Annotated in this window: 46 protein-coding genes, 1 pseudogene and 1 riboswitch (1 of these 48 running past the window's edge); of the genes and pseudogenes, 16 read left to right on the forward strand and 31 right to left on the reverse strand. The window is 44.0% G+C overall.

Features of this window, described 5'->3' with window-relative positions; genetic code table 11:
* Both ACVBIU_RS09200 and ACVBIU_RS09205 read left to right on the forward strand, forming a co-directional pair.
* Positions 1-840: SEL1-like repeat protein (locus ACVBIU_RS09200; RefSeq protein ID WP_447163598.1), on the forward strand; the 840-nt coding region annotated here is incomplete at its 5' end.
* Positions 841-1,297: 457 nt separating this feature from the next.
* Positions 1,298-1,468 (forward strand): annotated as a pseudogene (locus ACVBIU_RS09205) (IS110 family transposase); the annotation flags it as partial.
* Between the two features lie 31 nt (positions 1,469-1,499).
* Here ACVBIU_RS09205 and ACVBIU_RS09210 read toward each other — a convergent pair.
* The 6 genes from ACVBIU_RS09210 to ACVBIU_RS09235 all read right to left on the reverse strand — a co-directional run bounded on the left by ACVBIU_RS09210 (position 1,500) and on the right by ACVBIU_RS09235 (position 8,059).
* The gene (locus ACVBIU_RS09210) at positions 1,500-1,712 is read right to left on the reverse strand and encodes a hypothetical protein (RefSeq protein WP_447163599.1); all 213 of its coding nucleotides are present in this window, start codon (positions 1,710-1,712) and stop codon (positions 1,500-1,502) included.
* 142 nt (positions 1,713-1,854) lie between these two features.
* Positions 1,855-2,538 (reverse strand): hypothetical protein, encoded by a 684-nt coding sequence (locus ACVBIU_RS09215; protein WP_447163600.1) that lies wholly within the window; start codon positions 2,536-2,538, stop codon positions 1,855-1,857.
* Positions 2,539-3,889: 1,351 nt separating this feature from the next.
* Positions 3,890-4,456, reverse strand: a complete 567-nt coding sequence (locus ACVBIU_RS09220) for a LemA family protein (RefSeq protein WP_447163601.1) — start codon at positions 4,454-4,456, stop codon at positions 3,890-3,892.
* Between the two features lie 147 nt (positions 4,457-4,603).
* Complete coding sequence (locus ACVBIU_RS09225) at positions 4,604-5,866, reverse strand: DUF3137 domain-containing protein (protein WP_447163602.1); 1,263 nt, start codon at positions 5,864-5,866, stop codon at positions 4,604-4,606.
* The gene (locus ACVBIU_RS09230) at positions 5,853-7,232 is read right to left on the reverse strand and encodes a DUF3137 domain-containing protein (RefSeq protein WP_447163603.1); all 1,380 of its coding nucleotides are present in this window, start codon (positions 7,230-7,232) and stop codon (positions 5,853-5,855) included. The genes ACVBIU_RS09225 and ACVBIU_RS09230 overlap by 14 nt, the downstream gene beginning before the upstream one ends.
* A gap of 248 nt (positions 7,233-7,480) precedes the next feature.
* On the reverse strand, positions 7,481-8,059 hold the full coding sequence (locus ACVBIU_RS09235) for a thymidine kinase (protein ID WP_447160561.1): 579 nt from the start codon (positions 8,057-8,059) through the stop codon (positions 7,481-7,483).
* A 379-nt stretch (positions 8,060-8,438) separates the two neighbouring features.
* Between ACVBIU_RS09235 and ACVBIU_RS09240 the strand changes: the two genes are divergently transcribed.
* Entirely contained in the window at positions 8,439-10,571 is a 2,133-nt protein-coding gene (locus tag ACVBIU_RS09240; RefSeq protein ID WP_447160562.1) for a M3 family metallopeptidase, read from the forward strand.
* A gap of 144 nt (positions 10,572-10,715) precedes the next feature.
* Here the strand turns inward: ACVBIU_RS09240 and ACVBIU_RS09245 are convergent, their stop codons facing one another.
* The 3 genes from ACVBIU_RS09245 to ACVBIU_RS09255 form a co-directional block, all read right to left on the reverse strand.
* The gene (locus ACVBIU_RS09245; protein WP_447160563.1) at positions 10,716-12,296 is read right to left on the reverse strand and encodes a Na+/H+ antiporter NhaC family protein; all 1,581 of its coding nucleotides are present in this window, start codon (positions 12,294-12,296) and stop codon (positions 10,716-10,718) included.
* A gap of 78 nt (positions 12,297-12,374) precedes the next feature.
* Positions 12,375-12,596: riboswitch (Lysine riboswitch) on the reverse strand.
* A 196-nt stretch (positions 12,597-12,792) separates the two neighbouring features.
* Complete coding sequence (locus tag ACVBIU_RS09250) at positions 12,793-13,716, reverse strand: electron transfer flavoprotein subunit alpha/FixB family protein (RefSeq protein WP_447163604.1); 924 nt, start codon at positions 13,714-13,716, stop codon at positions 12,793-12,795.
* Positions 13,716-14,465, reverse strand: a complete 750-nt coding sequence (locus tag ACVBIU_RS09255) for an electron transfer flavoprotein subunit beta/FixA family protein (RefSeq protein WP_447160565.1) — start codon at positions 14,463-14,465, stop codon at positions 13,716-13,718. Before ACVBIU_RS09255 ends, ACVBIU_RS09250 begins: the two co-directional genes overlap by 1 nt.
* A gap of 343 nt (positions 14,466-14,808) precedes the next feature.
* On the opposite strand from ACVBIU_RS09255, the gene ACVBIU_RS09260 reads away from it, so the two are divergent.
* The 8 genes from ACVBIU_RS09260 (at position 14,809) to ACVBIU_RS09295 (ending at position 24,572) form a co-directional block, all read left to right on the forward strand.
* Positions 14,809-15,201 (forward strand): H-NS histone family protein, encoded by a 393-nt coding sequence (locus tag ACVBIU_RS09260; RefSeq protein ID WP_447160566.1) that lies wholly within the window; start codon positions 14,809-14,811, stop codon positions 15,199-15,201.
* 157 nt (positions 15,202-15,358) lie between these two features.
* Positions 15,359-18,400 (forward strand): amidohydrolase family protein, encoded by a 3,042-nt coding sequence (locus ACVBIU_RS09265; RefSeq protein WP_447163605.1) that lies wholly within the window; start codon positions 15,359-15,361, stop codon positions 18,398-18,400.
* A gap of 35 nt (positions 18,401-18,435) precedes the next feature.
* A complete protein-coding gene (locus tag ACVBIU_RS09270) occupies positions 18,436-19,800 on the forward strand; it encodes an amidohydrolase (RefSeq protein ID WP_447163645.1) in 1,365 nt (454 codons plus the stop codon).
* A gap of 124 nt (positions 19,801-19,924) precedes the next feature.
* A complete protein-coding gene (rcsF, locus tag ACVBIU_RS09275; RefSeq protein WP_447160568.1) occupies positions 19,925-20,308 on the forward strand; it encodes an Rcs stress response system protein RcsF in 384 nt (127 codons plus the stop codon).
* Between the two features lie 30 nt (positions 20,309-20,338).
* Positions 20,339-21,100, forward strand: coding sequence for a tRNA (N6-threonylcarbamoyladenosine(37)-N6)-methyltransferase TrmO (tsaA, locus tag ACVBIU_RS09280; protein WP_447160569.1), 762 nt, complete (start codon positions 20,339-20,341; stop codon positions 21,098-21,100).
* 8 nt (positions 21,101-21,108) lie between these two features.
* Entirely contained in the window at positions 21,109-21,744 is a 636-nt protein-coding gene (locus ACVBIU_RS09285; RefSeq protein ID WP_447160570.1) for an acyltransferase, read from the forward strand.
* Positions 21,745-21,957: 213 nt separating this feature from the next.
* Positions 21,958-22,401, forward strand: coding sequence for a universal stress protein (locus tag ACVBIU_RS09290; protein WP_447160571.1), 444 nt, complete (start codon positions 21,958-21,960; stop codon positions 22,399-22,401).
* A 701-nt stretch (positions 22,402-23,102) separates the two neighbouring features.
* Entirely contained in the window at positions 23,103-24,572 is a 1,470-nt protein-coding gene (locus ACVBIU_RS09295) for an amino acid permease (protein WP_447160572.1), read from the forward strand.
* 129 nt (positions 24,573-24,701) lie between these two features.
* On the opposite strand, the gene ACVBIU_RS09300 is transcribed toward ACVBIU_RS09295, so the two are convergent.
* From ACVBIU_RS09300 to ACVBIU_RS09310, 3 genes are all read right to left on the reverse strand, one after another.
* Positions 24,702-26,585 carry a serine hydrolase domain-containing protein gene (locus ACVBIU_RS09300; RefSeq protein ID WP_447163606.1) on the reverse strand — a complete coding sequence of 628 codons (1,884 nt, stop codon included), beginning with the start codon at positions 26,583-26,585 and terminating at the stop codon, positions 24,702-24,704.
* A 264-nt stretch (positions 26,586-26,849) separates the two neighbouring features.
* Positions 26,850-27,140: a hypothetical protein gene (locus tag ACVBIU_RS09305; protein ID WP_447160574.1), complete on the reverse strand. Its 291-nt coding sequence runs from the start codon at positions 27,138-27,140 to the stop codon at positions 26,850-26,852.
* A gap of 16 nt (positions 27,141-27,156) precedes the next feature.
* Complete coding sequence (locus ACVBIU_RS09310) at positions 27,157-27,675, reverse strand: GNAT family N-acetyltransferase (protein WP_447163607.1); 519 nt, start codon at positions 27,673-27,675, stop codon at positions 27,157-27,159.
* 335 nt (positions 27,676-28,010) lie between these two features.
* Here ACVBIU_RS09310 and ACVBIU_RS09315 point away from each other — a divergent pair, with 335 nt between their 5' ends.
* Both ACVBIU_RS09315 and ACVBIU_RS09320 read left to right on the forward strand, forming a co-directional pair.
* A complete protein-coding gene (locus tag ACVBIU_RS09315; protein WP_447160576.1) occupies positions 28,011-29,723 on the forward strand; it encodes a proline--tRNA ligase in 1,713 nt (570 codons plus the stop codon).
* 230 nt (positions 29,724-29,953) lie between these two features.
* Positions 29,954-31,078 (forward strand): patatin-like phospholipase family protein, encoded by a 1,125-nt coding sequence (locus ACVBIU_RS09320; protein WP_447163608.1) that lies wholly within the window; start codon positions 29,954-29,956, stop codon positions 31,076-31,078.
* A gap of 1 nt (position 31,079) precedes the next feature.
* Here the strand turns inward: ACVBIU_RS09320 and ACVBIU_RS09325 are convergent, their stop codons facing one another.
* Entirely contained in the window at positions 31,080-31,793 is a 714-nt protein-coding gene (locus ACVBIU_RS09325; protein WP_447160578.1) for an SGNH/GDSL hydrolase family protein, read from the reverse strand.
* A 121-nt stretch (positions 31,794-31,914) separates the two neighbouring features.
* Positions 31,915-33,864: a monovalent cation:proton antiporter-2 (CPA2) family protein gene (locus tag ACVBIU_RS09330; RefSeq protein WP_447160579.1), complete on the reverse strand. Its 1,950-nt coding sequence runs from the start codon at positions 33,862-33,864 to the stop codon at positions 31,915-31,917.
* Between the two features lie 203 nt (positions 33,865-34,067).
* On the opposite strand from ACVBIU_RS09330, the gene dgcS reads away from it, so the two are divergent.
* Positions 34,068-35,051, forward strand: a complete 984-nt coding sequence (gene dgcS / locus ACVBIU_RS09335) for a diguanylate cyclase DgcS (protein WP_447163609.1) — start codon at positions 34,068-34,070, stop codon at positions 35,049-35,051.
* A gap of 137 nt (positions 35,052-35,188) precedes the next feature.
* Here dgcS and tilS read toward each other — a convergent pair whose 3' ends face one another.
* The 17 genes from tilS to rpsB all read right to left on the reverse strand — a co-directional run bounded on the left by tilS (position 35,189) and on the right by rpsB (position 55,116).
* The gene (gene tilS, locus ACVBIU_RS09340; RefSeq protein WP_447163610.1) at positions 35,189-36,598 is read right to left on the reverse strand and encodes a tRNA lysidine(34) synthetase TilS; all 1,410 of its coding nucleotides are present in this window, start codon (positions 36,596-36,598) and stop codon (positions 35,189-35,191) included.
* Position 36,599: 1 nt separating this feature from the next.
* Positions 36,600-40,070, reverse strand: coding sequence for a DNA polymerase III subunit alpha (gene dnaE, locus ACVBIU_RS09345; RefSeq protein WP_447160582.1), 3,471 nt, complete (start codon positions 40,068-40,070; stop codon positions 36,600-36,602).
* A gap of 173 nt (positions 40,071-40,243) precedes the next feature.
* Complete coding sequence (rnhB, locus tag ACVBIU_RS09350; RefSeq protein WP_447160583.1) at positions 40,244-40,855, reverse strand: ribonuclease HII; 612 nt, start codon at positions 40,853-40,855, stop codon at positions 40,244-40,246.
* Entirely contained in the window at positions 40,855-42,006 is a 1,152-nt protein-coding gene (gene lpxB, locus ACVBIU_RS09355) for a lipid-A-disaccharide synthase (protein WP_447160584.1), read from the reverse strand. Before lpxB ends, rnhB begins: the two co-directional genes overlap by 1 nt.
* A gap of 69 nt (positions 42,007-42,075) precedes the next feature.
* Positions 42,076-42,846: an acyl-ACP--UDP-N-acetylglucosamine O-acyltransferase gene (lpxA, locus tag ACVBIU_RS09360; protein ID WP_447160585.1), complete on the reverse strand. Its 771-nt coding sequence runs from the start codon at positions 42,844-42,846 to the stop codon at positions 42,076-42,078.
* The gene (gene fabZ / locus ACVBIU_RS09365; protein WP_248999623.1) at positions 42,843-43,304 is read right to left on the reverse strand and encodes a 3-hydroxyacyl-ACP dehydratase FabZ; all 462 of its coding nucleotides are present in this window, start codon (positions 43,302-43,304) and stop codon (positions 42,843-42,845) included. The genes lpxA and fabZ overlap by 4 nt, the downstream gene beginning before the upstream one ends.
* Before the next feature lie 32 nt (positions 43,305-43,336).
* Positions 43,337-44,353, reverse strand: coding sequence for a UDP-3-O-(3-hydroxymyristoyl)glucosamine N-acyltransferase (gene lpxD, locus ACVBIU_RS09370; protein ID WP_447160586.1), 1,017 nt, complete (start codon positions 44,351-44,353; stop codon positions 43,337-43,339).
* A 4-nt stretch (positions 44,354-44,357) separates the two neighbouring features.
* Positions 44,358-44,855, reverse strand: coding sequence for an OmpH family outer membrane protein (locus tag ACVBIU_RS09375; protein WP_447160655.1), 498 nt, complete (start codon positions 44,853-44,855; stop codon positions 44,358-44,360).
* Between the two features lie 58 nt (positions 44,856-44,913).
* Positions 44,914-47,397 (reverse strand): outer membrane protein assembly factor BamA, encoded by a 2,484-nt coding sequence (bamA, locus tag ACVBIU_RS09380; protein WP_447163611.1) that lies wholly within the window; start codon positions 47,395-47,397, stop codon positions 44,914-44,916.
* A 31-nt stretch (positions 47,398-47,428) separates the two neighbouring features.
* Positions 47,429-48,799, reverse strand: a complete 1,371-nt coding sequence (gene rseP, locus ACVBIU_RS09385) for a sigma E protease regulator RseP (RefSeq protein ID WP_447160588.1) — start codon at positions 48,797-48,799, stop codon at positions 47,429-47,431.
* A 14-nt stretch (positions 48,800-48,813) separates the two neighbouring features.
* Positions 48,814-50,004: a 1-deoxy-D-xylulose-5-phosphate reductoisomerase gene (ispC, locus tag ACVBIU_RS09390; protein ID WP_447163612.1), complete on the reverse strand. Its 1,191-nt coding sequence runs from the start codon at positions 50,002-50,004 to the stop codon at positions 48,814-48,816.
* Between the two features lie 4 nt (positions 50,005-50,008).
* Positions 50,009-50,866, reverse strand: coding sequence for a phosphatidate cytidylyltransferase (locus ACVBIU_RS09395; protein WP_447160590.1), 858 nt, complete (start codon positions 50,864-50,866; stop codon positions 50,009-50,011).
* Between the two features lie 20 nt (positions 50,867-50,886).
* Positions 50,887-51,687, reverse strand: a complete 801-nt coding sequence (gene uppS, locus ACVBIU_RS09400; RefSeq protein ID WP_447163613.1) for a polyprenyl diphosphate synthase — start codon at positions 51,685-51,687, stop codon at positions 50,887-50,889.
* A gap of 253 nt (positions 51,688-51,940) precedes the next feature.
* Positions 51,941-52,498 carry a ribosome recycling factor gene (gene frr / locus ACVBIU_RS09405; protein WP_447160592.1) on the reverse strand — a complete coding sequence of 186 codons (558 nt, stop codon included), beginning with the start codon at positions 52,496-52,498 and terminating at the stop codon, positions 51,941-51,943.
* A 32-nt stretch (positions 52,499-52,530) separates the two neighbouring features.
* Positions 52,531-53,259: a UMP kinase gene (pyrH, locus tag ACVBIU_RS09410; RefSeq protein ID WP_447160593.1), complete on the reverse strand. Its 729-nt coding sequence runs from the start codon at positions 53,257-53,259 to the stop codon at positions 52,531-52,533.
* Positions 53,260-53,402: 143 nt separating this feature from the next.
* Positions 53,403-54,254 carry a translation elongation factor Ts gene (tsf, locus tag ACVBIU_RS09415; protein ID WP_447163614.1) on the reverse strand — a complete coding sequence of 284 codons (852 nt, stop codon included), beginning with the start codon at positions 54,252-54,254 and terminating at the stop codon, positions 53,403-53,405.
* 133 nt (positions 54,255-54,387) lie between these two features.
* Positions 54,388-55,116, reverse strand: a complete 729-nt coding sequence (gene rpsB / locus ACVBIU_RS09420) for a 30S ribosomal protein S2 (protein ID WP_447160595.1) — start codon at positions 55,114-55,116, stop codon at positions 54,388-54,390.
* Positions 55,117-55,410: 294 nt separating this feature from the next.
* Here rpsB and map point away from each other — a divergent pair, with 294 nt between their 5' ends.
* Positions 55,411-56,211: a type I methionyl aminopeptidase gene (gene map / locus ACVBIU_RS09425; protein WP_447160596.1), complete on the forward strand. Its 801-nt coding sequence runs from the start codon at positions 55,411-55,413 to the stop codon at positions 56,209-56,211.
* A gap of 217 nt (positions 56,212-56,428) precedes the next feature.
* Positions 56,429-57,671, forward strand: partial view of a bifunctional uridylyltransferase/uridylyl-removing protein GlnD gene (glnD, locus tag ACVBIU_RS09430; RefSeq protein ID WP_447163615.1) — the 5' portion only. It continues 1,313 nt past the right edge of the window; 1,243 of the gene's 2,556 nt are visible here — the first part of the coding sequence; the start codon lies at positions 56,429-56,431; the stop codon falls past the right edge of the window.

Raw genomic sequence — 57,671 nt, forward strand, 5'->3', positions numbered from 1 at the left:
ATTAAATGGTATCGCAAAGCGGCTGAGCAAGGCGTTGCAGACGCGCAATATACACTCGGGACCATATATGATTATGGGATTGATGTACCGCAGAACAGACAAGAAGCACTGGATTGGTATTACCTGGCCGCAGAGCAAAATCATGTCGATGCACTTTATGCTATCGGCATGATCTTTCATTCAACCAAGGAAGATTATCCGGAAGCAATCTATTGGATTAGAAAAGCCGCAGATAAGGGCCTTGATGAAGCACAGTATGATTTGGCTAGAATGCTTTCTTTCGGGATAGGAATTGAGGAAAACAAACAGCAAGCGTTTATTTGGTATCTGAAAGCCGCAGAGCAAGGCCATGTTGCAGCCCAATTTTATGTTGGTTCTGCCTATGATTTTGCGCAAGGAGTTGCAGAAAACAAAGCAAACGCTTTTGTTTGGTATCAGAAGGCGGCTAATGAGGGGTATGCAAAAGCCCAGTTTTACTTAGGCTCAATGTACGAGCTCGGGGAAGGTACGACAGTTAACAATGCGACAGCCATAAGGTGGTATTTGAAAGCGGCAGAACAAGGGCTACCCGATGCGCAGCATAGCCTTGGGGTGATGTTTGAACTGGGCGATGGAGTGGTCAAAAACATGCCTGAAGCAATAACATGGTACACGGCTGCAGCCAAGCAAGGAAATGCTGAATCACAGTATGTATTGGGCACCATATATGAATCGGATAAGAGTGAACCACTGAATCTACATATTGCAGACATGTGGTATCAAAGTGCAGCGGCGCAGGGACATCAGAAAGCGCTAGAAGCGTTAAAGCAAAATTCCACGGAACCTCGCACAGTGCATTGATGCGCATTGATGTCTGGTGTTTCGATTTGACTAACAAGCCACCCATTATAAATCCGAACTCATTTCTGGACAAAAGTCAGTTGGAGCTTGCAACTCGACTAGCCCTTACAGCGATATCAAACTTCGTTTGATTACAAAGCCCCAAAAGACTCGATATATTTTGGTTAAGAGTGGCATCCAACAAAAGTGGTTCCAATGGCCTGCGGCCAGCGCATGTGCAGACACTTCTGAGACTCGCTGCAAGCACGTCCATGTGAGCTCAACGAAAACATCCATGTTTTCGACGGTCTCAGCTGTATCTACACCGAGTTGGAACAGCATAATCTTTAATGTTTAGAGTTACGGCTAAAGCTCTAGCTCGTTTTTGGACATAAATTGGTTAGAGTCAAAGCTCTTAAAGTGATAAGTCTCATTAGGGAAGGTATGGCAAGGCCATACACAGTAACGCCCCGCTTAAATGTCTGCAATTCAGTCTAATCCAGTTTTTAAAGAAACTTATCAGCAATTAGTGGCAGCAGGGAAGCCAAAGAAAGTAGCGATAATTGCGTGCATCCGAAAGATGGTTGTAACGTTAAACTCAATGCTAAGAGATGGTGTAATGTGGGAAGCGCCAAAAACTCAAATATAGCTATTGACGCCATAGTCTCTTGTTATATAAATTACCCGGGTAAATTTAGTGAAATATCAAATAGCTTAGAATCCATTTCTTCCAATTTATCTAGGTGCATTTTGCTGTGTGAGTGCTCTTTAGTCCAGTTAAGCTCTTCTTTAATCTCTGCGATGTCAGACTTAATTTCAAATAAAGCTTCAAGAATTCCCTCATTTAGAGATACTAATTGTTGTAGATATTGATTTGTTTCTTCATTCATCATAATTCTCCATTTTCACCATTTAAATAACGCCAAACTAAGGTGTTAACAACGCTAACACCTTACCTAAACCACTGTGCGATAAACACTAAAACAGACATGAAGTGAAAGCGCCAAGCGTTGTGAATCACTCTTAAATTTCTCGTTAGCCTTCAATTTCCAAGGACATTTGTTCGATGATTTTGTCTTTATATACGCCGTTTTCTAATGAATTAAGAAAAAAGTTTGTTACGTTCAACGCGACACGACAACACCACTCACAGAACTTCGTAGTTTCAATGCTATAAAGCCAACTATCTGCCTCATCGAATGTTTCTAGTACACCTATACTGACTAAATAATTTATTTGTGTCTTAGGCCGGGGATACTCTACGTTAATCGTAACTCCATTTTCGCCTATCACTCGCTCAGATATAATTACTTCTGGAGCACGATGTATGACTGCATTTCTCAGCTTCCTTAGGACTTCAAAATCTCGGTCTGGGTGAGAGTTAGGACGGAACTTCTGGCGTGAAAAGATACCCTTAGCTTTTTTATATTTTTGTGAAATCGAAACTTTATAAGCATCTCGCCCAGTTACGAGCCTTTTTAAATCGTCATACATTCGCCTCTCTCTATCAGATAACCTACCGCTGCAAAATAGTTCTCGGGAGCATAAAGACTCATTGATAAATGATTCGATAGTGCTAAATGAATACGTCAAACAGACAATTGCTAAGTCCGGATTATTGCGAATGTTATCTCTGGCATACTTTGCTATTGAATAAAACCGACGATGAGCGAAATGAACTTTTCTACCTCTAATAACCTTGCCTTTTAATTCTTCCACTTTCTCTCCTTGAAGGCTAACGTCTTATTATCCAGCGTCTCGGATAAATCCCTGCGATTTATTAAAAGAGTGTCAAAGCTAGCAATGTAAACTATTGATGTAAATAGGTTAACCTACTGATGCCAACAAGATGGTTGAATGTACTGCCCCCGTAAAGTAATGCAGAACATTTATCGGGTTTCTTGTAAGATTAAAGCGGAAATCTAACTGTATGATAAGAAATTGCTATTTCAGTTGTTAAAAATTTATCGATGCAATTATTTCACTTTCTAGCGTTGATAAATCTGTCTGATTCATCAAGCTAATTATACCTGTATAGGATTACAGTTATTTGGGGTTGTTCTAGGAAGGTAGAATCGCAAGAATTGAGCTTAAAGAAAAAAGGACAGGCATAACTTATGATGTACGCAAAACCTTTCACATTAGCTTTTCTATGGACAAAGCTTTACTTGTGCCATTTACCATTTTAATTCGTGAAAATGACTTTGGGGCATTTCCAAGCTAGCAGTCAAACCTGCACGGCCCAAATGAAGGCACCAATTATCCGGTGTAGATACGGCCGTGACCGTCCATGACAGGGATGTCATGGCCGAGCTTCCAAGGATGGACTTGCAGCGTGTCACGGCAGTGTCTGCACATCCGCTCGCTGCAGGCGATTAATAACTCTAAAGCGACAATTTTAAATTAGCAGCCCTGTAGCCACAGCTCAGACAAAAAATGTAATCAGTCTTCATTCGAAGGCTAACGAGCTTTGGGGCATTTCCAAGCTAGCAATCAAACCTGCACGGCCCAAATGAAGGCACCAACTATCCGGTGTAGATACAGCCGTGACCGTCCATGACATGGACGTCATGGCCGAGCTTCCAAGGATGGACTTGTTGCGTGTCACGGCAGTATCTGCACATGCGCCCGCTGCAGGCGATTGGTAACGGTGAAGCGACAATTGAGAACTCGCTCCCCCGTAGCAACTTCCCAAAAAATGTAATCAGCCTTCATTCGAAGGCTAGCTAACTTTGGGGCAAAACTTAGCTACTGAACGTGCAGATAACACCAATTCCCCATCGGAGTTGCCGAGGTCATTGAAGAACAATCTCGTGATTGAGGCATGGATGCCGAAATAGCCTTAGGTGAGCCATGGACGGCGAATATGAGGCGATAGAGATTTTCGAAGATGAGTGAGGGTCAACAACTCCGTCGGGGCGTCATGGTGGATGCAAGGAGGATAAGGACGAGCAGTCCTCCTTGCCCAGGTGTGGGATGGAATCCCACGACGTTTATCAAGCGCAGCTTGATTGCTTAAGTTCAGGCGCAGCCTGATACCCTACCTAGGGCTAAAACCCAGCCCAACGGGTTAAAGGTTAGGTTGATACTCAAACCCTGCTTGTGCTTCGCTATCACTAAAGCTAGCGATTTTTTGCTTACGCAACATGGTGCTGTTGATTAATGAGCCTGGGAACATCTCAATCGCATTGTTAAAGTCTTCTACGTTGGCATTGAAAATGCGAATTGCTGCGCCAATCTGCTCTTGTTGCTCACTTATTTCAGCCATCAGCTTCATGTACACATCAGAGGCTTTTAGCTCTGGATAAGCCTCTACCGTCACTTTAAGGCCTTGCATCAACTCATTAGTGCGCTGCTCCGCTGCGGCTAGCTTTGCGGTATCTACGCCGGCACTCATATCTGCAATCGCACTACGCAGCTGTGTCACCTGAATTAACACCTCAGATTCATGCAGTTTATACTGCTCAACTAACTGCTCTACCATAGGAATGATTTTATTCTTCTGGCGCTCTTGAGTCAGTACCGACGCCCATGCGCGATCTACCGCATTATGTTTACCAATAATGCCGTTATACACCATGATGATGGCAACAATGACCACAGCTACAATCACTAACCCGATAACTGAGATATCCATTTAGGTTTTCCTTTTCTATATTTTGATTAACTTGCTGATTCTTTATTTTAATTAGCTTTCAAAGCTTGCTTTTAAAAAATGAGATTTCAAATGCGTTTCCTGACTCACTTCTCTTTAGCCTTCAGTCTTTTATCATTTCAAAATGAACTACGCGCTGGCCTTAAAGTTATTGTCGCTAAAGCGCATCATTTCGTGGACTAATTCGAGCATTTGGTTCATTTGTTTTAACTCGGTATGGCCTGCTAACTCTTCTGCGAACGCTTTGGGGTTATCTAAACCGTGTACCCGCTTAATCGCTAACAGGTCATCACTCACCGCTAAACACAGCCTTCCTTGTTGGCCAAACTCTAGTACTGGCTTTTTCAACTGTTTAGCAAATACAGTGAGCTTTTCCTCAACCGCAGGCGACAGCAATCGTGCTGCGCTCATCAGCTCTTTAGCATGGACTCGATATTGGTGATTAAACACATTAGAAGCACTTTTATAGCGTTCTCCTCGGCCTTTAATGCCAAAGTCGTTGCTAATACTCATATCCTGAGCAAAAGGAAAATCTAATAACACACCATGGCGATAATAGCTGTCTCTCACCGTGCGAGTGGTGCTTTTACCATTAGCGTCGGTAGTCGTTTCAGTGCGTTTTATAATGTAGTGAAAACGATAAAGCTGATAATCGAATTGATGAATATCACCTTGATAAGTACTCTTGTATAAGCTTTGAATTTCTCGTAAATCATTACCGCGTTTAAACTCTTTAAAGCTGGCTTGCAACTCTTTAGCCAGCTTTTTGCCCTCAAATGGGACGGCTTGTAAGTTATTATTAAACAATGCATCTTTTAAAAAAATGGTATCTGACAGTTTATTGCGCCACTTCATGCGGCCTCTAAGCCACAGCAGCATAATTACGCCAACGACGCCATTATGTGCTGCAAAACCTGAGCTCGGATACCAGAAACCTAAAAATGAGGCTAAGGTTTCGAAATACATATTCCAATACCAATGCGGCCATTGCGGCAACAAATTCAGCGCCGCGCCCACTGCAGCCATCAATAGCATCCGTCCCCATTGTGGACCTGGGATAGGTAAGCGCTTCCCCTTGTCTTCAAAGAAGCGGGTTAATGATGCCAGCCCCAACATCGGATACCAGATCACACTGTAGCTCAATGCGCTTCTAAGAATGTGCATCACAAAATCAGGAACCACTAATCCCAGCTCGAAAGCCACGGGGAGCAAGGCAAAAAATAGCGAAATCGCGCAGAAAAAACGATACCAGTTATCTTGGTAATCTAACGGGCCTTGGTGATGCTCGACTCCATGCACTAATGCAATCAAGTCCTCTTGGCTTTTTGCTGTTTCAACATCGGTGCGGATCGCAGCAATATTGCGAGTCACTTGAGCGTTATAAGCCAGCATGAACGTTGAACTCCGTATCTTTTACTGCAGTTGCATGTGCAGCTTGTGTGGCGTTTGCATTGCTATTGCTAGCAACACTAATATCACTTACAAAACTGGTATCACTTACAAAATTGTTATCAGACAGACGCATGAGTTCATGGATCGCTTCGAGTAGCTTTTGCACCCGCTTTAGTTCGGTATGTCCGGCAATCTCCTTATAAAATTCATCTGGCGTTTCCAATGAGTGTTTACGTTTTTCAATAATCAGCTTACTGGTAGAGGCTATACACAAACGGCCATCAGTTGATATCTCCACCATAGGCGAGATGAAATTACGATTGAGTTTGAGTAATGCTTGTATCATCGCTGGGGTTAAAAAACGTGCCGCTGTTAACGCACCGCAGGCCTGCACCCGGTATATATCATTAAATGCATTCGATTCCGTTTGATACTTGTCCTGATACACTGAGCCTTTAAGTTTTACCTCATCCTCAGCATCCATGCATAAGCCTTTAGCAAAGGGAAAGTCGAGCAAGATGCCGTAGCGGTCGCGATCTTCATGCACGGTTTTGGTTTTATAGCCACCATTGCCATCTGAGCAGGTTTTAGTGCGTTTAACGGTGTACTGAAAGTGATAAAGCTTATAGTTAAAGCTGTGCTGCTCGCCTTGATATTGCCCTGCAAACATCTGCTGAATGTCACGCGTGCCACTGCCGCGACGAAACTCTGCAAACTGCTTTTCAAGTGCGTCTAGTTTGTCTTCAGGTGCTGGCTTAGTTTGTGTTAAGCCATTATTAAATAACGCATCACACAGGAATATTTTATCTGAAAGGTGTTTACGCCAATTGGCGCGATAATCTAACCATACCCAAGTGAGTGAACTGGCGATTACCAGTATAAACCACAGCGAAAACTGATGGTCATCAACTTCCCCCACGCTAATCACATAGCCAAAACCATAGATCACAGCCCAATAGATTTTCGGCCATTCAGGTACATATATTGTCACCAGAGCCATTGCTGCCACCAGCAGTGTAAAGTTAACTACCATAGGGACAGGCAGCCAGCCGCGCTCGTGGCAAAAACTGGCTAATAATGTACTCAGCGCGACAGGAAGCCAATAGCAAGAGTCATCAATCACTAACTTGGCTACGGGCTCAACTTGTTCATACCAGAGGCGCATAAATATCAAGACGATACACAAGACACAAGCGCTAACTAGTAACCACTTAACAGAGTGCGTTATCTTATCGCGGTAATCCAACGGTCCAGGATGCTGTTTAACTTGAGTGATGACCTCGAGCAGATCATCTTGAGAGATAGCGGCATCAACATCACTGCGTAACTTGGCAATGTGCTTGGCAACTATTTGGTTATGCTGCATTAAAATCCTTGTACAACCACAGACTTGGCAATAAAAAAGAGACGCATTATGCAGAATAAAAGCTAAAATTACAGCGGCTTAAATCACTATTTACAAAGTAGATACAGAATGAGTATTTTATAAAATATAAAACGCGTTACGGCGAGGTCCAGGGGTTGGTAAGGACTAACCTTGTGTAGGTTTTACTCATAAAAAAAGCCAACACTTTAACAGCGTCAGCCTTTTTTATTGTCTAAAAGCAGGACGAGTTAGTCCCAGAGAAACTCTCTAAAGTGCTTACGACAAACAGACTCATAACTCTCATTACCACCAATAGCAACCTGCTCACCTTCACGCATGGGTTTGCCATTGCCATCTAGGCGCACCACCATATTGGCTTTACGGCCGCAGTGACAAATGGTTTTAAGTTCTACAAGCTTGTCTGCCCAGGCGAGTAAATACTGACTGCCGCTAAACAACTCGCCTTGGAAATCTGTTTTAAGGCCATAACACAGCACGGGAATATCGAGTATGTCGACCACGTAGGTTAATTGCTTAACCTGCTCTTTGCTTAAGAATTGTGACTCATCAATCAAGATGCAGTGTAAAGTCTGCGCTTCATGACTAGTGCGTATCATGTCACTCAGGTTGTCATTACTACCAAAAACCTGAGCGTCCGTTTCAATACCAATTCGCGATGCAACTTTACCGACACCATATCGATCGTCAATTGACGCTGTCATCACTAAGGTATGCATTCCGCGTTCACGGTAATTATAAGAAGACTGCAATAACGAAGTTGATTTACCCGCATTCATCGCTGAGTAATAGAAATAGAGCTGCGCCAAACTAAGATCCTTAAAGGTGAATTCGCCGCTAGTTTATCACTATTTTCGATAAAAAATCATCTTAACAATATTGATTCAGTGAGTCGTGTCGCGAATAAAATAAGCCTTAACGCTCCCCGATAAAGCGCTCTACTTTTAAGCAACTTTAGCGGCTAATACTTACATTTCGCTTTAAACAGTTTGTTTTCACTACTTATTACATTTAAACGATGTAAAAAGCCGCTACAGGCAACGAATCACTCACTGTTCCAATATGTGACAAACACAACAAAACTCACACAAAATCCTGCACTGAAGCACAAAATCACTCAAATTAAGACACGTTTAATACGCAAATATTAGATTAGAAGCACAATTATAATAAAGGAAGTACAAATCTATGCATAAGACACTCATTGCAGCGGCTATTACCGCAACCTTAGCCTTGAGCGCTTGCTCGACCACATCAACTCAAAATAGCTCTGCGCCGATGGTGCAAACTCAAAATCCATTTCTACAAGCAAGTCAGCTTCAGTATGAAACCCCTGACTTTAGCAAGATCAATGATGAGCACTTTCAGCCAGCATTAGAACTTGGGATCAAAGACCATTATCAAGAAGTGTTAGCCATTGCTAACAACTCTGACGCTGCGACGTTTGAAAATACCATCATAGCGCTTGAAAAAAGTGGTGAGCTACTGACCCGTACATCAAAGGTGTTCTACAACTTAGCCGGTACAGACAGCAACCCAACACTACGTAAAGTGCAGGGTGAAATGGCGCCCAAGATGGCCGCTCACTCAGATAACATCAATTTGAATCCAGCATTATTCGCTCGCATCGAAACACTCTATAACCAGCGCGAAAGCTTAGGATTATCAGCCGAAGAAAATCGTTTAGTTGAGGTTTACTATAAGCGCTTTGTGCGCGCAGGCGCCAAGCTAACAGAAACCCAAAAACAGCAGATCAGAGTGCTGAACGAAGAGCAATCAACGCTAACCAATGAGTTTGCTCAACGTTTAATGCGTCTAACCAAAGAAATTGCAGTGGTTGTTGACTCAAAAGAGCAACTTGCAGGTTTATCTGATAGCGCCGTTAAAGCGGCTGCTAGCGATGCAGAAGCGAGCGGACATGCTGGAAAATATCAGTTAAATATCACCAATACCACGCGCCAGCCAGTACTGACTCAATTACAAGATAGAGAGCTACGCCAGCAAGTTTGGCAAGCATCTGCTAACCGTGGCCTTGAAGGGGAAAATGAAACGGCTTCATTAGTTGCCCGTCTCGCTCAACTTCGTGCCGAGCGCGCTGCGCTGTTAGGCTTTAATAGCTGGGCTGAATATCGCCTAGCACCACAGATGGCTAAAACGCCGGAAGCGGTTTACAAGATGTTCGGCTCTATGGTGCCTGCAGTGGTAAACAATACCGAAAAAGAAGCGGCAGACATCCAAGCGATGATCAATAAGACTGGCGGTAATTTTGAGTTGGCACCATGGGATTGGGCTTACTACGCAGAATTAGTACGCAAAGAAAAGTACGATTTAGATGAAAGTGCCATTCGCCCGTACTTTGAGTTTGACAGAGTACTAGAAGATGGCGTGTTCTTTACCTTAAAAGCGCTTTATGGCGTGAGCTTAACTCCGCGTCCCGATCTTCCTGTTTATCATGAGGATGTGAAAGCCTACGAAATGTTTGATGAAGATGGCACAAGTATCGCAATCTTCTACGCCGACTACTTCTCTCGTGAAGGTAAGCGCGGCGGAGCATGGATGAGCTCATTTGTTACCCAGTCAGAGCTACTTAACCAAAAGCCTGTTGTGGTTAACGTGATGAATATTAAAAAAGCGCCTAAAGGCGAGCCAACTTTTGTTAGCTACGATGAAGTCACCACCATGTTCCATGAAATGGGACACGGTACTCACGGCATGTTCTCTAAAGTGGTTTACCCTACACTTTCAGGCACGTCTGTATCACGAGATTTCGTTGAATTTCCATCCACATTTGAAGAAGATTGGGCAGCTCACCCTAAAGTGTTAGCCAACTATGCAAAACACTATGAAACTGGTGAGCCCATTCCTGAAGAGTTGCTAAGCAAACTTCTTAAGTCTCGTAGCTTTAACCAAGGCTTTGATACCTTAGAATATATGTCTGCTGCGCTGGTTGATTTAGAGTGGCACTCACTTAACGCGGATGCACCACTACAAGATGTGGCCAGCTTTGAAGCGGCAGCGCTTAAGAAGCACGGCGTAGATTTACCTGCTGTGCCGCCACGCTATAAGTCGACTTACTTTGCTCACGCCTTCCCGGGCGGATACTCTGCAAGTTATTACGCTTACATGTGGAGTGAGATTTTAGCTGCTGATGCGTTTGCCTACGTGCAAACACAAGGTGGCTTAAATCGTGAAATTGGCATGAAGTTTAGAAAGACTATCCGCGAAGTCGGTAATACCGTTGCGCCTATGGATGCCTACAAAGCCTTTAGAGGTCAAGAACCGACGACTGATGCATTGCTAGAGCGACGTGGCTTAAACTAAGCGCTATTGCGCTACAGAGGTCATACGCTGCCAGCTAAATTGGTTAGCCTAAAAACAAAAAATCCGCTCTAACTAGAGCGGATTTTTTATGGTTCTAATTTATCGAGGTGCAGCTTGCGCATATCTCAATAAGGGCTATTACCTTTATTGCTTACATTGAGAATCAGGTGAACATGCCTTGATCCGTAGCACAATAATACTGATCACAAACAATACGCTACAAGCGATTAAGCCCGCAGTAACCGATTCAGTAAAGCCGAGCACTAAGTAACCCACAATGCTGATCCCCGCAACAATTAATGCGTAAGGCAATTGCGTCATAACATGGTCAATATGGTGGCAGTTCGCTCCGGTTGACGACAAAATAGTGGTATCAGAAATAGGAGAGCAATGGTCTCCAAATACCGCACCCGCAAGCACTGAAGATAGCATTGGCAACATCATGCCAGTGTGACTTCCCATCGCCATATCGGCTGCAATTGGCAGCATAATACCAAAGGTACCCCAGCTGGTGCCGGTTGAAAATGCAGTCAAACCTGCAAGAATAAAGAGCACTGCAGGAAGCATCGCAAATGGAATGTTACCCGTTGCCAAGCTCGCCATGTACTTACCGGTTTCAATCTGTCCAATCACACCCGCAATGGTCCAAGCAAACAGTAAGATATAGATTGCAGGCAGCATAGACTTAGCGCCTTCAAACAGGCCTTTAGCAATCATAGACTTAGCCACGCCTTGATAGATGACTAATGCAAGCGTTACAACTAAGCCAAGCAAAGCACCAAAGAATAGCGATGAACCTACATCGGTATTTTCAAATGCACCAATTAGACTAAATTCTATGCCTTTAGCCGCTAATGCATCCCCACCACTGCTTACCATGAAGTAGAAAGTGGCAAAAACTAACACTGTGATTGGCAGGAATAAGCCAATAATCTTACCCGTATCCGCTTCTGGTAAACCAGAGTTAGCCCCAGGCGGTAACCCTTTAGACTCGTCGTATAAGTGGCCTTTTTGTGCGTTCAGCTCTTGCTGACGCATTGGGCCAATATCTAATCCCATTAACGCAACACAAAGCAGCAGTAACAATGCAAAGATCGCGTAGAAGTTCATCGGGATCATCTGTACGAATATGCTCAAATGCCCTGTATCGGCAAATCCATGTGCGGTTAGAATGCCGCCAATCAAGGCGATGATATAAGCCCCCCAACTTGATACAGGTGAAATAACGCAAATAGGCGCGGCTGTAGAATCAAGTAAGTAGGCTAACTTAGTACGTGAAATGTAATACCTGTCGGTGAGTGGTCGTGCGACACTACCAACAACTAAACTGTTGAAGTAATCGTCAATGAAAACCACACAACCTAAAAACATGGTGAGTAGCTTAGCATCGCGCTTATTACGAATATGAGTACGAGCCCAATCAGCAAAGGCTCTTGCTGAACCACTTACCGTGATCAACGCAGTGATCATACCCAGTACCACTAAGAAACCTAAAATATATAGGTTCCAACTATTTAAAGCACCATCGTCCCATACGAGAGACAGCACTTTAGTACTTAAATATTGACCCGTTTGCATTACAGAAAAATCGGTAAGCAGTAATGCTCCCAACAAAATCCCAAAACCCAAAGAGAGCAAAACACGACGCGTGAGCATCGCCAGTACGATGGCCACTACCGGAGGTAGCAGCGATAAAGCCGAATCGGCATAGCTTATAATTGTCATTTTTAATTTCTTCGCTAAATACGAATGGAGGCCGACTGAACTGGTGGGATATAGCAGTAGATATCTGATTACACCTGTCCTATCAGTAGCGCTCCATAGCCATATTAATGGTTCGTCATTAATATAAAAATTCTTATCTTCCAGATAAGAAATACTATGGCAGTGCTGTACCTATTTGGTTACAGCCCCAGCAACTAGCCCCGATATGCTATGTCACTTCGGCACTAAATCCTTTCTCGATAGATCAGCGGTATCACCCTACTTATCGATACTAATATTTAATGCACCTCTACTTCTCAGGACGCAATTTAAGGCTAGCTCAAAAAGCGTGACGGACATAAAAACATAAGCGGCTTTAGAGATGCTACTCTAAAGCCGCTTATCGTGACACAGATCACTAACAATACCCAGTACAACTCACAGCTATTAACAGTTTACCAAACTATTAAATACAATTGACCTTGCTGTAGCAGTAATAGGTTATACCAAGTTCCATTTACAGCAGTGCGATTAATTTTGGCACAGCTTCAAAAAGATCGGCTTCAAGACCATAATCTGCCACTTGGAAAATCGGAGCTTCTGGATCTTTGTTGATAGCAACAATCACCTTTGAATCCTTCATGCCAGCCAAGTGCTGAATCGCGCCTGAAATACCCACAGCAATGTATAAATCTGGCGCAACAATTTTACCGGTTTGGCCTACTTGTAAGTCGTTTGGTACGTAGCCTGCATCAACTGCCGCACGAGATGCGCCAAGCGCGCCACCTAACTTATCAGCCAGTTGCTCTAAAATAGCGAAGTTTTCACTATTTCCTAGCGCGCGGCCACCCGACACCACTACCGATGCACTGCCAAGCTCTGGACGCTCAGATTCCGTTAGGCTTTGAGTCACAAACTCTACCTGCGAAGCAAACTCTGGTGATAGTGTCACCAATCCAGCACTGCCGTCTGCAGCAACCGCGTCAAACGCGCTTGAGCGAACCGTCATGACTTTCTTGTCATCTAAACTTTGTACCGTCGCAAGGGCGTTACCCGCATAAACTGGACGAACAAAGGTGTCAGAACTCACCACTTCTATCACTTCAGAAAGCTGAGATACATCGAGTAACGCAGCAACGCGCGGCAACACATCTTTACCAAAGCTTGAAGCTGCAGCGAGTACATGTTCATAATCAGATGCGATGCTTATCATCAAGTCTGACACATTGTCCGCGAGGTGATTGGCGTATGACCCTGAGTCTGCAACCAAGACATTTCGCACACCAGCTAACTTTTGTGCTTCGCTTGCCACAGCACCACAGTTATGGCCAACGACTAATACGTCGATGTCGCCACCAATTGCCTGAGCACAGGCAACGACTTTAGCGGTATCCAGCTTTAGACTGGCGTTATCGTGTTCTGCTAATACTAAAATTGCCATTAGATCACCTTCGCTTCATTCTTTAACTTTTCAACCAACTCCTCGACAGACGCAACCATGACTCCACCACTGCGCTGGGCAGGTGGTGTGACTTTAACAATTGTCTGATGAGATTTAAGCGTGACGTCAAGATCTGCCGGCGTCAGAGTTTCAAGCGGTTTGCGCTTGGCTTTCATAATATTGGGTAACTTGGCATAACGCGGCTCATTCAGACGAAGGTCAGCGGTAACCACTGCTGGCAATGAAACGTTAACGGTCTGTAGACCACCATCAATTTCACGCGTCACAACGAGCTTATCGCCATCAAGTTTCACTTCTGAGGCAAACGTTGCTTGCGGCATTTTAGCGATAGCGGCAAGCATCTGACCTGTTTGGTTGTTATCACCGTCAATCGATTGCTTACCAAGAATAACCAGCTGTGCTTGCTCTTTTTGCTGCACGGCATGAATAAGCTTAGCGATTGATAACGGAACCAAGTCTTCATCGGTTTCAATATGGATTGCACGATCGGCGCCCAATGCAAGTGCGGTTCTTAACTGCTCTTGCGATGCTTTAGGGCCAACACTTAATACGACAATTTCAGAGGCGCTTCCGGCTTCCTTTAAACGAACGGCTTCTTCAACGGCAATCTCACAAAAAGGGTTAATGGCCATTTTTAGGTTTGCGGTATCAACACCAGTATTGTCAGCGTTAACCCTGACTTTTACATTGGCATCGACGACACGTTTAACTGGCACCAATACTTTCATAGGGCTTCCTTCTTACGTCTCTTTTAATGATCGGAATTAAGTAACCTAGCAGCAATATATGCCCAGCAAAGATTACTGAAATTAGGCTCACTTTACGTGCTGTTAACGTTAACGTCAACCGAGTTTCAAACACCTGTTCACTCTAGTTGACACTAGATAACATTTGCTTGTATTAATCAGCATAAAAACATTTATTAACTCGCAATATTAGTCTCATTATTCATATTAACCATATTCGATATAAATAATTCAAAAATAATATTTGCTCCGAAGCTAAATAGTTTCTATTATTTAACTCAATAATCTAATTCCCCATTTCATTCTTAATTGGACCCGAATAATTATGAGCGATTTTCTTGAAATATTGACCCATGGTCGTCGTTTTAAAGCAGCAGTTAAAGAATTATCACTGAATGATTTAAAAGAGCTGTCAGTAAAGTTAGAAAAAATTATTGAAGAGAAAGCTTCTCAACAAGCTGAAGAGCAAGAAGCAATGGCTGAGCGTAATGCCAAAATCGAAGAGATCCGTAAGCAAATGGAAGCTATCGGATTATCTGTTGATGATATTGGTGGAGCAGCAGTGAAAGCCGCTCCTAAGAAGCGTGCTCCTCGCCCAGCTAAATATCAAATTGAAGTTGATGGCGAGATGGTTCAATGGACTGGCCAAGGTCGCATGCCTACCGTATTTAAGAATCAACTTGAAAACGGCCGTACTATGGAAGACTTCTTGATCTAATTTCAAGTCTACCGACTAAAGCCCTGCTATATGCAGGGCTTTTTTGTTTTTACGTTAATAATATTACATTGGTCGTTACAATTGCTGCTTAGTCATTGTTAATAAGTTAGGATACCCTCACCTATTTCCTGTTTATCTAACAATAATAAGTAGAATAATGCGTAAACATATCATCACAACCCCAATCGCTTTACTTAGCTTGTTATGCAGTCACGCTGCGTTTGCTAATGAGCAACTCACTGATAACACCCCAAGACTTACAGCATTAACTCATGCAGAACTGATGCTTGCCCCTGGTAAATCGTTAAAGAATGCCACCTTATTGATTGAAAATAACAAAATTAAGGCTGTTATCAAAAACAACGATATTCCTGAAGATGCTTTTGTTATTGATTTAACGGGACATACAATATATTCAGGCTTTATCGATCCCTTTACTGAATATGCCATTGAGTATGAAAGAGAAGCCCAAGATAAATCGGGGCCTGTATATGAAATAAAGCGAATTGGCGGCAATGCGAGTAATGGCGCAATACATGCCCAAATGCAATGGTTTAATTATGTCTACCCAGATAAAGACCAAGCAAAAAAATGGATTGATAACGGCTTCACCAGTGTTCAGTCTAGTTATTTAGATGGGATCTTTAGAGGACAAGGCGTGACAATATCATTAGCTGATAAAAAAGCTAACGATGTTATTTATAATGCACAGACAAGTCAGTTTATGGCCTTTAACAAAGGTTCATCTGTTCAAGATTACCCACAATCCTTAATGGGTAGTCTGGCATTAATAAGACAAACCTTCTCTGACGCTAAATGGTATAACGAAAATAAGAATAAAACCGCCTCTAGTAACGAGGTAGAATTTAATATTGCCTTAGAACGCTTAGGTGACCCAAAAAAACAACACTTTATCTTTGAGACTAAAAACCTCAATAACCAATTACGTGCAGCTCGATTATTAAACGAACATAACTTTAGCGGAAGCTTAATTGGTAACGGCAGTGAATATGCAAGGCTTTCTGAATTAAAGTCCTACCCCTTTAGTCTCGTTTTACCCTTAAATTACCCAGCAGCTCCAAAAATAACCGACGGTGACAGTGAGCGAGAGGTAAGTCTTGCCTCTTTAAGACACTGGGAACGTGCCCCGAGTAATCTCGCTATGGTGGCAAATGCAGAAATCCCCTTTGCATTAACTCAATATGGAATAGAATCCGATAAATTTTGGCCAAGGCTTAAACTCGCACTGACGAGAGGTTTATCTGAAGAAGCTGCACTGGCAGCGCTGACCACTGACGCCGCTGAAATTTCGGGAATTGATCACTTAGCCGGTAAGCTAGAGCCTGGCTTTATGGCTGATTTGGTGATCACCGATGGTAATATTTTTGATGACGGTAAAATTGTCAGTATTTGGTTACAAGGTGAAGAGCAGCAAGTCATCAATCGAGACCGAGCACTACTCGATCATGCCTATCAAATACAGATAGACGAATTAACCTTTGACCTTAATATCAGTCAATTCCCATCGCTAAGTGGTACTCTCTCAAGTGGTGAAAACGATATAAACCTTGCCAATCTGGACTATCAGTTAGGTCGCCTAAGCTTTAGCGCTGATCTTTCCAAGGCCGGCATAGAAGGTGTGAGTCGCTTTACGCTATGGTTAGATAACCAAGGATTAAGAGGCCGGTTACTCGATGGCAATAACCAAGCTATCCCCTTTGGCGGAATAAAGCTTGAGCCCATGGCCACCACAGACAATAGTGACAATGGTAATAAAGACAACGTAAAGCTTATATCCAAACAAACCTCCCCCAATGTGGCGTATGGCTTAAATGAGCAACCCGCACTTGATAAAGTGCATATTAAGAATGCCACCATCTGGACATCTGATGAGAGTGGCGTGTTAGTCAATAATGATTTGATTATTTCTCGGGGAAAAATTGAAGAGATAGGTCAAAATCTTAAAACACCTTCTGGCTACACCACTATTGATGCCACAGGGAAACACCTTACTGCTGGTATTATCGATGAACATTCTCATATTGCCCTTAATGGCGGCACGAATGAGGGTACCGATGCGATAACCTCTGAGGTACGTATTGGCGATGTGATCAATCCAGACGATATTGCTATTTACCGAGGCCTTGCTGGCGGTGTTACCACAGTGCAGCTCCTACACGGCAGCGCTAACCCCATTGGCGGCCAAGCACAGATCATTCAGCTTAAGTGGGGTGATAATGCCCAGCAGCTTAAATTTGAAGGTGCACCAGCAAGTATTAAATTTGCCTTAGGTGAAAACGTAAAACAGAGTAATTGGGGTGATGCTTTCACCCGCCGATTCCCTCAAAGCCGTATCGGGGTAAAATCGCTGTTTAGTGAAGCCTTCAATGAAGCCCTTGCCTACCGCAAAGCACAAACGGATTATAACAAGATGCGTTCAAGCGAGCGTAGACGTACCGTTGCACCGCAATATAACTACCGCTTAGAGGCCATTGCTGAAGTACTTGAGCAAACTCGTAATATCCATATTCATTCTTATGTGCAATCTGAAATATTAATGTTCCTGCGTCTTGCTGAAGCGTATAACTTTAAGGTCAGCACCTTTACCCATATTCTTGAAGGTTACAAAGTTGCCGAAGAGATGGCTAAACATGGTGCTCATGCTTCTACCTTCTCTGATTGGTGGGCGTACAAATTTGAAGTCTATGATGCTATTCCACAAAATACCTGCTTAATGCAAGACAAAGGCGTACTCACCAGCATCAACTCCGATGACTATGAGATGCAGCGCAGACTTAACCAAGAAGCGGCAAAGTCGATGATGTATTGCGGTATGTCAGCAGAAGATGCCTGGAAGATGATCACCATCAACCCAGCTATTCAGCTTGGTATCGACGCGCAGGTCGGTTCATTGGTTGAAGATAAACAAGCCGATGTTGTGCTATGGGATAACCCGCCACTATCAGTCTATGCCAAGGTGGATTCGACCTGGATTAACGGCCGCCGCTATTTTGATCGTGAACAAGACAAAGTAGCGCAAATTGACGTCGCAACAGAACGCGCGGCGTTAATTCAAAAAGTCCTGCGCAGCGATGATGTCCATAAACAAGGTGAAAACCCCATTGATTTAACAGAGCCAGAATGGCACTGCGATACCCACTTCAACGCATGGCAACAGTCAGCGACAGGAGCACTGTAATGAAGTTAAATACCTCTTTTAAACATAGCGTTTTTATGCAGGCCGCAGCCCTGCTAAGCCTGCCTTTTTGTTTTATGGCAAACGCCCATGACATGCTACCGGCAAAGGCACAAAGCCAGACCATACTGTTTACTAACGCAACGGTGCACACTGTCACTCATGGCGTAATGCAAGACAGCGACGTGCTGATTGCTGATGGTAAAGTCATTGCCGTCGGGCAAGATTTAGATGCGGCCAAAACGAACGTTGCAGAGCCCGCTGGCAATGCCTCATCCAATGCACCATTAAATTCAACATTAGACGCAGGAGCAAGCCCAGATCACTCACTGCTGCTTGTTGGCGCCGAAATTATCGATGCCAGCGGTAAGCATCTGTATCCAGGACTCATCGCCCTAGATACCACCATGGGATTAATTGAAGTTGAAATGATGCGTCCCAGTAATGATGCCTATGAAGTGGGTTATATCAATCCGCAATTAGAAGCGATTAGCGCATTTAATCCGGATTCTGAGATTATCCCCACGGTGCGCGTTAACGGCATTACTCACGCCCAAGTCGTGCCACAAGGCGACGGTTTAGCTGGTCAGTCGGCATTGGTGTCAATGGACAGCTGGACCATTGAGGATGCCTTAGTTGAATCAAATAAGCAGTTTCACCTTTACTGGCCACATGTTCGCTGGTTATCAAAAGAGGCGGATAAGCGTAAAGAACAGTTAGCGGATCTCAAGCGTAGACTCGATACCGTCTACAGTGCTTTTGCCGATGGCAAGCGCTATCAACTCGCTGATAAAGCCGACAAGGTCAATACGATTGACCTTAGGTGGCAGGCGCTTGCTCCTTTATACGAAGGTAATGCACAACTATTTATTCATGCGCAGTCACAAAAGCAGATTGAAGAGGCGATAGCTTTAGCTAAGCTTTATGACTTTAACATCGTCATAGTCGGTGGATACGATGCCTGGCGAGTGGCTGACGCCTTAGCGGAAGTGAATGCTAAGGTGGTTTACAATCAAACCCTAGCACTGCCTAAACGCAATGATGAACCTATTGATCTCGCCTTTAAGATCCCCGCATTGTTAAAACAAGCACAAGTCCCCTTTGCGCTCGCTTTTTCATCTGACTGGAATAGTAGAAACTTACCTTTTGCAGCCGGACAGGCCGCAGCATATGGTTTAACCAAAGAGGATGCGCTTAAAAGTATCACTTTAGATGCTGCAAAAGTATTAGATATTAATGACATGGGGGCTATCGCACCTGGATTTAAAGCCAATCTAATCTTAGCAACGGGTGATATATTGGATCCTATGCATGCAGGTATTGAATCTGTTTATATTGATGGCCGAAAAATTGATCTTAATAATCGTCATCAACAGCTTTATCAAAAGTATCTAAAGCGCTAGAATTTCAAACTTATAGCGCAACGAAAGCTTAATCGTGAAAAAGTGCTCTTTATGAGCACTTTTTTATTAATGGCTTGAGTGAGCAACGGCATTTTAACCTCAATAATAAGACAGGCCCGCCACCATGAAATATTTATTACCCTCTGCTTTTATCCTTTTGCTGAGCGGCTGTGCCGGTGAATATACCTTTAACAGCAATTTGGACAGCGATGCAATTAATGACTACTTTAAAGCATCGGACGTGACGGTTTATGAAGGTACACTGCAACCTGTAGGCCCTTTTGAGATTAAAGGTATGGTCGAAGGTGAAACCTGCCAAATATCAAACAATGATGCACCAGCCTCAATCGTTGAAGCTCGTACGCTGGCTCGCCGAGCAGCTGCAGACAAGCAAGCTAACGGGCTAGTGATAAAAAAATGTTTGTTGATTAAAGAAGCAAGCCAGAACTGTGTTAGCCGCGCGATTTGCGTTGGCCAAGCAATTGTCACCAAAAGTGACACTCAATAATTTTATTTACTCATTTTAGAAGTAACCTTAATGTCTTTTACCAGCCAGATCCAAGCAGTGGCTTTTTGCCGCACTCCCTATAAACAAAAATTTGGCATACCTAGGCAGCCAGGTTTAGTGAGTGCCGCCCGCGGTTTTGTTGAATTAGCTCCACCTTTTAATCAAATTGATGCAGTGAGAGGATTGGAACAATACTCTCATTTATGGCTGCTATTTTGTTTTCATGAAAACCTCGCTGCCGGCTGGAAAACAACGGTGCGCCCTCCAAGACTCGGTGGTAATGAAAAGCTTGGCGTATTTGCCACGCGCTCTACCTTCAGACCTAACGGTATTGGCCAGTCAGTGGTTAAGCTCCATGCTGTGCATACTAATAACGGCAAAGTTAGCCTTGAGATCTCGGGCATGGACTTGCTTGATGGCACGCCGATTATTGATATTAAGCCCTATATTCCCTTTTCTGACTCAATCGACAATGCTCAAGGGGGAATTGCCCAGGAAGCGCCAGTTTTAGCCAAGGTGAACTTTACCGAGCAAGCACTAAAACAACTTGAGCTATATCAGCAAAATCCAGCTTACCCGCACCTTGCAGAATTGATTGAAGGTGTACTGGCACAAGATCCCCGCCCTGCCTATAAAAAATCTAAAGCCGATCCTAAGCTGTATCAAGTCGCGCTATATGACTTAGATATCTTATGGGTGATAACCGATACCGGGATTGAAGTCACTGAACTTAGAGCCTCTACGGTGGGCAAAACCCAGCCACCGGCAACTCAGTCAGCTCATCAAAGCTAGATAGCCATATGAATCCGCCACCAGCAGCACAACATAAGCCTGATTATCAAACTCAGCATAAAAAGCGCCTGTCTTATATGCCATGGCTTTATTTCTCATTAAAAGAGAAGCACCTAGAATGGGCAAAACCTTGGCAAGATGATGTACAAGCCCATTTTTGTGCAGTTGAAACCGTCTCTATTGGCGAGCGCTGTTTCATCGCGCCAGAAGCGAACCTGTTTGCCGAGCCTGGTCGCAATATCACTATCGGTGAGCAATGTATGATTGCTGCCGACAGCTTCTTACATGGCCCCATTAGCCTCGGCAATGAGGTCGCGATTAATCACGGCTGCTCACTGGATGGTGGCCGCCATGGTATTACTATTGGTCATCAAACCCGTATCGCCAATAACGTGACTATTTACGCCTTTAATCACGGCATGGCGTCCGATATGCCTATCTATCAACAGCCATCTAACTCTAAAGGCGTGGTGATAGGTGAAGATGTCTGGATTGGCGCTCAAGCGGGTATTGTCGATGGCGTCACGATTGGCAATCATGCTGTCATTGGTATGGGCGCTATTGTCACTAAAGATGTGGCTGATTATGCAATTGTGGCAGGAAATCCAGCACGAGTGATTGGTGATAGGCGAGATAAGCGCTAGCCGTTTCAGTGCAACTACAACATAAAAACTAGCCTACAGGGCTTTGACTTCCTGCTGAGCAATCACTTATTTAATGTGCTTGGAATTAAGATCATCCCTTGAAAATGATTCCCCTAATCACGAAACATATTTTGGCCTTGGTATAAAGCACATTTGAGCTGTGATATTTAACCACCTATATTTATTGAGTAACCATGTAAATAGGAGGATGCGATGCGCACTCGAGATATTTTGTGCCCGATAGACTTTTCAGAAACGGCTAATCACGCACTAGGATATGCCGTCGAAATGGCAAACTTATATAGGGTAAATATTCAGTTATTAAATGTAATAGGCCTACCTTATATCGCACCAGATTTCGGCATTGTGATAAACAGCCCCGCAGAGCAACTCATAGACCCTGAACCCTATGCCAATGATAAGATGAAACAGATAGTGGCTGAAGTACGTGAAATGCTCCCAAAAGGCTTGAGGGTAAATAGCAAAATCCGCACGGGGGATGTAGTTAAGCAAATTTTAGCGGAAGCTGAAGCACAAAGAGTCGGAATGATTGTCATCGCCAGCCACGGCTATACGGGGTTATCTCACCTATTAAACTCCAACGTCGCTGAAACTATTGCAAATCAGGCTAAATGTCCTGTTCTGGTCGTTAAATAGTAGCACTCGATATTAACCGCTAGGTTATTGGCTACATCTCTGCAGTTCTGTTATGCCAATCAGTATAAGAAGTTGATCGACTCAGAGCGTTTTTTGACACTCTAATTCAAGGCGAATAGATGAGATAGTGGTTGTTCCTTTCAGAACCTATTTAGCGCAGAAGTAGGCAGCCAAAAACACTCTTTCAGTATCGGTTTACACTTTTTTACAACCACAAATTTTCCTGAGCTACATTGAGAAAACACGCACATAAACGAGCCGTAATACACGGCGTGGCGACGCTAACCCAGTCGTCATTGGTATAAAAGCAGTCACCTCTAAAACCGTTTGCAATTATGTAATTATGTAGGATTGTCCAGCTAAAACCCTGGGGATATGCAAAGTAAAACCTTATGCTTGCGCACCGCGCTGGCTGCATTGCTCCGCGTTACGCGCGCTCTTTTAAACTAATTTTGTCATTTTCTTGAATAAATTCAATTTAAAACGGTGGTATTGCAATATTTGTTCTATCTTCAATAGTAATAATGTAAGCCCTTGACCAATTGAGAGTTATAACTATGTCACCCCATACTCAAAATCCAGCTAACTGCAATTGCATAAAATTTAACCTTCAAAGATATCCAATATCTCAAATCTAAGTTTTCCGCACTTTACTTTTTAAATAAATATATAAGATGTGTACTAACCTGGGAGTCCATTTAATGAAACAACAAAATGCGCCAACAAGTACAGCTAGGCATATGAGCCTATTTGGATTTTTTGCTCTAACCGCCACCATGGTTATGACCGTATATGAATACCCGACCTTTGCTTCATCGGGCATATCACTGGTTTTCTATTTGGTTGTCGCGGGTGTCTTTTGGTTTTTACCTGTCGCTTTATGCGCTGCTGAAATGGCAACTGTCGAAGGTTGGGACAAAGGGGGGGTATTCACTTGGTCTGGACATGCATTAGGAGAACGATGGGGCTTTGCTAATATCTTTTTCCAATGGTTCCAAATCACCGTTGGTTTTGTCACCATGATTTATTTCATTTTAGGCGCGCTGTCCTATGTATTTGACTGGGCTGCACTCAATGATAATAGTACGATAAAGTTTATCGGGGTAATGGTTATTTTTTGGGGACTCACTTTATCTCAATTAGGCGGAACCAAGTACACAGCAATGATCTCCAAAGTCGGTTTCTTGCTCGGTATTCTCATTCCAGCCTGTATCCTATTTAGTCTCTCGATTGCATTTTTTGTCACTGGTGGTATCAGTGATATGCCGATCACCACTGAAGCCTTATTACCAGACTTCACCCAACTCAATACCTTGGTTGTATTTGTGTCATTTATCCTTGCCTATGCGGGTATTGAGGCATCGGCGACCCACGCCAACGAAATGAAAAACGTAAAAAGAGATTACCCTATCGCTATTATCATGCTGGTGATATTAGCCATTGTGCTAAATGCCATCGGTGGCGTTGCGATTGGTGCTGTCGTACCTGAGAAAGAACTTGGGCTGTCAATTGGAGTAATCCAAGGATTCGAAGGGTTATTTCACTATTTCACTCATGATATGGATTGGGCAATTCGAGTGATTGCGGTGTTAATTGCACTTGGCGTAGTCGCTGAAGTATCGGCCTGGGTAGTTGGCCCATCATGGGGTATGTTAGAAGCAGGGAAAAAAGGCTTACTCCCCGCTAAACTCTCTGCCACAAATGCTGAAGGTGTGCCAGTTAACTTTTTACTTCTACAAGGTGCGATTGTTTCAATATGGGCGGCGGTACTGACATTTGGTGGGGGTGGCGCTAACGTTTCCTTCTTTACCGCAATATCGCTAACGGTAGTGATATACGTTGTCGGCTATATTATCTTCTTCCTCGCCTATATGAAGGTCGTGCTAAGTTATTCAAACCTGCCTCGCGCCTTTGAAATTCCTGGAGGAAAAGGCGTTAAGATGTTCGTCGCTATCAGTGGATTAGTTATATCCATTGTTGCTCTTGCAATCTCATTTATTCCACCGGCACAAGTTGGCGGAGGAGCTGCTGCAACTGAGTATATGACGATTCTGGTTGTGAGCTTTGCTATTACCCTTGTTTTGCCATTTTGGATATACCACGTAATGCGTAAAAATAATCCATTGCCACCAGGCGTAAAAATGCTTGATGACAACGAAACTTCAAGCTAATAGCAATGGTTGAGGATAGAGAACAGAGATCTCTATCCTCTATAGAACCCAATAACCTCGTTATCTTAAAAAGCCACTAACTTTTAGTGGCTTTCTTTTATCGATATACCGTTAAAGTTAAACCAGAACCTAAGCCCAGGTTTGTAATCCTATTATGCCAAACCAAGCTAAATAACTGACCACCAACAAGTGTGTAAAAGAGGCAATGGTGCAATACCAGTAGTTCACCTTATTCATCTCACTCGCCTTCGCTTTTATGGCCACATAACAACCTAAAAACGTAAAGATTAACAAGGCTATACTTGATAGCATTAAGCCTATGGACACATAGGTTATGTTACCCAATAACCTGAAAGGGTCGACACCACCAAGTTGGAACATAAACACAAAACATAAGACCGACAATGTTGCGAGTAAAGGCCATACTCGGATCATTAATGCATTACCTTTAATGTCAGCGCCCATAATGATACGCACTCCCCACACCAATAAATACAGCAGGCCTGTCACGTTGATAATCAACCAGAGGGCTAATATTGTAAACTGGCCAAAGACTATCACGGCACTGACGGAGCGATATACCGATGAGTCAGAATGAAAAACCGGCCCTACCAATGGATCTTCAACAAATGATAGGTTCATTTCACCGGTTTCTGCTGACTGAAACAATGTCTCAGAAACTGGAAAATATTCCTTAGGTACACCACCTAATAAATTTGTTCGAATGAGTTTTCCCCCCTTAAATGTAAATTGGTAGATATTCAATACCCGCTCAAGAAACTCGGTCATCGCCATGCGTGAATTAATTGGATAATAATATCCTTGCAACGCTTTCATTGAGTCAGTCACAGCTTGTGTGGCTGTGATACTTTTTTCTGTAAGCTCTTTAGTTTCAAATTCACGGATGAGATCAGTAATTTTCTTTACCGACTGCGCGTCATCAGAGTTAATCATCACAACATGACCCACGCCCGCTTCGAGTAAATATTCAAGCTTGGTTATTCCGCCGTTAACCCCACCGTCATGACCTTGGTAGATCCATTGTTTGTAAGGGGTTGAGTAATTGCTAAGTCCGTAACCCGCCGTTTGACCAGCTTGTGCCGCAGGTGTTGACTTAACTTGCTCCATGCGCGCAAATGAAGCTTCAGAAATCAATGGCTGCTCAACAGTACGTCCTCTATTCACCAGAAAAGACAGAAACTTTGCCATATCATTAGCTGAGGCATTTATTGAGCCCGATGGCCGCATAATAATGTGCCAATATGCCTCTTCTTTCCCCTTAGAATAAAGTGTCGCACCTTTGGCTTTAACATCATCAGACTGGAAATAGCTCATGGTCTCCATCCCCATAGGAATGAAAAAGTTTTCGGCAACGTAATCTTCAAATACTTGCCCAGTGACCTTTTCGACGATATACGCGGCAACAGGAGGTCCGGCATTGCAGTAAGCCATTCTACTACCAGGCTTCCAACGTGAAACGCGGGAATGAGGATGATAATCTAGACCTTGTTTGAGCGTTGCTGGCGAAGGGTCGTTATGGGCATACTCGACGATATGAATATCATCCCAGCCGGTGGTGTGCTCCAAGAGGTGAACAATACGAATAGGGTCTGACGCTTCCCACTGATTGGTATAGGCTATTTCTGGTGCAAGATCGGCAAGTTTATCGTCAAGAGATAACTTACCCTGCTCTACAAGTTTCAATATTGATAAAGAAACAAACATTTTAGAGGTCGAGCCAATCCGGAACAGGGTTTGCCTATCGGCAGGTTGGTTATTGGCGATATTAGCCAAGCCTATTGCCTCAATCCAAACCGGCCCCTCTTGGTTAACCATCGCAATAGCAACGGCAGGCAGTTCCTCTGTTTCAACAATGTCGACAATCGCGGCTTTGAGTGCTTCTAAAGTCGTTGGTGATGAGTGCTTAGCCTCATTCGTCGATGCTAACGGTTGCTCCGCAAAAAGCCAACTTAACCACAACAGGCCAAATAACACACATAAAAATCGCTTCATTTTCAATCCTTTAAATGAGCCAATTTAGCTAATATGACAACATCCTTGATATGAACCTATCGACCAAAAGACCTACATCAGCTTTATTCTTTTAAGTTAAAATATTAATTTAAAAACATATAGATAGTTACACATAACAAAACACTAATCTACCCAAGGACTTCATGCGAGATTGAGGAGAGAATAAATAATAGAGAAGGTAAACAGCTAACTGGCCACAGGGCTAAAGGCTGAGCATTGCCAAAGAGCATAATACGAAAGCAATCAGTTGAAAAAAACGAGCAACGCAATAAATGCCGTGCACACCCCCAACGTACTCAATACTCGGATCACCGAGGTTGGATATTGAGTTTGAATGTCAGGGTAAATATAAAAAAGATACGATATAGAAGGAATACCGATATAAAAACTGCCCAACCTTGAATTTGGCGGTAACGTTAATGTGGTCAATGCCAGTGCATAAACAAGAAAGAACAGTGTAAACAACCACTCTGCACGTGCGTACTGCTTGTACTTAACAAGCACTATCAGTAGCGGTAAAAATATCAATTCCATTATTTTACAGTCGCTCTCAAAGTCGAGGTTGAGATAATAGGTATCGGAAGAAAACAACGGGTCCATTTACACAAGGTTGCTCAACAAACCCCAGTCTAAGCAATAGCTTTGCAGAAGCCTTATTGCTCTGGCTGACACCTGCAATCAAGTAATCCCAACTTTGACCTTGAATTGAAATATCAATAAAGCCTTGGAGCAATTCGGTCGCCACCCCTTGTCCCCAATACGGCTCACCTAGCAGGTAACCAATATGGGCGTCACGTTTACTTCCTATAAACGCAAACATAAAACCAATAATAACATTCGCTTCTGTATGTTTGACGACAAAAAGACGACTCTCCACTACCATACGTTTAAACCATTTTCTGGCGTCAGAAAGTGAATCGATGTGCTGAAAATGTGGCGGCAAGTTTTCAACGACGGCAGGTGTTAACAGCTCAGTGACTCGAACCAGCAATGGCGATAATTCAGCTGGCGCTATCTCAGAAAATAATTCCGAAACCTCCAATCTTGATGTTTGATAATGTAACGCCATATTGGCTCACCTTGTTATAAACAATTTTTCTGTGTCATAAGCTAACATCAATCTGAACTTGTACGCATCAAGATGTAGGCATAATCCTACAATAAAACACGAGTTTGCTCATGGATAACAGGATTAGGTTTTTTCCTATAACTCAACTGCTAACTTAAAGTATTCACTCAACTTGTCACTCATCATCGTCAAAGCAAAGGAGTATAACCTGCATCGCTTAGCGCAAAAACCTATGCTCAAAGTAAATAAATCACTCGAATCGCAAAATCCATAGGTGACAGAAGCACTACAAGTGATAAAATAGCGCCCATTCAACTCAAATTTGGACACCGGTAATGCGCGTAAGCAAGTACCTGCTATCAACTCAAAAAGAAACGCCTGCTAATGCAGAAGTGGTTAGTCATCAGTTAATGTTACGTGCGGGTATGATCCGTCGTAACGCATCTGGCTTATACAGCTGGTTGCCGACAGGTTTACGTGTACTACGTAAAATCGAAGCGATTGTTCGTGAAGAAATGAACAAAGCGGGCTCAGTTGAGATCCTTATGCCTATGGTTCAACCTGCCGATCTTTGGGTTGAAACGGGTCGTTTTGAAAAGTTTGGTCCTGAACTACTTCGTTTCCAAGACCGCCACAACCGTGACTTCGTACTGGGTCCAACTCACGAAGAAGTGATCACAGACATCGTGCGTAAAGAGGTTAACTCATACAAGCAGTTACCACTTAACCTATACCAAATTCAAACCAAGTTCCGTGACGAAGTTCGTCCACGTTTTGGTGTAATGCGTTCACGTGAATTCTTGATGAAAGATGCTTACTCTTTCCATATCGATCAAGAAACGATGGATGAAACCTACGAGGCGATGTTCCAAGCCTATAGCAACATTCTGACTCGTTTAGGCCTAGCCTTCCGTCCAGTAATGGCTGACACAGGTTCTATCGGTGGCAGCATGTCACACGAGTTCCACGTATTAGCTAACAGCGGTGAAGACTTAATCGCTTACTCAACAGAAAGCGATTACGCTGCTAACATTGAAAAATGTGAAGCGCCACTGCCGACTGACACGCGTCAAGCAGCTACTAGCGAGATGACATTAGTTGACACGCCAAACGCAAAAACCATTGCAGAGCTTGTTGAGCAACACGGCATTGCGATTGAGAAAACAGTTAAGACATTAATCGTTAAGGGTGCAACTGAAGAAGCGCCATTAGTGGCTATCGTTATTCGTGGCGACCACGAGCTAAACGAAGTTAAAGCTGAAAAACTTGATGCGGTATTAGCGCCATTTGAGTTTGCAGATGAAGCCGCTATCCGTGATGCTGTTGGCGCTGGTACTGGTTCTATCGGTCCTGTTGGCCTAAATATGCCTGTATTTGTTGATCACAGTGTTAGCATCATGAGCGACTTTGGCGCGGGTGCAAACCAAGATGGCAAGCACTACTTCGGCATCAACTGGGAGCGTGATTTACCAGAAGTTGCCGCATTCGACTTACGTAACATCATCGAAGGCGAGCCTAGCCCATGTGGTAAAGGTACTATTGCACTACTTCGCGGTATCGAAGTGGGTCATATCTTCCAGTTAGGTACTAACTACTCTGAAGCGATGAATGCTAACGTACTTGACCAAAATGGTAAGTCACAGACTCTACTTATGGGTTGTTACGGTGTGGGCGTAAGTCGTATGGTTGCTGCTGCAATTGAGCAAAACAACGATGACCGCGGTATTATCTGGCCTGAAGCGATTGCACCGTTCACTGTGGGCATCTTGCCAATGAACATGCACAAGTCGCATCGCGTTAAAGATATCGCCGAGCAACTATATCAAGACCTAAACGATGCTGGCATGGAAGTCATGTTCGACGACCGTAAAGAGCGTCCTGGCGTAATGTTTGCTGATATGGAGCTTATCGGTATTCCACACGTTGTGGTTATTGGCGATCGTAATATTGATAACGGCATGTTCGAATACAAGAACCGTCGTACTGGTGAGAAGCAAGATATCCCACTAGACGAAATCGTTGAGTTCTTAAAAGCGCAACAAGCTTAATCGCGAACCTTAATCGCTAAGTAAATCAATAAAAACGCCGATGATATCATCGGCGTTTTTTTATGCTAAAAATATAAATATCCCCATCACTGAATCTCCATGCATATGACAGCTTGTTTTTTATCTTTGTTTTCACTTGTTACTTGAAGAACACTCCAGAGTCACATATTCTAAATTTAGGCCATGTGTTTTGAATATGTTTTAATTTTCAACCGATAAGGAACGTCGACTTGCCAGATAAAATAGCATTAGTCCTTGGTGGCGGCGGCGCGCGAGCGGCCTATCAAATCGGGGTTCTCAAAGCGATTGTACAGTTTTATCCACGTAATCACGGGATCCCGTTTAAGATCATCTGTGGTACGTCTGCTGGCGCAATCAACGCGACATCAATAGCAACCCATGCCTCCTGTTTTCATTTGGGGGTGCGTAAGCTTGAATGGGTTTGGCGTCATGTTCATGCCCGTAAAGTCTACCAAGCCTCCATTGGTGGGGTAATGAAACATTTAAGTAAGATGGCGCTAAAAGGCCTGCAAAGCGACGGGGTATCAAACTCAGCTGGTAGCCTATTTAATAGTGAGCCGTTACGAGGCCTGCTTAACGATCTCATCAGCTTTGAACGCATCGACCGTAATATCAACAGCGGAGCACTTGAAGCTGTTAGCCTAGATACTTCCTGTTATAACAACTCACGCTCAGTGACATTTTTCCAGGCTAATGCCCATATCAATAACTGGCACAGGGCAAGACGTCATGGCGTACGTACTCGTCTCAATACTGATCATCTATTAGCCAGCTCGGCCATACCTATGGTGTTTCCTTCGATAAGATTAAATCAAGAATATTATGGCGATGGCTCGGTACACCAGCTGGCGCCGTTGAGTAGTCCAATACACCTTGGCGCAGATAAGATCATGGTGATTAACCTTGAAAGTCCACATAAAGTTCAATCAAAAGAGTTAGAGCATCCCCCAAAGACGGCAACGATTGCTGGTCACTTACTCGATACTATCTTCTCTGATACGCTAAACAGCGATCTTGAAAGGTTACAGCGAATTAATACCACGCTAAATCTGGTCCCCGAACAGAGCCGTGATCAACTAGCACTAAAAACCATCGAAACATTAGTGATTAAACCCAGTGAGGATTTAAGCGCAATGGCATCACGCTACTTTCAGGATATGCCTTTTGCGATTAAAACCATGCTAAAAATACTGGGGATAAACGAACACTCCGACTCAAGTATTGTGTCATATCTATTGTTTGAGCAAGGCTATTGCAGTGCATTAATCGAATTAGGTTATGAAGACGCTATGTGCCAGATTGATGAGATAAAACAATTTTTTAATATTCAATAAACTAAGGCTTATCAGCCAACAGAGCGCTCGCCACGCTCTTCCCCCAATCTTGATATATTAATGCACCAGGATGAAAGCCATCTGTTGCCATCGCATCACTATTGAGTTGATGACCAAATTCCAACAAGGTGAATTTTGGCTCTTGCAGGGCGTAGCGTTGTAGTTGACGGTTAAAGGCTTGGCTACGCTGACCAAGAAACCAGCGCAGTGGCTGCGGCAATACCGGAAAATCCCCCATGGGTGGCACTCGAGTCAATATCAAACGCTGACAGCCCAGCTTTTCAGTGACTAACTCAACTAAGGCTTGTTGCTGGCTTATCCATTGGTTAACGGTTAACGGGCTTAAAACATCGTTCACTCCAAGCGATACCACTACGGCCTCAAAATGCATGGTTTGTTGCACTACCAACTCTTGTTGTAACATCTCAATGGTCTGGGCGGTATTATGACCAGACTTTGCCAGTAAACGCCAATCAACTTGGTACCGCTGGGCAAGCGTATTTACCACCACGCCCGTTAATGCTTGCTGCTGGCTAGCAACGCCAACTCCAGCTGCGGCGCTGTCACCTAAAATGAGTACCGATAATCCCGCGCCGTCCCCCACAGAACCTTGCCGGGGCCCTGCAGCTTCCGGCAGTTTTGGGGTATTTCTCTTAACGATACGCCCCTGTAATAATAAGATCGGTGCCAACAGGATAAAAATGAGGTAATGCACAATGTCACTCCAGGGAGCCCGCAGCTTTTACTTAAATATGCTGCAACGAGATGGTGGGCTAAATCTACTTTATAACGGTTAACTATAGCTAAACGTGACCCATTGAGAGTAAAAGAGTGGCTTAGCCTTGCAATAAAAAGATCTCGGCTTTTTCCATGCGTCTTGGCTTGCCAAGTAAGATCAGGATATCGCCAGACATAATCTGCCAATCGGATTTAGGATCCTCAACCTCAGCGCCTGCTCTTCGCACCGCTCGCACTTCAACTCTTAACTTCTCCCACGGGATCTCACCTAGGGTCAGTCCAACCGCATTCGCCCCTTTAGGCAGAGCAACAGCATGCAATAGCTCAAGGGTCAAATCGGTTTCAGCTCCGGAGAAAAAACCATGTAAATATTGGTAGTGATTTCGCCGCTCAGATTCCAGGCGTTTCAATATTCTTGCTAGCGGCACACCACATTGATATAGCACTTGAGATACTAACATCAAACTACCTTCAAGCGTCTCAGGAATAACCTGACTTGCTCCTGCTTCCTCCAACTCCTCCATCCCGGTATCGTCACGAGTACGCACCAAAATCTTAGCCTCGGGTGCTAATTGACGACATAACGGCAACACCTCTTGGAGGATCCGCTCACTACTAAAAGTGATTACGATTAACTTAGCTTCACGCACCTTTGCCTGCTTTAAGATACTTCTCTTACACACATCACCAAAATAGACAGGCTCTCCAGCGGTTCTGGCCTCAGAGACTCTTTTCGGGTCGAGATCCAGCACTAAGTATGGGATAGCTTCAGTTTTCATAAACCTAGCAATGGTTTGCCCTACTCGTCCATAACCTAAAATGAGCACCAGATCGCCTTTGGCATCGACTTGTACATTCAAAGACTCATTATTATCAGCCTTAGGCTTGAGTCCTTGCAGCATTCTTGCAATATCGACACTATGCCTAACCAGCCAAGGCGCTAGTGCCATCGATAGCACTGCCACCATCACTAAGGTCGTACTTGTTTTATTATCTAGCAGTTGATAATTGACCGCTAAGGCCAACACGACAAAACTGAATTCTCCCACCTGCGCCAAACTCAGGGCCGTCGCAACTGATGAGCGAAAAGACTCTTTAGCCACTTTCAATAAAGAGAAAATCACTAAGGCTTTACCTAAAATCACAGCGATAAGGATAAAGATGATTTGCCACCAGAACTGGGCAACCAATTGGAAGTCTAACAGCATACCGATGGAGATAAAAAACAGCCCCATTAATAAGTCCCTAAAGGGGCGAATATCGGCTTCTAGCTGACGCCGATACTGGCTTTCTCCAAGTAACATACCTGCCATAAAGGCGCCCAATGCCATCGATAAGCCTAACCACTGAGTAATCGCTCCGGTGACTAAGGCGACCACTAACGTTGACAGTACAAATAGTTCATTTGAACGTGAACGGGCAACCTCATCAAACAGCTTAGGCAAGGCCCACTTGCCAAATGCCATCAGTGCAATAAATGCGAGGCTACCTTTTAGTAAGGCAAAAACCACATCAGTCCACAGTAACGGCGCGCCATCACTGGCTAAAATAGGTAACAAAATAAGTAAAGGGACAACGGCGATATCTTGAAATAACAGCACACTGACCGAAAGCTCGCCATGGCGGCGCCTCATCCATCCTTGCTCATTCAATAACTTAAGTACTATCGCCGTAGAAGAAAGCGCTATCGCAGAGCCTACGACGACTGACTCGGTCACACTGAGATTACATAGCAGTGCGATTCCCATGCTTAACACAGTCGTTACAACGACTTGCGCACTACCTAAACCAAATACAGTACGGCGCATTGCCCATAGCCTAGGCAAAGAAAACTCGAGCCCTAAACTAAACATCAGTAACACGACACCGAGCTCAGCAACTGACTGCATTTGCTGTTGGGTAAACCAGTGAAAACCACTTGGACCGCTAATTACCCCTGTCACTAAGTAAGCTAAGATCGCTGGTAAACCTGCACGTCGTAGTATTGCAATAGAAACAATTGCAATGACCAACATCAGTAGCATTTGAATGAGAAAGCTATGTTCCATCTGTGCGGTGTACTCCTTAACCCGAAGACATTCGTCAAAATGCCGACACCAATATATTCCATTCACTTATCTAGAGAGTAACTGAATGACAAATAAAGACAAATATAATTCCCTTAGCACTAGGCACAGTTTTTGCTTGGTATATCTAAGAGCATTAACTTTGCGTTAGCGCAACACTGTTAGAAAACTGGGAGTCAATACCAATGGAATTTGGGCTAGTAACCGAGTCTTCCCCTATTGAATATCGAAAACCTACTGTGGTAACTATGTCTATGCCAGTGGAGATTGATCTTTATCGAAAACCTACTGGGGTAAATAACTCTATGCCAATGGAGGTTGATCTTTATCGAAAACCTACTGGGGTAAATAACTCTATGCCAGTGGAGGTTGATCTTGTTGCTATCATCCAGCAACTGCATCAACATTTAGATCCTAGGACAGTCTTTGCCTGCTTCGGCAAAATAATGGGGCAACATTTGCCGCTTTATGGTGTTCGCTTAGCCTATAAGGACTATCAGTTCCATTGGGGTCAGCAAAATGGTTACGCCATTGAGCAAAAGTTGACCTTAGCCGACTGCCAAGTCATCGTTAACTATAATCTAAAAGCCCCTTTAGTGCCGTCTCAAACCCAGAAGTTGAACCAGATCCAGCAGCTCGTTTTACAACCGTTGTTTAATGCGATTCAATTTAAAGAGATGTCTCTACAGGCCATGTATGATGCGCTAACAAACTTAGGTAACCGCCATTACTATCAAGAGTCATTAAAAAAAGAGCTCGCTCGAGCCGAGCGCAATAGTGATGAGTTTTCATTAATTACCCTAGATTTAGATAATTTTAAACAGCTCAATGATGACTTTGGCCATCAGTTAGGCGATAGCGCCTTAGTTGAGTTTGCACAGATGCTAAATACAACCATCAGAAACAGTGACCAGGCATTTCGAATAGGTGGCGATGAATTTACCATATTGGTTCAAGCCAACGTTGAGGCCGCTAGCATTTTGTGTCAGCGGATCTTAGATGCCATCTCTACTCATCAATATTTAGAAAAGTATCAAGTGAAAACCAGTATGGGCGTGGCGCAATGGCGACATCATGATACTGAAGATAGTCTTTACCAACGTGCAGATAATGCGCTATATGAAGCTAAAGCCGCTGGCCGCCAGTGCTACTGTGTCGAAAACAGCTAACTTGCGATCAGCAGCACTTAATGCCTGATAATGGTTAAGATGAAAGTTAGAAAAGAGAGGGTAATGGCTAGCAATATCGAATAAACAAACTCATAAGGCACATTAAAGCCCCTTTGCTTACCGATACCTAATACTTATTAGTATAAAACCAGCCCGACATCATCACCGGTCGCTAAATATGGCCTTTCTATCCAGTAGCCCACAGCAGATACGAGTTTACCGTCATAACAAAGCAGCGGCACGGTGCCACGCCGCCAGGGAGCAAGTCCCCACTCCTGCCATAACTTTTTAAGTTCACGGCCTTTACTACGGTTATGGGGCTGACAACGAGTACTGCCAGGCAGTGCAAACTCGATAGAGACCTTCTCCACTCCTAAAGGCAATCTAAGACGCGCTCCACTTTGACAATATCTTGCCGATAAGGCCTCTCCAGTGACTAGCTTAATAACTCCGTTTATCAAGTCATCACAGCCATTAAGTTCAATACTCAACAAACCTTTTTTGTCCGCGACAAAGTGAGCATTCTTCAGCGGCATAAAATAGCCTTCGCGCTTATAACGCTTGATGATAACGTCGGTTAAGCGGATCTCAACATTGGCATCAACTTTAGCATCGAGCAACTGGGCTAGGATCTGCTCTCCTTGCACCTTAGAGGGCGGAGCAAAACCTAGCATGTCCATGTGACCGCGCAGTAATAATGACTGCCAAGCATGGGAGTGCTGGGTTAATTTATCTAAATCAAGCAACCAATCACTGCCCTTTCGAAGCTGAATATTCGGTAATTTCTGCGCAATCTCTTCATCGAGTACCGACTGCTGTAATGCGCACAGTTCAGCGCTGCGACTGGCTGTCGCGGCGATACTAGGCCAGCGTTGCTTGAGTTTAGGGATAATATCTAAGCGAAGAAAGTTTCTATCATACTTATCATCAAAATTACTCTCATCTTGAATATGAAGGATATTGTCTTGCTTCGCGTAGGCTTCTATTTCATCTTTACTGCAATCGAGCAGTGGTCTAATAATCCAGTTTCGCTGATTAAAGCGCTGCACTTTACCCATGGCTGATAAGCCTTTAGGGCCAAGGCCTCGCTTGAGCGCTAATAAAACGGTCTCAAGTTGATCATCTTGATGGTGGGCAGTCATTAAAATATCATTGTTGGATAACTCTGATAATAACGCTTCATAGCGCATACTGCGGGCCTGCGCCTCAACGCTCACCCTAGGTGCGAGCTTAACCTCGACATGCTTTACAACACATTTCAGATCGTATGATTTTGCTTGCAATAAGCAATGCTCAACCCAAGTGTCAGCATTAGCACTTAACCCATGGTGAACGTGCACTAACACACACTCAAAATCAGGAGTGATTTTGGCAAACTGACCTAAACCATAGGCCAGAATTTCAGAGTCGACGCCGCCACTATAAGCTAGCACTAACTTAGGCTTATTGGTGAGAGTTTGATTTTGAGTATTTTCTACCTTACCCGCTGCCGCCACCTTAGGTGGCAACTGTTGCAGGCAAGCTTGGATCAGCGAGACAATATTCATGCTAAAAAACGATCCGAACCTTTCCTGAACCTGTTAACGACTCGAGTGCCAACATCAACTCATCGGTTGGATTGACTCGCCAATTATCGCCTAAAGTAAACTGCGCTTGTGACTGAGGCTGGGCGTAATTAATCAACACAGGTACAGCGCCGGCTTTCCAAGGCTCAACCGCAGCCTTAAACTCGCTTAACCACTCATCGTTAACCTTGTCTGCTTGCAAGTCAATTTCAACCGCATTGGCAAAATGGCTACGCGCTTCCCCCATATCGATAATGTTACGCGCAGTCATTCGGTTACCACCAGAGAAGTCATCGAAACTAACCTCTCCTTCAATAATCAAAATGCGGTCTTTCTCAAGCAGGTGATTAAACTTCTCAAAGGCTTCAGTAAACAGCATCACCTCAAGACGCGCACTCTTATCATCTAGGGTCACCAGACCCATCTTGGAGCCACGCTTAGTCATCATCACACGTGTCGCCACTACAAGCCCAGCGGCTTTCATGGTTTTGCCACGTTCAGTAGGATGCACATCTTTTAACCGACCCGAAGTGTAATGCTTAAGCTCTTTCAGATACTGGTTAATCGGGTGACCTGTGAGGTATAAACCTAATGTGTCACGCTCGCCTTCAAGCCAAACTTTATCGGGCCAAGGCGTACATTCAACAAACTGCTGCTTACTGTCTTCAGGTTCATTATTGAGTAGACCAAACATATCATGCTGACCAATCGCTTCGGCTTTAGCATGCTGATCGGCTGCGCGAATAGCTTCCGGTAACGTTGCCATCATCGCGGCTCGATGCGGGCCTAAATTATCAAGCGCACCAGCGCAAATCAGTTTTTCAATGACGCGGCGGTTAAGCTTCTTTAAATCGATTCGAGCGCAGAAATCAAACAAGTCCTTAAAGGGGCCATTTTTACGCGCAGCGAGAATCGAGTCTACAGGACCTTCACCAACACCTTTCACCGCGCCAATGCCGTAAACAATATTCAGATCGTCATCAACGGTAAATCTAAATAAGCCTTTATTTACATCAGGCGGAATAAGTGGCAAGCCCATACGCTCACACTCATCAACCAAGGTGACAATCTTATCGGTGTTATCCATATCCGCCGACATTACTGCCGCCATAAACTGCTGTGGATAATGGGTTTTTAACCAAAGTGTTTGATAAGACACTAATGCGTAAGCGGCCGAGTGAGATTTGTTAAAACCGTAACCCGCGAATTTTTCCACCAAATCGAAAATTTTCATCGACAACGGACCATCAACGCCATTGGCAATTGAACCGGCCTCAAACGTACCGCGCTGCTTGGCCATCTCTTCAGGCTTTTTCTTACCCATAGCACGACGAAGCATATCGGCGCCGCCCAAGGTATAGCCAGCAAGTACCTGAGCAATCTGCATCACCTGCTCTTGATAGAGAATAATGCCGTAGGTTGGTGATAACAGCTCTTTCAGCGACTCATGTTGATATTCGGCGTCAGGGTATGACACTTCCTCACGGCCGTGCTTACGCTCGATAAAGTTATCTACCATGCCTGATTGCAGTGGACCCGGTCTAAACAGTGCAACCAGTGCGATCATATCTTCAAAGCAATCTGGCTGTAGGCGTTTAATCAAGTCTTTCATACCACGAGATTCCAACTGGAATACCGCGGTTGTTTCATATCGTTGTAGTAATTTAAAACACTTTGGATCAGTCAGCGAAATCGACTCAATACGCACCGGCTCTTCACCGTTCTTCTTTTTGACGCTGTTGACCATCTGCAACGCCCAATCAATAATGGTGAGCGTTCTTAGACCCAAGAAGTCGAACTTCACTAGGCCTGCGGTTTCAACATCGTTTTTGTCGAACTGAGTTACCGGGTTTAAGCCTTCGGTGTCACAATAAATTGGCGAGAAGTCAGTGATCTTAGTCGGGGCAATAACCACACCACCAGCGTGTTTACCCGCGTTACGTGTCACCCCTTCCAGAATGCGACACATATCGATAAGATCTTTTACTTCCTCATCAGCGTCGTATGACTCTTGCAAGCCTGGCTCGACTTCAAAGGCTTTAGCCAAAGTCATGCCGGGTTCCGCTGGGATCATTTTTGAAATACGGTCAACAAAACCATACGGGTGACCAAGCACGCGGCCAACATCTCGAATTACCGCTTTAGCCGCCATAGTACCAAAGGTAATGATCTGCGATACCGCATCACGACCATAAAGGTCGGCAACGTGGTCAATGACCTCATCACGTCTGTCCATGCAAAAGTCGACGTCGAAGTCGGGCATAGATACACGTTCTGGGTTTAGAAAGCGCTCGAATAGCAAGTCGTATTCAAGGGGATCCAAGTCGGTAATTTTAAGTGCATAAGCCACCAATGACCCTGCACCTGAACCACGGCCAGGACCAATTGGAATATCGTTATCTTTACCCCACTGAATAAACTCCATTACGATAAGGAAGTAACCAGGAAAGCCCATCTGGTTAATCACTTTAAGCTCGATATCGAGACGCTCATCGTATTCAGGGCGTTTCTCAGCTCTAAGATCTGGATCAGGGAAAAGAAACTCGAGTCGCTCCTCAAGGCCCTTTTCTGATACATCGACCAAGAAGTCTTCAATGGTCAAATCACCTGTCGGGAAGTTCGGCAAGAAGTATTCGTGCAGTCTTACGGTAACGTTACAGCGCTTAGCAATTTCGACCGTATTTTGAATCGCCTCAGGAATATCTTCAAATAGCTCGCACATCTCATCGCTACTTTTAAAGTATTGTTGGTCACTGTATTTCTTCGGTCTGCGCGGATCGGCTAGCGTAAAGCCATCATAAATTGCGACCCGAATTTCGTGGGCGTCAAACTGCTCAGGCTTATTAAATACCACCTGATTAGTCGCAACCACTGGTAAGTCTTTTTGCTCGGCAAGTGCGACCGCCATGTGCAGATAACGCTCTTCATCTGGACGACCTGTTCGTAGCAGCTCTAAATAATATCGGTCAGGAAAGTGACTCTTATAAAAGTCGATTAATGACTCTACTTGACCATGGTTATCTTTCAGCAACGCACGACCAACATCACCGTCTTTGCCACCTGAAAGCAGAATTAACCCTTCGTTATATTTCACTAACCATTCATGGTCAATCACAGCTTTGTCGTTAATATTGCCGCGCAGATACGCATCGCTAATCAACAAAGTCAGGTTTGAGTAACCTTTATTGTCCATCGCTAAGGCAGTAATAGAACAAAACTCATCAAATCCTGGGACTTTTACCCAAAAATCGGTGCCAATAATAGGCTTGATACCCGCATCATGGCAGCCTCCATAAAACTTGACCAAACCACACATGTTCGTCTGATCGGTTAATGCAACCGCAGGCATTCCAAGCTCAGCCACTTTCCCTAGAATAGGCTTAACTTTAGAAAGTCCATCAGACATAGAAAAATCGCTGTGGACGCGCAAGTGAACAAAACGTGGATCAGACATAATTAGGAGTATCTTTCTTTTTTGATAAATGAAGACTGCTGGTCAATCTTACAGAGTAAAACATGGGGTGATTGCAAACAAGTTTAACTGCAATCGCTCAGGCTGATGAGTTAATTTTCCGGCAAAAGGATGCCTCAAGCAAGTAAATCTTTCACCGGAAAAATTGTGTCGAGCTAAATTAATGCCTCACGAACGGGGCGAAAGCTTTTACGATGCTCAGGCAGTACACCGTGCTTTGCGAGTGCTTCAAAGTGCGCTTTAGTAGGGTAACCTTTATGTTTGTCAAAACCATAATCTGGGTATTGCGCAGCAAGGACATCCATCTCTCTATCACGAACAACCTTGGCAATAATTGAAGCTGCACTAATCGCATCGATAAGGCCATCACCTTTGATAATTGCATGACTGAGCACACCAAAGTCAGGACTGCGATTACCATCGACTAACACACTGCTTGGCTTAATACTGAGCCCTGCAACAGCACGCTGCATCGCCAGCATAGTCGCATGCAAAATATTTAGATCGTCAATTTCAGCTGGTGTCGCTGAGCCCACACTAACACTTAAGGCCTTTTGCTGAATTTGTTCAAACAGCAACTCACGCTTTTTCTCTGACAGTTTCTTAGAATCATTTAACCCTTCGATAGGGTTATTAGGATCTAAAATCACCGCTGCGGTGACAACATTACCAATCAAAGGTCCGCGGCCTACTTCATCAACACCTGCGTATTGACCAATACAAATTTGGGCCACTTGTTCAGGAGTGATATCTTTTATTACAGCCATTATGCTTGTTCCTCAATCAGTTTTATCACCGCATCAGCTGCCCGAGCACTGGCGTCTCGTCTTATCATTTGATGAATTGACATGAAACGGTCATGCAGCGGTGTAAAATCATCGTCCAACTGCTTTGACACTGCTGTTGCTATTTTCTCTGGCGTACAATCTGCTTGAATAAGCTCTTCAACAATATCTTCATCTGCCAGTAGGTTAGGCAATGAATAGCGTTTAGTCAGCATCATGCCTTTGGCAATACGATAAGTGATAGGACTCACTCGATATGCCACCACCATAGGTCGCTTAACTAACATAGCTTCAAGCGTGGCTGTGCCCGATGCCAATAAAATACAATCAGCCGCCGCCATCACTTCACGAGAATGACCTTCAATGAGGTGGATCTCTAAATCTGGCGCATACTCGCGTAAGGCAAGCTCGAATTGATCGCGACGTTTTTGATTAACCAAAGGCGTAACAAATTTAATATCAGGATAGCGCTGCTTGATTAGGGTTGCCGCTTTAACAAAGGGCTCGGCTAACATCTTAAGCTCACCACCACGAGAACCAGGTAATATCGCTAAATACTCAGCATCTTTATCCAGACCGAGTAATTCACGTGCCTGTGCTTTATCACTTTCAAGCTCAATGTCATCGGCTAACGTATGTCCAACAAAGGTGCAAGGCACTTGGTATTCATCGTAAAACGCTTTTTCAAAAGGTAACAATGACAACACCATATCCGTTGCCCTAGCGATTTTAAAAATACGTTTTGGTCGCCACGCCCATACAGATGGACTGACGTAATGTACGGTTTTAATACCCCGAGCTTTAAGCTTGAGTTCCAAGCCAATATTAAAATCGGGTGCGTCGATGCCAATAAAACAATCGGGATTCAGCTTAGTGAACTCATCAACTAATGTTGCTCGAACTTTTAGTAGTCTCGGTAGGCGTGACAATACTTCAACAATTCCCATAACAGCCAGCTCTTCATAAGAGAAGATAGACTCAAAACCAAGGGCGTCCATACGTGGACCACCAACCCCAATAAATCGAGCATCAGGATATTGCTTCTGCAACGCTTTTATTAAGCCTGCTCCGAGGATGTCGCCCGAGATCTCTCCGGCAACCATTGCAAATACACGAGGATTGTTTGAACTCATAGAATAACGTCTGTGGTTAATAATGGGAGGAAAGAAAGAACCCGCTTTTACACGGGTTCAATAACTTACTTAGCGGATGATGCCTCGCTGAGAGGAAGCAACAAATTCAATTAGCATTTGAACTTGTTCGTCATCAACTGCAGCCTCTTTAAGCTGCTCAATCGCTTCTGCAACCGTTAAGTTGCTGCGATATAGCGTCTTATAGGCTCTGCGGACTGAAAGCTGTGATTCTTTTGAGAATCCACGGCGCTTTAAGCCTTCGATGTTCAAACCTCGAGGAATCGCAGGCTGACCCGATGCCATCACAAAAGGCGGCACATCGTTAAGGATAAGGGAGCTACCAGCCGTGAAGGCGTGAGCACCAATATGCACGAACTGATGCACACCGGTCATGCCACCTAAAATAGCCCAATCACCAACATGAACATGACCGGCAATCGATGCGTTATTAGCCATAATGACGTTGTTACCTACCACACAGTCATGAGCGATATGCACATAGGCCATAAATAGGTTGTTAGAGCCAATACGTGTTTCCCACTCATCTTGAGTGGTACCACGGTGAATGGTGACAGACTCACGAATAACGTTATTGTCGCCAATAATTAATCGGGTTGCTTCACCGGCATATTTCTTATCTTGGCAATCTTCACCGACTGAGGCAAATTGGTAAAACTTATTACCTTTACCAATGACGGTAGGTCCTTTCACAACAACGTGTGAACTGAACCAACAGTCATCACCGATTTCAACATCAGCACCAATATAGGTCCACGGACCAATAGTGACATTTTTGCCTATTTTGGCATCAGGGTGAACATAAGCTAATTTATCAATCACTTAGAAATCTCTCTACGTGCACACATGATTTCCGCTGAACAAACAATCTCGCCATCCACTTTAGCAACGCCAGTAAACACGCCAATCCCACGGCGCTCTTTAATCATTTGCACTTCAAAATGAAGTTGGTCACCAGGCTCAACAACGCGCTTAAAACGCGCTTTATCAATACCGGCAAAATAGTATAACGCGTCATTAGACGGCTCATCGCTCATGGTTTTAAAAGCAAGGAGTCCTGTAGCCTGCGCCATAGCCTCTAAAATCAATACGCCTGGCATCACAGGTTGAACCGGGAAATGTCCCTGAAAAAATGGCTCATTAATTGTGACGTTTTTAATAGCGTGTAAGGTTTCACCTGGTGTGAAATCCAATACTCTATCGATCAATAAAAATGGATACCTATGAGGTAAAAATTTTAGGATCTCTTTGATATCCATTGTATTCAATTGATTTGACACGAATCTTTCCTTTATCTGCACAAAGCAGTCATTTACTTTACGTTATTTTCCAGTGCTTTTACGCGCTGAAATAGCGTATCTAGCTGTCTAAAACGAACGGTATTCTTACGCCACAGCTTATTATCCATTGCGGCTGTTGCCGATGAATAAACGCCTTTTTCGCGAATAATGCTAGTGACGTTGGTACTGCCAGTCACATGTACGCCATCAGCAATACTTAAATGACCTGAAATCGCACAATTACCGCCGATAATACAATACTTGCCAATCGTTACACTACCCGCAACAACCGTACTACCTGCTATAGCAGTATTAGCACCGATAATATCGTTATGGGCAATCTGGACTTGGTTATCTAGAATAACCCCGTCGTGAATTTCAGTATGGGCTATGGCGCCTCGGTCTACCGTCGTGTTAGCACCGATTTCAACTCGATCACCAATACGCACACCACCAGTTTGCGGGATCTTAACCCACTGACCGCGTTCATTAGCGTAACCGAAACCATCAGAACCTAAAATCGTTCCCGAATGGATGATGCAATCTTGGCCTAAATGAACGTTGTGATAAACCGTTACATTAGCCCATAACAGTGTATTTGAACCAATCACACTATCTTGACCAATAACACAGCCCGCCCCAACTTGAACGTTATTACCAAGAATAACATTCTCGCCAATGACCGCATTCGCACCAATTGCCACGCCTTCACCTAGCATGGCCGAGGCCGCTATTTGTGCCGATGGGTGGATACCGTCTGCCGCCTTTGGGGTTGTATCAAGAAATTGTGCGATGCGAGCAAAACCGACATAGGGATCATTTAATACAATCGCATTGCCTGTAAAACCTTCTGCATCTTTAGGCGTCATTAAGATCGCAGACGCAGCTGAACTAGTCAGCTGCGAACGATACTTTGAATTTGCCAAAAAAGAGATTTGACCTGAACCTGCACCGTCCAAGGTGCCTACAGTTGAGATTTCAACTGAGTCATCACCTTGAACGTCTGCATTTAAATGGTCAGCCAATACTCTTAAAGTATAGCTTTTCATCTATTTACTTGCCTTTACCTAAAGCTTCAACCACTTTGTTACTGATGTCAGCACTTGGCTTAACATAGATAACAGCACCACGTTGAAGTACCATGTCATACTGCTCTTTTTCAGCAATAGTATTAATTGTCTTTTGAACTTCAAGCAGTAGCTTGTTTTGCTCTTCACCGTTACGGCGACGCATATCTTCATCTAACGCTTTGCCTTTCAATTGTAGCTCAGCTTTCATAGATTCCATTTTACGCATCATGTCGGTCTTTTGTGACTCGCTCATTAGCGCCGCATCACGTTGCTGTTTTTCTAGCAAACCACGAAGCTCTTCTTGCATCTTTTGCACATCAGCAACACGGTCACCGAACTCAGCTTTTAATGTTTCGTTCACTTGCTCGCGCTGTGGCAACTGCTCAAAAACTGCTTGCATATCAACTACTGCGATCTTTTCTGCGTGTGCCGCTAGCGGTGCACCTAAAAGAACCAAAACCATCATTGCGCGATTCAACATCTTATTCAAAACAAACTCCTTTATCTCAGCAAAACTTGCCGATTTTTTCAAATTGATTTTAGAAAGTTTTACCAATATTAAACGAGAAGATCTCAGTTTCATCATCCTCGTATTCCTTGATTGGCCATGCAAGGCTAAAGACCATAGGTCCCATCGGCGATAGCCACTGCACGCTCATACCCCAAGAGGCACGAATACGGCTCGGATCGCTATAATCTTCTAGTCTATCAAACTCTTCAACTGGAAGGTAACGATATGAATCGTAGTCAAACTCAGTGTCCCACACGTTACCGGCATCCACAAAGAAACTAGTACGTACAGAATTTGTATAAGCCTCGTCCAGGAATGGGGTAGGCACAATAAGCTCTAAACTGGCAGTTGCAATGGCGTTACCACCAATTGAGCGACCTGAACTCACCTGAATCTGGTTAGGATCGCCAGGTAAGCTACAGCCTTCACCCGATGGATCTGGCGCACATGGCTCGCTGCCACGATACAAGTAGAATGAGCGCGGACCCACTGAGTTAGACTTAAAGCCACGCAATGAGCTGCTACCACCCGAGTAATAGTTTTCCCAGAAAGGTAAGATCTGGTCATTATCGTTAAACTTACCGTAACCGTTACCGTAACCTAAACGCGCTCGGCTTAGCACAACAAAGCTGTGATTACGGTTAAGTGGGAAGTAAAAGCTTGTATCAAAATCCGCTTTAAAATACTGCAGATCAGAACCTGGTACCGTCATCTTACCGTTTAAACGCTGTGATGAACCATCCGATGGGAAAGTACCACGGTTTAAGTTACTGCGTGACCAACCCAGACTTAATTCGAAGTTATCGAAAGCTAAGCCAGCATTTGGATCATCACTGTCACGGTAAATATCGTAGAAGCGAATCGCTTGCTCATAAGCAGAGATTTCAGAGATCTCGTTATGACGATATCCAATACCACCGTTAATACGGTTATATTCGTTAATAGGGAAACCTGAGTTTAACGAAATACCATAAGAGCTGTTCTTATAGGCTTCAAGGTTTGCCTCATCAGCATCAAACTCACTCCAATAGATACTACCACCTAGGCTCACGCCATCTTTAGTGAAGTATGGATCGGTATAGTTAATATTGACGTTCTTAGAGTATTTGTTGGTGTTTAAATTAATACCAGCCTGATTACCCGTGCCTAAGAAGTTACTTTGCTGAACACCAAACTGAAGACTAAGTCCAGATTCAGTACCGTAACCAACGCCAGCATTAAATGAGCCTGATGGCTGCTCTTTAACACTAAATGCCACATCGACTAAATCATCGGTACCTGGCACTTGCACAGTTTCAGTATCAACAGTCTCGAAGTAACCTAAACGGTTAAGATTAGATTTTGACAGCTCTACTTGCGCAGAGTTAAGCCAAGCACCTTCCATCTGACGTAACTGACGACGCATGACTTCATCTTTTGTTACCGTGTTACCCGTAAAGCTGATATTACGAACATATACACGCTTGCCAGGATTGATGTTGATGTTGAGGTTTACCTCTTTCGTTTCATCATCAATTTCTGGGTAGGTTTTCACTTCAGGATAGGCGTAACCAAATCGACCTAAGTATTTACCGTACATCTCTTCGGTAAAGGTCACATCACCGCCGTTATACATATCACCGGCTTTCAAAGGTAAGATGGCTTCAAGCACCTCTTCTTTACCCATTAAGTCGCCAGTTAGATTAACGTCTTTGACTTTGTACTGCTCACCTTCATCGACGTTAATCGTAATATAGAGGCCTTTACGATCAGGTGTCATTGCCACCTGCGTAGAGGTTACATCAAAACGAATGTAGCCACGGTTTTGGTAGTAAGTCTTAATCGTTTCAAGATCAGCTTGTAGCTTTTGTTTTTGATAACGGCGCTCGCCAAACAGATCCCACCAAGCGACATAGTCTTTTAGCTCAAGCATGCCGATAAGCTCAGCATCACTAAACTCGGTGTTACCCACGACATTAATCTGACGAATTTCGGCGGCTAAACCTTCGGTAAAGGTGAACTTAAGCTCAACTCGGTTACGGGGTAGATTGATAATTTCGGCTTTAACTTTAGCACCGTACTTACCTACGCCGTAATAGAAATCCTGCAAGCCTTTTTCGATACCAGAGAGCATAGTACGGTCGAGAGACTCGCCGACTTTCACACCAGAGCCATCAAGACTCTCTTGTAACTGCTCATCTTTAATATCTTTGTTACCTTCAAAGGTAACAGAGCTAATGGTTGGGCGCTCAGTCACTTTAACGACCAGCACATTACCATCGCGCAGCACTTCAATTTTTTCGAAGTTAGTTGATGCATATAAGCTTTTTATTGCTTGCTGCAATTTTAATTGATCAACAGTATCCCCAACCTTCACAGGTAGGTTGAGCAAAGCCGCACCGAGTGCCACTCGCTGTAAACCTTCAACTTGGATATCAGCTACTTCAAAAGGTTGGAATGTTTCGGCCCAACCGTTCCCTGAAAAAGACGCTCCGACTAATAACATCGAGGCAAAAAGTTTATTCAATCTCATAGAGCACTTCTAATTATTTGTCTGTCCTTGCTCAGAGTCGGGAAAAGTCATTGAAAAGCGCAACACTCATCAACATCAGCAGCATAGCTGCCCCAATTCTGAATCCAATTTCCTGTACCTTATCCGGTACAGGCCTGCCTGTAATTACCTCAATGAAGTAATACAAAAGGTGTCCCCCATCTAACACTGGCAAAGGCAATAAATTGATAATGCCTAAGTTCACGCTAATCAATGCAAGAAAACCTAAAAAATATACCAGTCCGACGTCAGCGCTATTTCCCGCACCTTGTGCAATAGAAATAGGACCACTCAAGTTTTTAACTGAAACGTCACCAGTAAGTAACTTGCCAATCATCTTAATGCTGACAGAGACAAGTTGCCATGTTTTATCGACTGCAACTGGAAAAGAATCTAAAAATCCGTATTCCAATTGTATCTTCATGTTTTCTGGCCATGGTTCAGATGTTGGGGCCACGCCAATCACGCCTTCAAGTTGACCTTCAGCATTTTCACGAGACTTAGGCGTTACCTTAACCGTGAACTGCTCTCCATCACGACGTATGGTAATGCTGACAGGCTTATTGGCTGAGCCCTGAATAATCTCTACGAAACGCGGCCAATCTTGGTATTTTTCACCATCAATCGCAACTAAGGTGTCACCCACCTTGATACCGGCCTGACCCGCTGCGCCATCATCACTAACGAGTGCCAGTGTGGGTAATATCGCAGGACGATACATGCCAAGACCAATAGCGGTGATCGGCAGTTCTTTTTCGGGGTTAATCTTCCAATCTTGTGTATTTAACGAATAGGTATGCTCATCGCCAGACGAGCCTTGCAAGCGAGACAGTGGCGCGACGGTCACATCGACATTACTGTCACCTATGTGTCCAGCTAGGGCGAGATTAACTTCTTCCCAATCCCTGACTTTTTGGCTACCAATCGCCATGATCTGCATCGGCTCTTTAACCACGATTTGCGCAGCAGGTGTGCCCGCGATAGTTGAGTCGATGATTGGTTTAATGGCTGGAACGCCAATAAGATACATGGCGTACAATGCAATAATCGCAAAGATAAAGTTAGCAATGGGGCCAGCACTTACAATGGCGATGCGCTGCCAAACTGACTTACGGTTAAAGGCTTGTTCTTTTAACTCTTCAGGCACCTCATCAACGCGCTCGTCGAGCATTTTGACATAGCCACCCAGTGGGATCATCGCAAGGACATACTCTGTGCCATCTTTGCCAGTCTTGCGCCAAATAGCCCGACCAAAACCGATAGAGAAGCGCTCAACTTTTACGCCGCAGCGACGTGCGACCCAAAAGTGCCCATATTCATGAGCAGCAATTAATATCCCCAATGCAACAACAAAGGAACCTAGGTTCCATAAAAAATCGATCATTCCTTTCCTCTGAACTAATTGAGCTTAGTGATAGCGTCTAACGTGTATTGACGACTTTGAAAGTCTAACGCCAAAATATCATCGATACTGTTTAATGGATGCGTCGCCGTATTCATTAAGCTTTGTTCGTTTATTCTTGCTATATCGGTAAAACGTATCTTGCCATCTAAAAATGCTTGTACCGAAATTTCGTTGGCAGCGTTTAATACCGTTGTCGCTTCCTGGCCTTGCTTACAGGCTTCGATCGCCAGCGCTAAACAGGGGAAACGATTAAAATCAGGTTCTAAGAAGCTTAACTGTCCGACTTTGAAAAAGTCTAAAGGTTCAACTCCTGAGTTAATTCTCTGTGGAAAAGACATACAATGAGCAATCGGTGTACGCATATCAGGGTTACCTAATTGTGCTAACACTGAGCCGTCACGATACTGCACCATAGAATGAATCACACTTTGAGGGTGGATCACAACCTTTAGCTGCTCAGGACTGGCGTTAAACAACCAACGCGCCTCAATGTACTCAAGACCTTTGTTCATCATGGTCGCTGAATCCACAGAGATTTTACGCCCCATAGACCAGTTAGGATGCTTACAAGCCTGCTCAGGAGTCATTGCCGATAACGTAGCCAAATCAGACGTTAAAAATGGTCCGCCAGAACCTGTCAGCAAGATGTGAGAAACCCCTGCAGCCACTAGATCGCAGCGGCCAATTTCAAGCTGAGAACGCTCAGACAAACACTGAAAAATGGCATTGTGTTCACTATCGACGGGTAACACTTGCGCACCAGAGTTTTGCATCGCTTCGATAAACAATTGACCCGACATCACCAGCGACTCTTTATTGGCAAGTAGCACTCGCTTACCGGCGTTAACCGCCGCAAGTGTCGAAGGCAAGCCCGCTGCGCCAACAATGGCCGCCATCACCGTATCAACGTCATTGCTACTGACAAGCGATAAGAGTTCATCTTCACCGCTTGTCACTTCGATATTTAAATGGCTTGGCAGTTGCTGCTTCAGTGCTTGAGCAGCATTTGCATCGACCATATGGGCAATTTTAGGTTGATGCAAAGTACAGATCTCTAGCATCTTTGCGACATTGGTATTTGCGACCAGTGCAAATACCTTGTACTGCTCAGGATTACACGCGACAACACTTAAAGTGCTCGCTCCGATAGAGCCGGTCGCGCCTAAAATCACCATGTTTTGCATTTAGTTACATCCAAAAAGCTATATAGATTAATGTGAATACAGGTAAAGCAGCCGTGAGGCTATCGATTCTATCTAATACGCCACCGTGACCCGGTAGGATCGTGCCAGAGTCTTTAATTTTCGCCACTCGCTTAAACATACTTTCAGACAAGTCGCCTACTGCAGAGGCTAGTGCAGTAAATAAAGTCACAGCGATAAGTAAACCAATCTCTTGCTCTGGTGAGAAATACATAATACCTGCAACCACTAACATGGTCGTCAACAGACCACCGAGCAACCCTTCTATCGTTTTGGCTGGACTCACATTTGGCATAAGCTTGCGCTTACCAAATCGCTTACCTGCAAAATAAGCACCTGAGTCTGTAGCCCAAACGACAAGCATAACTAAAAATACCAAGGTGCCACCGTAATATGGCGATGCTTGAGTACTAAGTGCCTTAAGGGAAAGTAACGAAACGAAACATGGGATCAGGGTCAACTGACCAAACATGGATTTCAGCATGTGGCTATTTTCCCAGAAGCGTGCGCTTTTCGGGAAAGATAACACCATGATGAACGACATAAACCACCAGAACCCACCAATTAGGATCACCGCGAGAAATATCGGATGTAGCATACCACGGTGCCAAATTTCATCAGCTGGCACCATTAGGTTTAGCGCGGTTAATAGGACGCCGATAGTGACGGTGAAACTCCATTGAGTCATCTCACAGTTGCTATCGATAATACGCCCCCACTCCTTGGCGGCTATTAAAAAGACTCCCAATAGTGCCCAAGAAAAATACTCAGTCGGTAAACCGAAAATGGCACCAAAAACTAAGGGGATTAACCATATTGCTGTTATTATTCGTTGTTTTAGCAAAAAACTTCCCTCATTAATTATTATAAAGAGCGGATGGTATCGATTTGAGTTCCTGTCAAACCGAATCGACGCTGACGATTAGCAAAAATAGCAATCGCGTCTTTAAACGCATCCTCATCAAAATCCGGCCACAGAGTGTCAGTAAAGACTAACTCAGCGTAAGCGGCTTGCCACAAGACAAAGTTACTTATGCGATAGTCACCACCTGTGCGGATCATTAAATCAACTTCGGCTTGATTTTGCATGCACAAATGCTCACTAATTGCCTCTTCGGTAAACTGAGTGCTGCTCATTTCACCAGATTCGACCTTAGCTGCTAATTTTTGCGCCGCTTGCATAATGTCCCATCGTCCACCGTAGTTGGCCGCGACATTAAGCACTAAATCATGATTGTCTGCCGTTTTCTCTTCTGCTGCTGCAATCTGCTTTTGCAAACGGGGAGAAAATCGACTGATATCACCGATAATATTGAGGCGAACCCCATTGTTGTGTAACAGCTTAAGTTCACGCTGAAGCACTGTAAAAAACAGCTCCATTAACAAGCTGACTTCTTTGTCTGGTCTGCGCCAGTTTTCACTAGAAAACGCAAACAATGTTAATGATTCAACACCCAAATTTCGGGCCGTACTCACCGCTCGCCTAACCGCCTTTACACCCGCCTTATGGCCGATGACTCTTGGCTTTCCCTGCGCCTGTGCCCAACGACCATTACCATCCATAATGATAGCAACGTGTTTGGGGATAGACTGTTTTACCAAAGTCGATATCTCATTTGGTAATGTCTCTGTCACTTCAGTGTCAGATTGGGAATCGATTGACATCTATTACAACCCTTAAAAATAGACAAACGCCGTGTAGTATAACTCTACACGGCGTCTGAACTCTAGGGCATGTTGTCCATTCAAGTTTAATTTTTGTCCGAGCTCGCCGCTTTTATTACAAGGCGTGAACTGTGAAGCTTAATACCTGTCGCAAAAAGCTCGCTACTTCTCAATAAAGAAGCAAAAAACCTGCACAAGGCCTCATTAAAAATCAACCTAAATAGTGAACATTCCCCTATGCTGATGAGTACGATTAGAACTCCATCAGCTCCTTTTCTTTAGCAGCCAAGATTTCATCAATTAGCTTAATGTGCGCATCAGTTAGCTTCTGCACATCATCTTCACTGCGACGAACGTCATCTTCAGTGCACTCTTTGTCTTTCTCTAATTCTTTTACATTCGAATTAGCATCACGGCGAACATTACGGATAGCAATACGGCCGTTTTCTGCTTCTGCACGAACCACTTTGATAAGGTCTTTACGACGCTCTTCAGTTAGGGCTGGCAATGGAATGCGAATAGTCGCGCCTGCAGACATTGGGTTTAAACCAAGATCTGAACTCATGATTGCCTTTTCAACAGCTGCAATCATAGTACGGTCAAATACAGATACCGTTAACGTACGAGCATCGCCAATAGAGACACTTGCAACTTGCTTAAGCGGAGTCAGCGAACCGTAGTAAGGTACTTGGATAGTATCCAATAAGCTTGGGTGTGCACGGCCAGTACGAACTTTAGCCATTTGAGTTTTTGTTGACTCTACACACTTGTCCATGCGAGTTTGCGCATCGCTCTTAATTTCGTTTATCACGTTATATGTCCTTTTAAGTCACTAAATATTGCTTAATCAGCTTTAATCATTGTGCCTTCTTGCTCGCCCATGATAACGCGGCGCAGTGCACCTGGTTTATTCATGTTAAATACAAGCAATGGCATATTATGGTCTCTGGCCATAGTGAATGCAGCCAAATCCATTACTTTCAATTCTTTTTCGAGTACTTCATTGTACCCCATTACATCATACTTGACGGCTTCTGGGTTTTTAACTGGATCATCTGAATAAACACCGTCAACTTTCGTGCCTTTAATCACTACTTCTGCTTCAATCTCAATACCGCGTAAACACGCAGCAGAGTCAGTCGTACAGAATGGGTTACCTGTACCTGCAGCAAAAATAACAACACGGCCTGATTTAAGCAAACTAATTGCTTCAGCCCAGTTATAGTCATCACATACGCCTTTAAGCGGAATAGCTGACATTAAACGTGCATTAACATATGCACGGTGCAACGAATCACGCATTGCTAAGCCGTTCATCACTGTTGCCAACATGCCCATGTGATCGCCCACTACACGGTTCATACCCGCGTTAGCCAGACCTTCACCCCTGAACAAGTTACCACCGCCAATGACAACACCCACTTGAATACCTAGCTCTACTAGCTCTTTGATCTCCTGCCCCATACGATCAAGCACTTTAGGATCAATGCCGAAGCCTTCTTCACCCATTAGGGCTTCACCACTTAGTTTTAAAAGAACACGACGAAATGCAGGTTTAGGATTGGTACTCATATTTATTAGTCCTGATTATGGCGATAGGGGTTATACACTGGAATAGTTATACCGAATGTTACTTAGCAAAACACAAAACTATTCGAGTATATACGATAAGACCGCAGCAATTGCTACGGTCTTATGTTTGCTAAAAAAGGAGATTAAGCCTTATTTGTAGCAGCGATTTGTGCAGCTACTTCAGCAGCAAAATCTTCTTCTTTTCTTTCGATACCTTCACCCACTTCTAAGCGGATGAAGTTAGTTACTGAAGCGCCTTTCTCTTTAAGAATTTCGCCAACAGTTTTCTTTGGTTCCATGATGAAAGCTTGACCAGTAAGAGAAACCTCACCAGTGAACTTCTTCATACGACCGACAACCATCTTCTCAGCGATCTCAGCAGGCTTACCTTCGTTCATAGCGATTTCGATTTGAAGTGCTTTTTCTTTCTCAACAACTTCAGCAGGAACGTCAGAAGGGTTAACATACTCAGGCTTAGACGCAGCAACATGCATAGCAATGTGCTTTAGTGTGTCTTCGTCAGCTTCACCAGTAACAACAACACCGATACGATCACCGTGACGGTATTCAGCTAGGTTTGCACCATCGATGTATTCAACGCGACGAACGTTGATGTTTTCGCCGATTTTTGCAACTAGTGCAACACGAGTCTCTTCGAACTGTGCTTTCAAATCTTCGATAGTTACTTTAGATGCTGCAGCAACATCTAGTACTTCGTTAGCAAATGCTAGGAAGTTAGAATCTTTTGCTACGAAGTCAGTTTGACAGTTAACTTCTAGTAGAGCAGCGTAACCTTCACCTTGCTTGATAAGGATAGTACCTTCAGCAGCGATGTTACCCGCTTTTTTAGCAGCCTTAGCAGCACCGCTCTTACGCATGTTATCAATTGCTAACTCGATGTCACCGTTAGTTTCAGTCAGTGCTTTTTTACAGTCCATCATGCCAGCGCCAGTGCGGTCACGAAGTTCTTTAACTTGGGCAGCAGTAATTGCCATTGCTAAATCCTCTACAGATAATTCTTCAAATTCAATAGATATAAAACAGGGGCCTATCAGTTTAAATGAGAGCGCCCCTGTTCACCAATCATGTATCTTGGTTAATAAGGGTGATGAAAATCATCGACCTTTATTATTCAGCTTCTACGAAACCGTCTTGCTCAGCTTGTACAGCTAGGTCTTGACCACGGCCAGCTTTCGCAGCAGCAGCAACAGCACCAGTGTAAAGACGGATAGAACGCATAGCATCATCGTTACCAGGAACGATGTAGTTGATACCGTCTGGAGAAGAGTTTGTATCAACAACAGCAACAACTGGAATACCTAGGTTGTTAGCTTCTTTAATAGCGATATGCTCGTGGTCAGCACCGATTACGAAAATCACGTCTGGTAGACCAGCCATGTTCTTGATACCACCTAGAGACTTCTCTAGCTTATCAAGTTCACGAGTACGCATTAGCGCTTCTTTCTTAGTCAGCTTGTCGAAAGTACCGTCTACAGACTGGCTTTCAAGGTCTTTAAGACGCTTGATTGATTGACGAACTGTTTTCCAGTTAGTCAACATACCACCTAACCAACGGTGATCAACATAGTACTGATCACAAGAAACAGCAGCTTCTTTGATAGCTTCGCTTGCAGCACGCTTAGTACCAACAAAAAGAACTTTACCTTTCTTAGATGCAACGTTGCTGATGAAAGCAAGTGCTTCGTTGAACATTGGTACAGTGTGCTCTAGGTTGATGATGTGAACACCGTTACGAGCGCCAAAGATGAATGGCTTCATCTTTGGGTTCCAGTAACGAGTCTGGTGACCGAAGTGAACACCGGCTTGTAGCATGTCGCGCATTGAAACTGTAGTCATTTTATTTACCTTAAAATATTAGGGGTTAGACCTCCACATATCCCATATCTTCGACCCTATTGAGGGCACCCCGAAGAACGTGTCGATATGTGTGTGATTTAGTATTTATCAATAGCCATGTATAATGGCCGCCATCTTAACTCGAACGAACCACCTTAAGGTGAGATCGACAAGAGTCAAACATAACGGCGCGCTTTATACCATAATATGAAAAAAAGCACAAATATTTACGTCGTTTTTCAGGCATAATCGTCAGATTGAAAGACGACAATTTAAAGACTAAGAGATACTAGAATGAGTATAGTAATTAAGACAGCTGAAGAGATTGAAAAGATGCGTGCCGCGGGTAAACTAGCCGCACAAGTACTCGAAATGATCGCACCACATGTCAAAGCGGGTGCGACGACCAATGAATTAAACGCTATCTGCGCTAAATTCACTGAAGATAATGGCGCTATCTCTGCACCTCTTGATTATCATGGTTTTCCAAAATCAATTTGCACCTCAATTAACGATGTGATCTGTCACGGCATTCCAAGTGATCGTCCGCTTATTGATGGTGATATCATCAATATTGATATCACGGTCATTGTTGATGGTTACCACGGTGATACCTCTAAGATGTTCCTTATCGGCGATGTCAGTCCAAAGAACGCTCGCCTATGCCGTATCGCCCAAGAAGCGTTATATCTCAGCATTAAAAAAGTGCGTCCAGGCATGAAGTTAGGTGAAATCGGCACCTTGATTGAAAAGTTCATCAAATCAAAGAAAACCGGCCTTGAAAAATACAGCATTGTGACCGATTACTGCGGTCACGGCATTGGCGCAGGCTTTCATGAAGAGCCACAGGTCATGCATTACAAAAATAATGACAAAACCGTATTACGCCCAGGCATGTGTTTCACTATCGAACCTATGATTAATGCCGGCCGCCATACTAGCGTTCTGGATAAGAAAGATAACTGGACAGTCACCACCTCTGACGGCAAAAATTCAGCTCAGTGGGAACATACATTACTTGTTACCCAAACTGGCGTAGAAGTCTTGACCTTACGAGAAGAAGAAAAAGAGTTGCCTCGAGTGATTAATCACTAATTTTATGGCCTCTGCTCAAAAAAGCGTGCTTAGCACGCTTTTTTTCTATCTAAAACCCGCTTCAAACGCTGAGTCTACAGCCAAATACCTGCACCAAAATAAAGCAAGATGCCGTAATCCTAGCTAACTGATGATTAATCATAATAAAGCCCTTTAAATTAGCTTTTTTTGCAGAGATAATCGTTCACAACGGATCCGTTCTCGAAAAAGAGATTTGATGAATAGTGCTCAAGCTGCAAAAAATGCGTTAATCGACCAGAACCAAGAATTATTAGAAACCTTTAATGCAACTTCTGATATTCGCTCGATAGTGAGTACTCGCTGCCAACACGTTGATAAACTGTTGCAAAAGCAGTGGCACGCCCATCATCTCGAACAGTTTCCTATCGCATTAATCGCTGTAGGTGGTTATGGCCGCGGTGAACTACACCCACATTCAGACGTCGACCTATTATTCCTGACCGAAGGCGAGCTATCTCAAGATGCAGAACAAGCCCTAGGTGCCTTCATCGCGTTTATTTGGGATGCAGGCTTAGAAGTCGGTCATAGTGTACGCAGCATTGAACAAACCCTTGAGCAAGGCCGCATAGATGTCACTGTGGCAACCAATTTACTTGAATCGCGCCTACTTTGTGGCCCCCAGGCTTTGTTTACTCTACTTTACCGCAATATTCGCCAAGATAATTTTTGGCCCAGCAGTGAGTTTTATGTCGCCAAGCGGGACGAACAAATAGCCCGTCATACTCGCGCCAGCGCATTTGATTTAGAGCCTAATTTAAAAAGCTGCCCCGGTGGGTTACGCGACATTCAGACTGTCGCCTGGGTCGCCATGCGCCACTTCAACGCTGAGAAATTTGAAGAGTTGGTGTACCACGGCTTTCTTGAGCCAACAGAGCTTGACGAGCTATTAGAAGCCCAAGACTTTTTGTGGCAACTGCGCTGTTCATTGCACTTAATTTCCGGCCGTGATGAAAACAGGCTGTTGTTTGACTTGCAGCCGCAGGTCGCTAAGTTAATGGGTTATGAAGATGGCACCCAGCTTGCTGTTGAGCAGATGATGAAGCGCTACTACCGCACGGTTAGACGAGTCATGGAGCTAAACCAAATGCTGCTTCAACTCTTCAAACGGGCAACATTAGGCCACATAAAAGCATTAGAAGTCGTCCCGATAGATGACAACTTCCAACGCCGCGGTATCTTTATTGAAAGTTTACACAGCGACTTATTTGATACGCCAGAAAATATCTTACAGCTGTTTTTGTTGGTCGCTAAAAACTCCAATATTCAAGCTATCTACGCCGTCACGTTACGCAGTTTACGCCGCGCTAGACGTGCTCAGCTACAACCGCTTATGTACCACGAGTCATGCCGTAAACTGTTTATGCAGATTTTGCGTCACCCTCGAGGAATTGTGGCACTGTCGCTGATGCACAAGCACGGTGTACTGTCGGCATATCTTC

The organism is Shewanella sp. 30m-14, assembly GCF_052977125.1.

What these genes read in the sequence shown, in the direction of transcription:
- ACVBIU_RS09300 (WP_447163606.1), bottom strand. Translation starts at nt 26,585, where the DNA reads ATGAAGCGATTTTTATGTGTGTTATTTGGCCTGTTGTGGTTAAGTTGG.
- ACVBIU_RS09310 (WP_447163607.1), bottom strand. Translation starts at nt 27,675, where the DNA reads ATGGCGTTACATTATCAAACATCAAGATTGGAGGTTTCGGAATTATTT.
- rpsB (WP_447160595.1), bottom strand. Translation starts at nt 55,116, where the DNA reads ATGACTACAGTTTCAATGCGCGACATGCTACAAGCCGGTGTTCACTTC.
- rnhB (WP_447160583.1), bottom strand. Translation starts at nt 40,855, where the DNA reads ATGGCTGTAATAAAAGATATCACTCCTGAACAAGTGGCCCAAATTTGT.
- ACVBIU_RS09250 (WP_447163604.1), bottom strand. Translation starts at nt 13,716, where the DNA reads ATGGCAATTTTAGTATTAGCAGAACACGATAACGCCAGTCTAAAGCTG.
- tilS (WP_447163610.1), bottom strand. Translation starts at nt 36,598, where the DNA reads ATGAATATTGTCTCGCTGATCCAAGCTTGCCTGCAACAGTTGCCACCT.
- ACVBIU_RS09285 (WP_447160570.1), top strand. Translation starts at nt 21,109, where the DNA reads ATGAATCCGCCACCAGCAGCACAACATAAGCCTGATTATCAAACTCAG.
- dnaE (WP_447160582.1), bottom strand. Translation starts at nt 40,070, where the DNA reads ATGTCTGATCCACGTTTTGTTCACTTGCGCGTCCACAGCGATTTTTCT.
- rseP (WP_447160588.1), bottom strand. Translation starts at nt 48,799, where the DNA reads ATGATCGATTTTTTATGGAACCTAGGTTCCTTTGTTGTTGCATTGGGG.
- ACVBIU_RS09255 (WP_447160565.1), bottom strand. Translation starts at nt 14,465, where the DNA reads ATGAAAGTATTGGTGCCAGTTAAACGTGTCGTCGATGCCAATGTAAAA.
- ACVBIU_RS09305 (WP_447160574.1), bottom strand. Translation starts at nt 27,140, where the DNA reads ATGGAATTGATATTTTTACCGCTACTGATAGTGCTTGTTAAGTACAAG.
- ACVBIU_RS09220 (WP_447163601.1), bottom strand. Translation starts at nt 4,456, where the DNA reads ATGGATATCTCAGTTATCGGGTTAGTGATTGTAGCTGTGGTCATTGTT.
- bamA (WP_447163611.1), bottom strand. Translation starts at nt 47,397, where the DNA reads ATGAGATTGAATAAACTTTTTGCCTCGATGTTATTAGTCGGAGCGTCT.
- lpxB (WP_447160584.1), bottom strand. Translation starts at nt 42,006, where the DNA reads ATGAGTTCAAACAATCCTCGTGTATTTGCAATGGTTGCCGGAGAGATC.
- map (WP_447160596.1), top strand. Translation starts at nt 55,411, where the DNA reads ATGAGTATAGTAATTAAGACAGCTGAAGAGATTGAAAAGATGCGTGCC.
- rcsF (WP_447160568.1), top strand. Translation starts at nt 19,925, where the DNA reads ATGAAATATTTATTACCCTCTGCTTTTATCCTTTTGCTGAGCGGCTGT.
- ACVBIU_RS09230 (WP_447163603.1), bottom strand. Translation starts at nt 7,232, where the DNA reads ATGCAGCATAACCAAATAGTTGCCAAGCACATTGCCAAGTTACGCAGT.
- ACVBIU_RS09245 (WP_447160563.1), bottom strand. Translation starts at nt 12,296, where the DNA reads ATGACAATTATAAGCTATGCCGATTCGGCTTTATCGCTGCTACCTCCG.
- pyrH (WP_447160593.1), bottom strand. Translation starts at nt 53,259, where the DNA reads ATGAGTACCAATCCTAAACCTGCATTTCGTCGTGTTCTTTTAAAACTA.
- tsf (WP_447163614.1), bottom strand. Translation starts at nt 54,254, where the DNA reads ATGGCAATTACTGCTGCCCAAGTTAAAGAACTTCGTGACCGCACTGGC.
- ACVBIU_RS09295 (WP_447160572.1), top strand. Translation starts at nt 23,103, where the DNA reads ATGAAACAACAAAATGCGCCAACAAGTACAGCTAGGCATATGAGCCTA.
- ACVBIU_RS09330 (WP_447160579.1), bottom strand. Translation starts at nt 33,864, where the DNA reads ATGGAACATAGCTTTCTCATTCAAATGCTACTGATGTTGGTCATTGCA.
- ACVBIU_RS09290 (WP_447160571.1), top strand. Translation starts at nt 21,958, where the DNA reads ATGCGCACTCGAGATATTTTGTGCCCGATAGACTTTTCAGAAACGGCT.
- lpxD (WP_447160586.1), bottom strand. Translation starts at nt 44,353, where the DNA reads ATGAAAAGCTATACTTTAAGAGTATTGGCTGACCATTTAAATGCAGAC.
- ACVBIU_RS09315 (WP_447160576.1), top strand. Translation starts at nt 28,011, where the DNA reads ATGCGCGTAAGCAAGTACCTGCTATCAACTCAAAAAGAAACGCCTGCT.
- dgcS (WP_447163609.1), top strand. Translation starts at nt 34,068, where the DNA reads ATGGAATTTGGGCTAGTAACCGAGTCTTCCCCTATTGAATATCGAAAA.
- ACVBIU_RS09265 (WP_447163605.1), top strand. Translation starts at nt 15,359, where the DNA reads ATGCGTAAACATATCATCACAACCCCAATCGCTTTACTTAGCTTGTTA.
- ACVBIU_RS09260 (WP_447160566.1), top strand. Translation starts at nt 14,809, where the DNA reads ATGAGCGATTTTCTTGAAATATTGACCCATGGTCGTCGTTTTAAAGCA.
- ispC (WP_447163612.1), bottom strand. Translation starts at nt 50,004, where the DNA reads ATGCAAAACATGGTGATTTTAGGCGCGACCGGCTCTATCGGAGCGAGC.
- ACVBIU_RS09240 (WP_447160562.1), top strand. Translation starts at nt 8,439, where the DNA reads ATGCATAAGACACTCATTGCAGCGGCTATTACCGCAACCTTAGCCTTG.
- ACVBIU_RS09270 (WP_447163645.1), top strand. Translation starts at nt 18,436, where the DNA reads ATGCAGGCCGCAGCCCTGCTAAGCCTGCCTTTTTGTTTTATGGCAAAC.
- uppS (WP_447163613.1), bottom strand. Translation starts at nt 51,687, where the DNA reads ATGTCAATCGATTCCCAATCTGACACTGAAGTGACAGAGACATTACCA.
- tsaA (WP_447160569.1), top strand. Translation starts at nt 20,339, where the DNA reads ATGTCTTTTACCAGCCAGATCCAAGCAGTGGCTTTTTGCCGCACTCCC.
- ACVBIU_RS09225 (WP_447163602.1), bottom strand. Translation starts at nt 5,866, where the DNA reads ATGCTGGCTTATAACGCTCAAGTGACTCGCAATATTGCTGCGATCCGC.
- ACVBIU_RS09210 (WP_447163599.1), bottom strand. Translation starts at nt 1,712, where the DNA reads ATGATGAATGAAGAAACAAATCAATATCTACAACAATTAGTATCTCTA.
- ACVBIU_RS09375 (WP_447160655.1), bottom strand. Translation starts at nt 44,855, where the DNA reads ATGTTGAATCGCGCAATGATGGTTTTGGTTCTTTTAGGTGCACCGCTA.